At 69.5% G+C, this 57,671-nt stretch carries 46 protein-coding genes (2 of these 46 only partly in view); 24 read left to right on the top strand and 22 right to left on the bottom strand.

What is annotated here, in order from left to right; all coding sequences use genetic code 11:
• Together HUA74_RS20980 and HUA74_RS20985 are read right to left on the bottom strand one after the other, a co-directional pair.
• Positions 1-169: the start of a PTS sugar transporter subunit IIA gene (locus HUA74_RS20980; protein ID WP_174455938.1), read on the bottom strand. 326 nt of this gene lie to the left of the window's left edge; only the first 169 of its 495 coding nucleotides appear in the window; the start codon lies at positions 167-169; its stop codon lies beyond the left edge, outside the window.
• A gap of 82 nt (positions 170-251) precedes the next feature.
• The gene (locus HUA74_RS20985) at positions 252-608 is read right to left on the bottom strand and encodes a hypothetical protein (protein WP_174455939.1); all 357 of its coding nucleotides are present in this window, start codon (positions 606-608) and stop codon (positions 252-254) included.
• Between the two features lie 238 nt (positions 609-846).
• Here HUA74_RS20985 and HUA74_RS20990 point away from each other — a divergent pair, with 238 nt between their 5' ends.
• Positions 847-1,740, top strand: a complete 894-nt coding sequence (locus tag HUA74_RS20990) for a YncE family protein (protein WP_174455940.1) — start codon at positions 847-849, stop codon at positions 1,738-1,740.
• A complete protein-coding gene (locus HUA74_RS20995; RefSeq protein WP_174455941.1) occupies positions 1,740-2,924 on the top strand; it encodes a hypothetical protein in 1,185 nt (394 codons plus the stop codon). The genes HUA74_RS20990 and HUA74_RS20995 overlap by 1 nt, the downstream gene beginning before the upstream one ends.
• On the opposite strand, the gene HUA74_RS21000 is transcribed toward HUA74_RS20995, so the two are convergent.
• Together HUA74_RS21000 and HUA74_RS21005 are read right to left on the bottom strand one after the other, a co-directional pair.
• Positions 2,921-3,286, bottom strand: a complete 366-nt coding sequence (locus tag HUA74_RS21000; protein WP_174455942.1) for a hypothetical protein — start codon at positions 3,284-3,286, stop codon at positions 2,921-2,923. The two genes, HUA74_RS20995 and HUA74_RS21000, sit on opposite strands and share 4 nt — an antisense overlap.
• Before the next feature lie 158 nt (positions 3,287-3,444).
• On the bottom strand, positions 3,445-3,810 hold the full coding sequence (locus HUA74_RS21005; RefSeq protein ID WP_174455943.1) for a hypothetical protein: 366 nt from the start codon (positions 3,808-3,810) through the stop codon (positions 3,445-3,447).
• Between the two features lie 242 nt (positions 3,811-4,052).
• Between HUA74_RS21005 and HUA74_RS21010 the strand changes: the two genes are divergently transcribed.
• Entirely contained in the window at positions 4,053-5,405 is a 1,353-nt protein-coding gene (locus HUA74_RS21010) for a sigma-54 dependent transcriptional regulator (RefSeq protein ID WP_141641731.1), read from the top strand.
• Between the two features lie 16 nt (positions 5,406-5,421).
• Here HUA74_RS21010 and HUA74_RS21015 read toward each other — a convergent pair whose 3' ends face one another.
• The 3 genes from HUA74_RS21015 to HUA74_RS21025 form a co-directional block, all read right to left on the bottom strand.
• A complete protein-coding gene (locus HUA74_RS21015; RefSeq protein WP_306663195.1) occupies positions 5,422-6,000 on the bottom strand; it encodes an imm11 family protein in 579 nt (192 codons plus the stop codon).
• A gap of 7 nt (positions 6,001-6,007) precedes the next feature.
• Entirely contained in the window at positions 6,008-7,390 is a 1,383-nt protein-coding gene (locus HUA74_RS21020; RefSeq protein WP_371745646.1) for an AHH domain-containing protein, read from the bottom strand.
• A gap of 115 nt (positions 7,391-7,505) precedes the next feature.
• Positions 7,506-11,279 (bottom strand): DUF4157 domain-containing protein, encoded by a 3,774-nt coding sequence (locus tag HUA74_RS21025; protein ID WP_174455944.1) that lies wholly within the window; start codon positions 11,277-11,279, stop codon positions 7,506-7,508.
• 146 nt (positions 11,280-11,425) lie between these two features.
• Here HUA74_RS21025 and HUA74_RS21030 point away from each other — a divergent pair, with 146 nt between their 5' ends.
• Complete coding sequence (locus tag HUA74_RS21030) at positions 11,426-13,153, top strand: hypothetical protein (protein WP_174455945.1); 1,728 nt, start codon at positions 11,426-11,428, stop codon at positions 13,151-13,153.
• A 171-nt stretch (positions 13,154-13,324) separates the two neighbouring features.
• Positions 13,325-13,789, top strand: coding sequence for a hemerythrin domain-containing protein (locus HUA74_RS21035; protein WP_174455946.1), 465 nt, complete (start codon positions 13,325-13,327; stop codon positions 13,787-13,789).
• Between the two features lie 62 nt (positions 13,790-13,851).
• Here HUA74_RS21035 and HUA74_RS21040 read toward each other — a convergent pair whose 3' ends face one another.
• The 8 genes from HUA74_RS21040 to HUA74_RS21075 form a co-directional block, all read right to left on the bottom strand.
• On the bottom strand, positions 13,852-15,696 hold the full coding sequence (locus HUA74_RS21040; protein ID WP_174455947.1) for an ATP-binding protein: 1,845 nt from the start codon (positions 15,694-15,696) through the stop codon (positions 13,852-13,854).
• Entirely contained in the window at positions 15,693-16,856 is a 1,164-nt protein-coding gene (locus HUA74_RS21045; protein WP_141641717.1) for a sensor protein KdpD, read from the bottom strand. Before HUA74_RS21045 ends, HUA74_RS21040 begins: the two co-directional genes overlap by 4 nt.
• A gap of 82 nt (positions 16,857-16,938) precedes the next feature.
• Positions 16,939-17,583, bottom strand: coding sequence for a potassium-transporting ATPase subunit KdpC (gene kdpC, locus HUA74_RS21050; RefSeq protein WP_174455948.1), 645 nt, complete (start codon positions 17,581-17,583; stop codon positions 16,939-16,941).
• A gap of 20 nt (positions 17,584-17,603) precedes the next feature.
• Positions 17,604-19,664 carry a potassium-transporting ATPase subunit KdpB gene (kdpB, locus tag HUA74_RS21055; RefSeq protein ID WP_174455949.1) on the bottom strand — a complete coding sequence of 687 codons (2,061 nt, stop codon included), beginning with the start codon at positions 19,662-19,664 and terminating at the stop codon, positions 17,604-17,606.
• A gap of 3 nt (positions 19,665-19,667) precedes the next feature.
• Positions 19,668-21,386, bottom strand: coding sequence for a potassium-transporting ATPase subunit KdpA (gene kdpA / locus HUA74_RS21060; RefSeq protein WP_174455950.1), 1,719 nt, complete (start codon positions 21,384-21,386; stop codon positions 19,668-19,670).
• A 10-nt stretch (positions 21,387-21,396) separates the two neighbouring features.
• Positions 21,397-21,486, bottom strand: coding sequence for a K(+)-transporting ATPase subunit F (kdpF, locus tag HUA74_RS21065; RefSeq protein ID WP_141641721.1), 90 nt, complete (start codon positions 21,484-21,486; stop codon positions 21,397-21,399).
• A gap of 106 nt (positions 21,487-21,592) precedes the next feature.
• Positions 21,593-22,729, bottom strand: a complete 1,137-nt coding sequence (locus HUA74_RS21070) for a porin (protein ID WP_174455951.1) — start codon at positions 22,727-22,729, stop codon at positions 21,593-21,595.
• Between the two features lie 403 nt (positions 22,730-23,132).
• Positions 23,133-24,611, bottom strand: coding sequence for a hypothetical protein (locus HUA74_RS21075; RefSeq protein ID WP_174455952.1), 1,479 nt, complete (start codon positions 24,609-24,611; stop codon positions 23,133-23,135).
• Positions 24,612-24,716: 105 nt separating this feature from the next.
• Here HUA74_RS21075 and HUA74_RS21080 point away from each other — a divergent pair, with 105 nt between their 5' ends.
• A complete protein-coding gene (locus tag HUA74_RS21080; protein ID WP_174455953.1) occupies positions 24,717-25,076 on the top strand; it encodes a helix-turn-helix transcriptional regulator in 360 nt (119 codons plus the stop codon).
• Positions 25,073-25,978: an SRPBCC family protein gene (locus HUA74_RS21085; protein WP_174455954.1), complete on the top strand. Its 906-nt coding sequence runs from the start codon at positions 25,073-25,075 to the stop codon at positions 25,976-25,978. Before HUA74_RS21080 ends, HUA74_RS21085 begins: the two co-directional genes overlap by 4 nt.
• On the opposite strand, the gene HUA74_RS21090 is transcribed toward HUA74_RS21085, so the two are convergent.
• Positions 25,959-27,083, bottom strand: a complete 1,125-nt coding sequence (locus HUA74_RS21090; RefSeq protein WP_174455955.1) for a serine hydrolase — start codon at positions 27,081-27,083, stop codon at positions 25,959-25,961. The two genes, HUA74_RS21085 and HUA74_RS21090, sit on opposite strands and share 20 nt — an antisense overlap.
• 75 nt (positions 27,084-27,158) lie before the next feature.
• Here HUA74_RS21090 and HUA74_RS21095 point away from each other — a divergent pair, with 75 nt between their 5' ends.
• Positions 27,159-28,004: a class I SAM-dependent methyltransferase gene (locus tag HUA74_RS21095; protein ID WP_174455956.1), complete on the top strand. Its 846-nt coding sequence runs from the start codon at positions 27,159-27,161 to the stop codon at positions 28,002-28,004.
• Between the two features lie 33 nt (positions 28,005-28,037).
• On the opposite strand, the gene HUA74_RS21100 is transcribed toward HUA74_RS21095, so the two are convergent.
• Complete coding sequence (locus tag HUA74_RS21100; protein WP_174455957.1) at positions 28,038-30,647, bottom strand: right-handed parallel beta-helix repeat-containing protein; 2,610 nt, start codon at positions 30,645-30,647, stop codon at positions 28,038-28,040.
• Between the two features lie 221 nt (positions 30,648-30,868).
• Between HUA74_RS21100 and HUA74_RS21105 the strand changes: the two genes are divergently transcribed.
• The 4 genes from HUA74_RS21105 (at position 30,869) to HUA74_RS21120 (ending at position 33,374) form a co-directional block, all read left to right on the top strand.
• Positions 30,869-31,528 (top strand): cytochrome b/b6 domain-containing protein, encoded by a 660-nt coding sequence (locus tag HUA74_RS21105; RefSeq protein ID WP_174455958.1) that lies wholly within the window; start codon positions 30,869-30,871, stop codon positions 31,526-31,528.
• Positions 31,521-32,240: a molybdopterin-dependent oxidoreductase gene (locus HUA74_RS21110; protein ID WP_174455959.1), complete on the top strand. Its 720-nt coding sequence runs from the start codon at positions 31,521-31,523 to the stop codon at positions 32,238-32,240. The genes HUA74_RS21105 and HUA74_RS21110 overlap by 8 nt, the downstream gene beginning before the upstream one ends.
• A gap of 144 nt (positions 32,241-32,384) precedes the next feature.
• Positions 32,385-32,750 (top strand): hypothetical protein, encoded by a 366-nt coding sequence (locus tag HUA74_RS21115; protein WP_141646987.1) that lies wholly within the window; start codon positions 32,385-32,387, stop codon positions 32,748-32,750.
• A 42-nt stretch (positions 32,751-32,792) separates the two neighbouring features.
• A complete protein-coding gene (locus HUA74_RS21120; protein WP_174455960.1) occupies positions 32,793-33,374 on the top strand; it encodes a GNAT family N-acetyltransferase in 582 nt (193 codons plus the stop codon).
• A 37-nt stretch (positions 33,375-33,411) separates the two neighbouring features.
• Here the strand turns inward: HUA74_RS21120 and HUA74_RS21125 are convergent, their stop codons facing one another.
• Together HUA74_RS21125 and HUA74_RS21130 are read right to left on the bottom strand one after the other, a co-directional pair.
• Complete coding sequence (locus tag HUA74_RS21125) at positions 33,412-33,852, bottom strand: hypothetical protein (protein ID WP_141646985.1); 441 nt, start codon at positions 33,850-33,852, stop codon at positions 33,412-33,414.
• Between the two features lie 24 nt (positions 33,853-33,876).
• Positions 33,877-34,662: an alpha/beta fold hydrolase gene (locus HUA74_RS21130; RefSeq protein WP_174455961.1), complete on the bottom strand. Its 786-nt coding sequence runs from the start codon at positions 34,660-34,662 to the stop codon at positions 33,877-33,879.
• A 192-nt stretch (positions 34,663-34,854) separates the two neighbouring features.
• Here HUA74_RS21130 and HUA74_RS21135 point away from each other — a divergent pair, with 192 nt between their 5' ends.
• Entirely contained in the window at positions 34,855-35,589 is a 735-nt protein-coding gene (locus HUA74_RS21135) for an SAM-dependent methyltransferase (RefSeq protein ID WP_174455962.1), read from the top strand.
• Between the two features lie 19 nt (positions 35,590-35,608).
• Here HUA74_RS21135 and HUA74_RS21140 read toward each other — a convergent pair whose 3' ends face one another.
• The 3 genes from HUA74_RS21140 to HUA74_RS21150 form a co-directional block, all read right to left on the bottom strand.
• Positions 35,609-36,286 carry a hypothetical protein gene (locus HUA74_RS21140; protein ID WP_174455963.1) on the bottom strand — a complete coding sequence of 226 codons (678 nt, stop codon included), beginning with the start codon at positions 36,284-36,286 and terminating at the stop codon, positions 35,609-35,611.
• An 80-nt stretch (positions 36,287-36,366) separates the two neighbouring features.
• Positions 36,367-37,272, bottom strand: coding sequence for an alpha/beta fold hydrolase (locus tag HUA74_RS21145; protein WP_174455964.1), 906 nt, complete (start codon positions 37,270-37,272; stop codon positions 36,367-36,369).
• Positions 37,269-38,168 carry a halocarboxylic acid dehydrogenase DehI family protein gene (locus HUA74_RS21150; RefSeq protein WP_174455965.1) on the bottom strand — a complete coding sequence of 300 codons (900 nt, stop codon included), beginning with the start codon at positions 38,166-38,168 and terminating at the stop codon, positions 37,269-37,271. The genes HUA74_RS21145 and HUA74_RS21150 overlap by 4 nt, the downstream gene beginning before the upstream one ends.
• Positions 38,169-38,593: 425 nt before the next feature.
• Between HUA74_RS21150 and HUA74_RS21155 the strand changes: the two genes are divergently transcribed.
• The 11 genes from HUA74_RS21155 to HUA74_RS21205 form a co-directional block, all read left to right on the top strand.
• A complete protein-coding gene (locus tag HUA74_RS21155; protein WP_217439477.1) occupies positions 38,594-38,911 on the top strand; it encodes a hypothetical protein in 318 nt (105 codons plus the stop codon).
• Positions 38,908-40,263, top strand: a complete 1,356-nt coding sequence (locus HUA74_RS21160; protein ID WP_174455966.1) for a HAMP domain-containing sensor histidine kinase — start codon at positions 38,908-38,910, stop codon at positions 40,261-40,263. Before HUA74_RS21155 ends, HUA74_RS21160 begins: the two co-directional genes overlap by 4 nt.
• Entirely contained in the window at positions 40,260-40,997 is a 738-nt protein-coding gene (locus tag HUA74_RS21165) for a hypothetical protein (RefSeq protein ID WP_174455967.1), read from the top strand. Before HUA74_RS21160 ends, HUA74_RS21165 begins: the two co-directional genes overlap by 4 nt.
• Entirely contained in the window at positions 40,994-41,863 is an 870-nt protein-coding gene (locus HUA74_RS21170; RefSeq protein ID WP_174455968.1) for a cyclopropane-fatty-acyl-phospholipid synthase family protein, read from the top strand. Before HUA74_RS21165 ends, HUA74_RS21170 begins: the two co-directional genes overlap by 4 nt.
• Before the next feature lie 118 nt (positions 41,864-41,981).
• Complete coding sequence (locus HUA74_RS21175; RefSeq protein WP_174455969.1) at positions 41,982-42,179, top strand: hypothetical protein; 198 nt, start codon at positions 41,982-41,984, stop codon at positions 42,177-42,179.
• 71 nt (positions 42,180-42,250) lie between these two features.
• Entirely contained in the window at positions 42,251-45,508 is a 3,258-nt protein-coding gene (locus HUA74_RS21180) for a carboxypeptidase-like regulatory domain-containing protein (protein ID WP_174455970.1), read from the top strand.
• Positions 45,509-45,595: 87 nt separating this feature from the next.
• Entirely contained in the window at positions 45,596-46,852 is a 1,257-nt protein-coding gene (locus HUA74_RS21185; RefSeq protein WP_174455971.1) for a DNA repair exonuclease, read from the top strand.
• Complete coding sequence (locus HUA74_RS46640) at positions 46,849-50,454, top strand: AAA family ATPase (protein ID WP_174455972.1); 3,606 nt, start codon at positions 46,849-46,851, stop codon at positions 50,452-50,454. The genes HUA74_RS21185 and HUA74_RS46640 overlap by 4 nt, the downstream gene beginning before the upstream one ends.
• 72 nt (positions 50,455-50,526) lie before the next feature.
• Entirely contained in the window at positions 50,527-53,775 is a 3,249-nt protein-coding gene (locus HUA74_RS21195) for a carboxypeptidase regulatory-like domain-containing protein (RefSeq protein WP_174455973.1), read from the top strand.
• Between the two features lie 267 nt (positions 53,776-54,042).
• Entirely contained in the window at positions 54,043-57,108 is a 3,066-nt protein-coding gene (locus HUA74_RS21200; protein ID WP_174455974.1) for a carboxypeptidase-like regulatory domain-containing protein, read from the top strand.
• Positions 57,109-57,231: 123 nt separating this feature from the next.
• Positions 57,232-57,671: the 5' portion of a carboxypeptidase regulatory-like domain-containing protein gene (locus tag HUA74_RS21205; RefSeq protein WP_174455975.1), read on the top strand. 2,803 nt of this gene lie beyond the right edge of the window; the window shows 440 of its 3,243 coding nt (coding positions 1-440); the start codon lies at positions 57,232-57,234; its stop codon lies beyond the right edge, outside the window.

Genomic DNA, 57,671 nt, shown 5'->3' on the forward strand with positions numbered 1-57,671 from the left:
TCGACCCCAGCTGCTCTCGCGCCAGCAGGTGCACCGCGAGCTCTCGCTGCGACACCCCGGCCCGGGCCGACATCAGCCCCGCCAGCTCGTGCAACACCGCCCCCCTGTCTCTCGCCACGAGCGACGGGCGGATGGCCTCCACGTCCAGGAACTCGGTCCACCTCAACATGCCTTCCTCCCAGGGCGGCACATCACCACCCGCACGGCGGAGCACCGAGGCTCCGCCACGAACTCGCCCGACTCGAGGACCCTCAAATCGCCGCCGCCACACGCTCGCGCCCGGACAGGACGATGCACGCGGCCAGCACCCGCGCCGTGAAGGCATCCCGCTCGTCGTCGTCGAACGCCCGTGCGAGCAGCTCGGGGTCGTCATCCAGGAACAGCGTGGAGCCCAGCCGGTCATACACGTGCTCCAGCAGGCCTCGGCAGCACGAGCACCGCCGAGCACCATCCAATGCATGTTCCGCACGCACTCGCGCCTCCACCAGCCGCTCCACGCCCAGCAGACGCACCGCCTTGAACGGTGCCTCACCGAGCGACGGACCGACCTCCGGCGTGGCCCGCGAGTGGAACAACGGCAGTGACTTCACGAATCGGGGCAGCCACATGGGTCCTCCGTGCCGGGCCTTCATGACCCGCGCACGCCCCTCCCCATCGCATCCGCCGTGCCGACCACCCTCGCGCCAGACGCTCGGAATCCGGAGCCTTTTTCCAAGGGTCCCCGCCGTCACCGTGCAGACCGCAACCTGGAGCCCCGCGCGGCACGGCACGTTGCGATGTTCCCGCGTGTCCCGGGCCGCGCTCGCCCGCCTGCCCGCCCACCCGGTGTGGCAGCATGCGCGCCCCATGAAGCCCCTCTCCTCCGCACTCCTCTTCTGCGCGCTGCTCTGCGCCTGTGACGACTCCGACCCGGGCTCCCCGGACTCGGGCACCCAGGTGGAGCGCGGCCCTCGCGCGATTCCTCTCGAAGGCGACCCCAATGGCCTGTTCTGGGACGCCACCACGCAGACGCTCTACATCGCCGACGACCAGAACCACCGGCTCCTCAAGTACCGCGATGGAGAAGGCGTCTCGGTGGCGGCCACGCTCCCGGACGCGCCCGCCAACAGCCCCAACCTGGGCGAGGTCGTCCGGCTCCAGGACGGCACCCTCGTCACCGTGCGCTTCGGATTCGGCAACGCGGGCGCGGTGTTGTTCGTGCGTCCGGATGGCACCCCGGGCACCGTGCCGGGACTCCCCGTCAACCGCCGCCGCATCGGCCTCACGGTGACGAAGGACGGGCGGCTGCTCGACAGCTACTTCGTGCGCAACAACAACGTGAACGTGGGCTCGGTGGCGCACGTCACGCTGGAGGGCACCGAGACGGAGCTGGTGGGCGCGCTCCAGAAGCCCGTGGGTGTGCTGGCCGTGGAAGACACGCTCTACATCGCCGACCAGATCGCCGGGAAGGTGTACCGCTCCCCGCTGTCCAACCCGTCGTCGCTCACGACGCTCGCCACCATCGCCGAGCCGGACCTGTTGGCCCTGGGGCCTGGGGGCTCGCTGCTCACCGGCACGCGCCAGGGCACGGTGCTGCGCATCTCCACCACGGACGGCTCGACGTCCGCGCTGGCCACGGGCTTCCAGCAGGTGCGCGGGCTCGCGTACGACGCCGTCAACCGCCGGCTCTTCGCCGCGGACCACGACGACGACGAGACCAACGGCACCACGCACTTCCTCCAAATCATCCCGGTCGACTGATGCGACACACTCCGTGGTTTTTGCTCTGGGCCCTGGCCTCCGCGCCGGCGCTCGCGGACGAGGCGTGGCTGAAGCCGACGCTCGTGGGGGAGCTGGACTACCGCCAGCACGCCTCGGACGTGGAGGGCTTCGACGGCTTCACCCTCGCGCGCCTGCGGCTGGGCGCGGAGGCCCGTCCCCTCCCCTGGCTGGTGGCGCGCGGCGTGGCGGAGTGGGCCCAGGAGAAGCCCGCCCTCATCGACGCCTTCGTCGCGGTGACGGTGCTGCGCGACGTGCGCCTGTCGCTCGGCTACACGAAGACGCCGCTGTTCCCCAGCGCGCACGACGAGAACCTGCAGGCCCGCGCCATCCCCGAGCTGTCGGGCCTGGCGCAGTCCTTCTGGCCCCGAAGAGACCTGGGACTCGAGGCCCGGTGGTCACCGATGAACCTGCCCGTGGAGACCTGGGTGCGCGTGGGCAACGGCTCGCGCAGCCCCCTGGGCAATGACAACCAACTGCCCGCGCTGGATGCCCGGGTCGATGGCCGGTGGGGCCGCTCGGCGGGCGTGCCGGAGTCCTTCTGGGGCGTGCGCGTGGGCGCGGGGGCGCATGTGGAGAGCGCCTATGACCGCGCGGGCATCGGCGGCATCGGCCCGCAGGGCTTCGTCTACTACCGGCCGCCTCCCGTGAGTGGGACGCGCACCGTGACGGAGGCGCACGCGCGCCTGGACGTGGGGCCGGTGCGAGTGGCCGCGGAGGCCGCCGCCGCATGGGAGCGGCGCTCGCGCGACACGGATGGAAACCCGGAGACGCCGCGCGAAGCCCTGCCCGAACTCAAGAGCCAGGGCGCCTCGCTGGAGGTGTCCTGGGTGGCCTGGGGCAAGCCTCGCGACGACGGACCTTCCTGGCCCCGAGCGAACGAGGACTCCGCCCAGGCACTCCAGGCGCTGCGCGAGGGGCATCTCCCCCTGGGTGCGCTGGAAGTGGCCGCGCGCGTCGAGCGACTGTGGCTGGGCCGTGGTGCCTCCGACGTGCAATCCGGTGGCGGGACGAGCGGCGCCCTCGCCGTGCGCTGGTGGACCACGTCCTTCCTGGGGGTCGGCGTCGCGGGATACGTCCAGCGCTACGACACGGCGCCGCTCGAGGAGCCGGACCGACGCACCTCCTGGCTGGTGCTGGCGCGCACGACGGTGAACTTCAACTAGCGCAGCGCGCGGCCGTGGAGCCGGGCCTGCTCCTGACAGGTGCCCTGGCACTCGGGGAAGAGCAACAGGAAGCGGGCCTGCTCACGGCAGCGCGGCACCAACCCCGTGTGCATGGGGGTCGAGCAGAGGCGCTGGAAGCCCGCCCACGCATCGTCGAACACGGCGGCGCGCGCGTCGGGCTCCAGGGACAGCACCGCGCGGCGCTCCGAGGCCAACCAGCCGACCATGGCCGCCAGGGCGCCTCCCAGCGCGAGCACCCAGAGCAGGTCCTTCCACCACGGACGCGCCAGGGTGGCGGGCTCGCGCTCGACAGCGGAGTCAGGGGAGGACGACACGACGGACAGGTGCGGATTGGGACGCATGACGGCGACTCCAGGGGCAAGCCCCGTGCCGCGCGTCGTCGTCGGTCCTCCGAGGGGCCGTGTCCCTCGAAGTCCCGTGGCCGTTGCATTCGGCAAGCGTGCGCGTGGGAGGCCGTGCATCGCGCAAGGCCTCCACCGTCGAGTCCGCGACGGAGTGCTCAGCGCACGGCGTTGCGCAGCACGGGGGCGAGCTCCTGGCGGCAGGCCTCGTCACACTCCGGGAAGCGCTGGATGAACTCCGCCTGCTTCTGGCAGCGCCGGAGGAGGCGGGGGCCGGCGTCGCCCAGGCACATGAGGTCGAAGCTGTCGCGCGTCTCCTCGAAGAGGGCCTCGCGCTGGGCGGGGGACATGGCGTTGATGGCGCGGTTCTCTCCGCCCTGGAGATAGGCCCACACGCCGGCAAGCACCAACAGCACGATGCCCAGTGTCACTCCCTGGCGGACGCGCTTCTCGTTGCGGGTGGGGGGCCTGTCTCGGGTGAAGATGTTGTCGTCGCCACCCTCGTTGTTCCCATTCAAACCCATAGGCCCCTGTTCCACCGCAATCCGGGGACCAACGCCAGCATTGGTTGCAGGGGGTGTGTTGCAGCCTGCACGAAAGGGCGGGGCGCGGGTTGCGAACCGCACGGCGGGAGCGAGTCGGGCGCCGTGGAAGTCCCCGTGAGGACTCACGTCGTGCAGGTCGCACGGCCGGGCTCGGGTGATGCAATTAGACTCCACGCATGGATGCACGGCTGGAGCAGGCCCCCGTTTCCGGGGAGCGCCCGATGCGGGTGCTGGTGGTGGATGACGAGCGCAACATCCGGCACACCTTGAGGGTGTGTCTGGAGGGGTTCGGCTGCGAGGTGCGGGAGGCGGCCACTCCGGAGGCGGCGCTGGCCGCGCTCGCCCAGGGGCCGGCCGACCTGGCCTTCGTCGACCTGCGGCTGGGCACCTCGAGCGGATTGGATTTGCTGCCCCGATTGCTCGCCGAGTCACCCAACCTGGACGTGGTGCTCATCACCGCGTACGCGACGTTCGACACGGCGGTGGAGGCGGTGCGGAGGGGCGCGCGCGACTACCTGCCCAAGCCCTTCACGCCGGCGCAGATTCGGCATGTGCTGGACCGCTCGCGCGAGCACCGGGCGCTGTCGTCGCAGTTGGAGAGCCTGGAGGGGCAGCTGGCGCAGGCGGTGCCGGAAGCGACGCTGGAGACGACGTCGCCGGTGATGCATGCGGCGATTGGACTGGTCTCCCGCGCGGCGACGTCCGACGCGGCGGTGCTGCTGCGGGGAGAGAGCGGCACGGGCAAGGGCGTGCTCGCGAGGGCGCTGCATTCGATGAGTGCCCGGCGGCGGCGGCCCTTCGTCACGGTGAATTGTCCGACGCTGTCGGAACAGCTCCTGGCGAGTGAGTTGTTCGGCCACGTGCGCGGGGCATTCACGGGGGCTGTGAAAGACCAGCCGGGGCGGGTGGAGCAGGCGGAAGGGGGCACGCTGTTCCTGGATGAAATCGCGGAGATGAGCCCCGCGCTCCAGGCGCAGTTGTTGCGGTTCCTCCAGGAGAAGCAGTTCGAGCGACTGGGCGAGGGCCGCACGCGCAAGGCGGACGTTCGCGTGGTGGCGGCGACGAATCGCGACTTGGAGAAGGACGTAGCGGAGGGACGGTTCCGCGAGGACCTGCTCTACCGGCTCAACGTCATCGAGGTGAAGCTGCCATCGCTGCGGGAGCGGCCGGAGGACCTGTTGCCGCTGGCGAGGCGGTTCGTGGCGTTCTTCGCGAAGGCGGCGCAGCGGCCGACGACGCCGGAGTTGTCGCCCGCGACGGAGAAGATGCTGCTGGCGTATCCGTGGCCGGGCAACGTGCGCGAGCTGCGCAACGCGGTGGAGCGAGCGCTCATCGTATGGCCGGCGGGTGTGCTGGAGCCGCAGGCGTTTCCGGAGCGAATCGCCGCGGCGGCGGGTTCGGTGGTGACGCTGGGCGGGCCGCACACGTTGGAGGAAGTGGAGCGCGAGCACACCCTGCGCGTGATGACCTCCGCGCCGACGTTGGACGAGGCGGCGAAGGTACTCGGCATCGACGCGTCCACGCTGTGGCGCAAGCGCAAGAAGTACGAATCCGGCGGAAAGGGCGAGGGCTGAGCCGGCGAGGCCGTCCCTAGACTTCCGTGAACTTCATGCCGGTGGTGTCCCCTTGCTCCAGGGCCTCGCGGATGCCCAGGGAGACAATCAGCGCCACGTTCCAGCCCCACGGGCGGAACACCCTCGTCGACCCCACCTGGGTCGGGTCGATGCGCAGTCCCCGAACGTTGCGGTACTCGCCTACCTTTTCGGGTTGCTCGTCCTCTGTCGTCCAGCGTTCGATGAAACGCGAGGCCTGGTCATCAATGCATCGGACAAGCCGGGTCGCCACGAGGATGTAGAACGGCTCGGCCTGTTCCCGCACCTCCACCGGAATGAGCTGCACGTCACCCGGGGCAAACGCTGAGAAGACCGCGGCCACCCCGGCATGAACCACGGGGATGCAGAGACCCGCGCGAGTGAAGCCGAGCGCTTTTCCCGGTGTCACCACGGGAACCCTCAAGCGCCCCGGGTCGGGCAAGGCGCGGCCATCCGTGAAGGCCCAGGGGTCATCCAGCTCCCTGCCGCCAGCGTCCGTGGGTGTTCCGAGAGCCCAACGCCCCGGCATGCTCATGTCTTCGGTGAGTTCGAAGTACCGCTCTGGCATGCCGACCATTGTGGCGTCACCTGGCACGAGTCACCAACCTGTTCAGCTCGGAGCCTTCCTTGGAAATCTCCCGCGCCAGTCGCTGGAGTTCCGCCGTCAAAGCCTGACGGCACTGCTGGATGCTTCGGCAGCTTCGCGTCGCGGTGAACAGCCGGTTCAAGACTTCCTCGTGGTACTCCTGCGGGTGCGGCCCTTTGTGCCCCTTGATGCGGACGATGTTCGCCGGGTCGTTCAGCGACATGCCCGCTTTATCGAAGAGGCTCTGGAACTGCGGCGACCAGGGCCCCCCTTGATTCGTGGACTCCCACCACTTGTCCGTGGCGATGTGGTGGTCATGCCCCTTGGCGTCCACCGGCGCGGCAGCTGTACCGCCTAACCCCTGGGCTGTCGTGGCGACCGCACCCGGCCCCACCGCCATGGTGACGGCTTCGCTCGTCACAGTCACCGCCTGCACCTCGCCCACGGCGGAGAGCACGAGCCCCGCCCGCGAGCCGGCATGCATGGAGGCCTGCGCCGAACCGGGAAGCATTGGCACCTGCCGCGCGAATCCCGCCGCCGTACTTCCGACGGCCACAGTGGCCAGCAGCGCGAAGGCCCTCGCCGCATTCCTCCCCATCACCTTGCCGTACCGCTCCCCTGCGTCGCGAAGCTCTCCAAAGGTGCGCGCTCGGTCCGCTGACTCCATCAGTTCGCGGAAGCCCGTCACCAGCCCCCAGAAAGTGTCCACGCCCAGGTACACCACCAGCGTCGCCGTCATCACCGCCGCGAGGCCCTTGCTCACCGGCTCGGGCACCGTCCACAAAATCAGGTACAGCGTCCCCGTCCACACCGCCGCCGCCAACATCGCCTGCGGGTCCGTCATCTCCTTGAAGGCTTCCAACATCTCTTCATTCACCGCGCCCTGCGCGAGTCCCATCGCCAGCGCGTAGCGCCCCTCCCCGTTGACCGTGGGGCCCTCCGTCAACAAGCGCAGGCAATCTCCCTCACGCCCTGTTCGCTCGCACCAGAGGAGGTAGGCGCGCGTCAGCTCGACATCCGCCTCCGACGGCTTCACCTCCAGTTGCTGCCCTCGCCCGAGCGGCGTGACACGATGGGTGCGCACATCGAAGAGAAACGCGCCCTCTCGCACGTCCATCTCGAACAGCCGCCGAGCTGCTTCACCCGGCTGCGCCGATGGTCTCTGGATTCGAGCCTGCTGGGCGAGGGCCGCCTTGAATTCGTCCTCCTCCAACTCCACGGGCTCCGCTTCATCGGCGCGTGGAGTAATGGAGAGAACCTCACCCTGACCTGTCTCCAGTCGCACCACTCTCCCGGTGGCACAGCCCATCAGCAGCAACAATGGCAACAGTGTCGCGACGAAGCGCAGATGCATGGTGACGTCCCCCAGCGAAGTCACCACACCACCACGGCTCCACTCATTGGGAGAAGAGCACTCCAGGTTGGCTTCGACCTGTCCGGCGCACAGCGGAGAGACGTGTCCCGCGTGAAACCACATGGGCTGCCCGCGCCCTCACTCAACGCGGCGTCGCCACACGAGGATGCGCGCTGATTCGGAAGCCCGCGGGCAATACACCGTTGGGAATCTCCGGAGACAGCGAGACGCCCTCGATGAGCTCATAGGTCAGCAGCCACCGGTCCGTCTGCTGCTCCCGGACCACGACGCGGGCTCGGACGTTGTAGAGCGCGATCTGCTCCTCGGTCGGCGGACGGAAGCCCGAAATCCAGAGCAGCACCTCCGTGTTCAACTGATGGTCGGGACTCCCGTTGCGCACCTGCACCCGGGCATCCTCGACCTGTCTGCCCGAGCCACGTCCCGGATACGGCCGCGTCGCCGCATCCACCACGGCGGGTCCCGTCCGCGCATCGATGACGAGGTCATCCTCCCCCGTGTCAGGCGCGCCGCCAGCACCCGGCTGCGGCACCGCGACCGTGTCCGGCCCCGTGCCTCCACGAGGTGCCTCGGGCCGCGACGCCGTCGTTCCGCCTCCAGGCCCCGGAGGATTCGGTGCCGTTGCGTCACCCGGTTGCGTGCCCGTGCCGCGAGCCGCCTGCTCACGGCGCTGGCGCTCCCGGTCCGATGCCGTGACGCCCCACTGCTGCGTGGTGTCCACCGGCGCTGACGGGTCCGTGCGCCGCACCTCCAACAGGTACGTGGCCAGGTCCAGCAGCCCTCCCGTCGCGGTGGGATTGCTCTGCGCCGCGAAGCGCTCCATGTCCGCGGCCGTCGCACCACTGGCGATGATGCGGTCGCCTATCGTGCGCATGTCCTCCGCCGTGAGCGGCCGGCCCGCGGGGATGCCCATGCGTCGCGACATGCGCGCGAAGGCCCGGAGACGCTCCTCGCCCACGCGCTCGGCCAGCTCAATCATCGCATCCGCCAACGCCGGGTCCGGCATCGAGCGCCCACTGCCGCCGCCACCTCCACCACCGCTTCCGGGCTGGCAAGCCACCTCGCTGGCGGCGACCTGCGTGGAGACGGTGATGGGGCGGAGGATGCCGCTCAGCCAGCCGGGCAACTGGGCGTTGGTGAACGTGACGACGCTGCTCGCCAATTGCGTGGGGAGGCGCCCGAGCCACGGTATCGCGGTGACATACGGCGCGGCCTTCGTCTGGAACCAGCAGGACGCCACCACCTCCGCGAGCAGCGCCTCGCCCACCGCCTGCGCGAGAATCCACAGACAGCCCCAGCCGGGCGGAGACAGACACTCGAGGAGCCGAAGCCCCCACCGCGCGTAGCTCACCAGCCGGCCGATGTCGGCCACCATGGTCTGGAACTCGTTGAGCTGGTCCAGCACGGTGATGACACCGTTGATGACCGACTCTCCGAGCAACTGCTCCAGGTTCTCCATCGCGGCCCGCTGGACCTGGTCCTTGATTTCGTTCATCCGACCCGCGAGCGCGTCCATCGCCTCCTCGGTGTCGACGCCCGTCCACTCCTGAATCTTGTCCTCCACGCCTCCGACGAGCGACTGGATGAGCTGGTCGAAGGTGCGGTCCACCAGGATGCGTCCCGCCACCTTCAAGAGCTGGAACGCGGCGTTGATGACAGCGCGAGTGAGGCCGTCGCCCGTCGCGCGGGTGGAGCGCGCACTGAGCGCGCCCTGGATGCGGTCTCTCAGCCACTCATAGGCGTTGGCGACCTTCTCGAAGAGCCAGCCGAAGTGGTAGCGGAAGAAGCCGAACGTGCGCGCACTCGCCCCCGTCCACATCTTCACGGCGCTGTTCGTGTTGCGCGACTCCAGCTCGACCGCGGACAGCGGCGTCGTCGTCCAGCCGTCGCGCAACAGTCGCTGGTGGGCACTCACCAGGTCCGTGGCGGCGTCGGCGTTCTGCTTGTCCGCGCGAGACACCTGCCGGTACTGCTGCGAGTAGCGCGTGAGCGCCTGCGTCCACTGCGGATACTGCGCGCGGAACGGGTCGAGCTGCGGCGGGCCTCGGCGCCGGATGGCTCGGCCAAAGTCCTTTCCGAACTTCTTCTTGAGCGCCTTGGGCGGAGCCCCGAGCACACGTGCGAGCCGGGCGGGACGCAGCTTGGGTTGTCGCCCAGGCGTCCTGCGCCGGATGGGGAACTGGAACAGCGGATCTCTCAGATGGGTGATGATCTGCGGCCCCAGCGCCTGGATGCTCCGGGGGAGCCGGGGATTGGTCGGGATGCTGTCCGGCACCCAGGCGTAGACCCACGAGCCCGGGTTGCCCTCGAACCTCACGCGCAGACGTCCTGGGACGGAGACGTAGCCCTGCTCCCGGAGGTAGCGCCGGACGGAGCGCTTCTCCAGGTCGAACTCCTTGATGATGAGGTCCTGGGACACCTGACTGGTGTTGCCGGGCTGGTACTCGGGGGGAATGGTGAGGTCCGCTTGAGCGAAGCGGTTGATGCTCGGGTTCCAGTTGGTCCCTGAGGGCTGCCGGTTGGCGTAGTCGTTGGTGTGGCCCGCCGCCGCGCGGAAGGCCTCCTCGTAGCGGGTGAGCTGGGGCTCGGGGTCCGCGCCGAAGGCGGGCTTCATCTCGCCGAGGGTGATTTGCGTCGGCGCCTGGTCGACGCGCGTGATGGCCCCGCCGCGCGTCCGAGGGCCCTGCGGCGCACTGCCCACGGCATGGTCATACCCGCCGGGAGCCACGAGGTCGCCGGGCGCACCCAACCACCTCGGGTCGTCGTGGGCGTTGAAGCGCACGGCCACGGTGTTGTTCCCGCCGGGCCCGGAGGCCCGGTAGAAGTCCGCCTCACCGCGCGTCCCCAGGCCGCCCGCGCCAGTGCCACGCTCGGGCACGGGCGCCTCGCCGAACACACCGGAGGCATTCGCCATGGCGGGGATGAGCCGTCGGTGCGCGGTGGTGCCCGTCTCGTGGGCGGGCTCCCAATACGGGACACGCTGGATGCGCTGGGGTGCGCCGCCCGCGCCCTCGCCGCCGAGTGCGCGCGGCTGCGTCTGCTGGAGCACGTGCGCCAGCTCGTGGGCGAGGATGAAGGACGGCTCCGCGCGCTGGCCCGCGCCCAACCAGACATGGCTTCCATAGGTGAAGGCGTAGGACTGGAGCGCCTCGTTGCGTCGGACCGACTCGCCATCGGCGTGGATGCGCACCGAGGACAGGTCATGCCCGAAGCGCTCCTCGAAGAAGCGCCGCACCCGCTGGGGCATGGGACTGCCGCCCAGGGTGAGGCCCGCCTCGTCGCCACCGGACGGCGCGGCACCCGCCGGGGGTGGAGCAGGAGGCGGAGGGAGCGCGCTGTCCGCAGGGGGCGTGCTCGGAGGAGCCAGCCCGTGCTCCCACTCGAGGGCTCCGCTCGCACGCTCGTCCGGTTCATTCGAGGGACCTTCGAGTGTCGCCTCCGGCGTGGCGGCAAGCGCGATGCCCGGAGCAGCCGCGACGCTGGCGGCAGGCGGGACAGGCGCGTTCGAGGGCGCGGAGGGAAGGGCCTCCGAGCCACCGGGCGATGCGCCGCGCAGGCCCAGGACCTCCATGGCGATGGCGTCGGCTTCGCGCTCGAAGGGGTCGTCTTCCGGGCCCACCGCCGCCTTGCGCTGGATGCCCCATCCCGTCGCGGTGGGCGGCCGTGACGGTGGGAAGAGAGGGATTGAGGCGAAGTCGAAGGTGGCGCCTCCACCCGACAGGGACAGCGCGTCAGCGTCCTGCTCCGTGGCGCCTCCGCCCGCGAGCGCACCGAGAAAGAGTTCTGACCGCGCGGAGGCCGGTTGGAAGTCGTGCGTATTCTGCGTGGAGCGCGCAGGTGCGGGGGGCGGACGGGATGGAGCTGGCGTCTGGAGCGCCTTCGCTTTCGCCTGGGCCATCGTGCGTCCCCCGCTTCGATGACAGCTTTCAACACCCCGCTCGCGCCGCAGCGACATAAGCTAGCGCAACCGTGGAGCGGGGTGCCAACCGCCAGCGCCCAGGGGGGCGTGACTGGCGCGGGCACATCCCACCCGTGAGGTCTGCCATGCCGACCCAGGTCCCAGAGCCCACCGCGTTCTTCCGCCCGCCACGCACTTCGCCGGAGCTCGCCATCCTGGAGGCCGCGCGCGCGCTGCGAGGCCGCTCGTCGGGCGAAATCACCGGTGTCCTCCTCACCGAGGACAACGAGGGCACGCCGAGTCCACAAGGCGCGCTGTCGGAAGTCGTGTTCGGCCCGGTGAGGGACTTCCGGTGCGCATGCGGGAAACTCGTAGGCCCGGAGCATGCGGGTGCGCGGTGTCCCCTCTGCCACGTCGAGTGCATTGCCTCCTCGGCGAGAGCGGAGCGGTGGGGACATGTCGCGGCCTCGGGGGGACTTGTCCACCGCGCGTTGGGGAGACTGGTGGCTCGATGTCTGGGCTGGACGGAAGAGCATGTGTGGCAGGTCGCCTTCTTCCAGGCCTGTGTCGAGGAGGGCGAAGTGGTTCCACTGATGCCGGGAGGTGACCCGCGCATGGCGGACAGCGGACCGGAGCAACTCCGCCGACTGCTCTCGGAGAAGGGCGTAGGCGCCGACTGGCCGGCGGAGCTGGCGGCCGCGGGCTTCACGCCGCGCGAGCTGATTCTGGACGAGGTCCCCGTGACGCCGCCCGCACAGCGTCCGTTGAACCGGATGCCCGGTGGTGCGCGGATGCCGGGCCTCGACAGTGTGCGCTATCAGGAGCTGTTGGCGTCCAATGGACGGCTGCGTGCGATGCGCGAGGCTGGCCGCGAGGATGTGTACTCGGACTTCGAGCACCTCGCGCTCCAGACCGCGTTCGATGCCCTGTGTGTGCAGCTCGGCGCGGAGCCTGGAGCGCCACCTGAGGAGCGCTCGGTCCGGCCGGGGATGACCTTCTCTCGCGAGGCACGGTATTGGCTGCGGGATGACCGGATGGACGTGGAGCTGTTCCCGCCGCCGCCGTTCGAGGGTGAAGCGGAGACGCAGAGGCCGACGGGCTGCGCGTTCCTCGGTCAGGATGCCGCGCTCGTGTGCTTCCCTTCGGTCGCGGTCATCCTTGGGCTCGACGATGGACAGGTGCGAGCGACGCACGAGCTTCCTTCACCGGTGCGGCTCGTCGCGGTGTCGCCGGAGGGTGCGCATGCGCTGTTCACCTTCGATGGTGAGCTGCATGTGTTGGATTTGCGCGACGGGACGTGGGTGACGGATGCGCCGGGCATGTCGCTCGCCGCGGCGGTGGAGCGCGCGGGGAGCGTCTATCTCGCGAATGCACGGGTGGACTCGACGGTGGAGCTGGTCGAGGTGCGCAAGTACCTCCAGCGGCAGGCCACGTCACCGGATGGAAGGCTGCTCTGGGCGGAGGACCGCTCGGGACGTGGCGGGGTGTACTCGGTGGACACGGGCCTGCGGTGGGTGGACCGAGGTGGCTGGCGGCTCGACACCCCCGTCCCGAAGCTGCAAGCGGATGGCACGGTGACACCGGCGCCCACGGAGGAGGACTTCACCGAGGACCTGGAGCACTTCGCCAAGGAGCACGGCGGCCGAACGGACTCCGCATTCACGTTGGGAGCGGATGGCCGGTGGCGCTTCCTGGACCTGGGGTTGCTCGTGGTGGATGGCGCACCCGTTCGCAGGCTCGCGTTCCAGGGCTCGGCGGGCGCCTTCGATATCACCGGCGAGCGACTGCTCATCGCCAGCGAGGACTCCCTGTTCCTGCTCGAAGTGGGACAGGAGCCACGCATCCTCCGGCGATTTCCGCTGTCCCCGGTGTAGCCCCGCACGGTTTCAAGCACTCGACGCCTTGTGCCCGGAGGGAGCGCTCCCCTGCCCACTCCCCCACGTGGGACATGGCGAGGGAGCTTGCGCGCCCATGCCTGTGATTGCCACGACCCGCATGCATGCGGACCGTTGTGCGGCGACCCCAACGACACAAGGAGCGCACCCGTGGACGTCATCGACCTCTTGATTCAACAGCACCGCGAAGTCGACGCCTTGTTCCAGGCATTCCGCCGCGCCCCGGACGACACGAGCCGGAAGGAGCTCTGCATCCAGCTCGCGGAGGCGCTGATGCTGCACACCACCATCGAGGAGCGCTGGGTCTATCCGAAGGCCACCCGCGTGGTGGGCGACGAGAAAATCGAGCACGCGGAAGAAGACCATCAGGAGATGACGAAGCTCCTGGGCGAAATCGTCCGGATGCGCGACGACATGAACGCCGTGAAGGCCCGGGTCGACTCACTCGAGCGAGTGGTGAAGCGCCACATCGCCGACGAGGAGCAGAACATCCTCCCGCAGGTCACCAAGAACGTCACCGAGAAGGAAATCGGAATGTCCTGCAAGGACCTCGTCCGCGAGGCCTCCAAGGTTCGCCGCGAGGAGATGAAGGACTGGGGCGAAGCCTCCGTGTGACGAAGTCCTCCTGGTGAACGAGCTCCCGTCCGTGCCTCCGACAAGGAGCACGGGCGGGAGTGTCACGTCGGCTCCACCGCCGCCGCCTGCTGCGGCAACGTGAACCAGAACGTGCTCCCTCGTCCCGGAGCGCTCACCACGCCCAGCTCTCCGCCGTGCGCCTGGACGATTTCCTTCGCGATGGACAACCCCAACCCCGCGCCACCCACCGGTGCCCCGGGCGCGCGGTAGAACTTCTCGAAGATGCGGCCCTGCTGCTCCGGTGCGATGCCCTCACCCGTATCCCGCACCTCGAAGCGCACGTGCGTCCCCTCACGAGCCACTCGCACCTCCACCTCGCCCCCCGCCGGCGTGTGTTTCACCCCGTTGCCCACCAGGTTCCCCAACACCAGGCCCAGCCGGTCCGGGTCCACGTCCACTGACTCCACCTCCAGCCCCACCTGCCTCGACAGTCGCACCCCGCGCTCCGCCGCCGCCGAGCGCTGTGAGTCCAGCGCCGCCTCCACCAGCTCCTCCGCCGGCACCCGCCGCACCTCCAGCCGGAGCTGCCCCGCCTGGATGCGAGACAAGTCCAACAGGTCATCGACGATGCCCTGCAAACGCTCGCAATCCTCGCGCGCCGCGAACAGCAGGTCCGCCTGCTTCTCCGTCACCGCGCCCACCATGCCCTCCGCCACCAGGTGCACCGCCATGCGCAGCGACGTCAGCGGCGTGCGGAACTCATGCGCCACCGTGGCCACCAGGTCGTTCTTCAGCTCGTCGAAGCGACGCAGCCGCGTCACGTCCTGGAGAATCACCGTGGCGCCCACCACCTCGCCCGTCTCCCCGTACACCGGACTCCCACGAGGCAGGAGCCATCGGTCTCCATCCGCCAGCTCCACCCTCACCGCCTCCTCGTAGCCGCGAGGCTGATACGCGCCCTTGCCGCCCAGCACATGGCCGCGCACCCGCTCCAGCACCTCGCGCGCCTCCGGCACCACGCGGCCCAGCACGTCCCCTCCCCCCTCCAGCGACAGCTTCAGCACGTCCTCCGCCGAGCGGTTGACGTTGAGCAACACCCCATCCGAGCCGAACACCACCACCGGGTCCGGCAGGCTGTCGATGGCCGCCTGCGAGGCGGACTGCGCCTGGAGCAGCTCGCCCAGGCTGCTCTGGCGATACTGCTGGAGCGCCTCCGCCATCGAGTTGAAGTCCTGCCCGAGCTGCGCGATTTCGTCCGTCCCCTCCACCACCGCGCGCACCGCGTAGTCACCTCGGCCCAATCGCCGCACCGCCTGCGACAGCACCGACACGGGCCGCAGCGCGCGATGCGTGAGGGACGTGGAGGCGAACAACCCCACACCGAAGGCCGCCAGCACCGCCAGCACCATCAGCGTGTTCACCTGGTCGCTCTGTCGCCGCAGCTCCTCGCTCTTGTGCACCATCGCGTCCTGGTTGAGCGCCAGGATGGATGCCGCCGCCTCCTTCACCTCACGGAAGGCGGGCTCGATGCTTCGGAAGTACACCACCTTCCGCTCCGCCTCCGAGGACAACAGGAGGAATGCGTCATACGCCGTCTGATAGCGCATCCAACCCGCGCGCAGCCTGCGCGTGGCCTCGCCCTCGCCAGGCTCGGTGATGTTGCTTTCTTGAAGGCGCAGCTCCGACTCCAGCACCTGACGCTGCGCGGACTGCTGGGCCTCACCCCGCTCCAGCTCCCCAGCGACGATGAACAGGGCGGCGCTGTCCATCCGCTCCAACTGCTCGGTCATCCGCTGGGTCGCGAGGACGCTGCGGTAGTTGTCCTGGAGGATGCGCTGTCCGGAGCGCCCCAGCCGGGCCAACGTGACGACGGCGACCACGCCCACCAGGGCCAGGGCCAGGGCCAGGGGAGCCTGGGCCAGCAGCAACCTCAGCCTCAGCGTCATGAACGCTTCTCCTCGGGCGCGGGGTCGAAGGCCACGACATGGATGTCGAAGCCCTCGCCTTCGCGCAGCAGCCGCACGTCCGCCGCGCGCCCCAAGGCCCGCCTCCACCAGGGCTGATGCGAGCGGCCCACCATGATGTGGCCCACACCGTGCGAGCGCGCGAAGTCGAGAATCGCCTCCACCGGGTCCTTCGAGCGCAGCCGCACGACCTCCGCGCCCAGCTCCTTCGCCTTCTCGATGTTGGCCAGCAGGTGCCGCTGCGCCTCCGCGTCGATGAGGTGCGGGGCCTCGCGCGGCGTCTCCACGTACACCACGAACCAGTCCGTGTTCAGCCGCCCCGCCATGCGCGAGCCTCGCCGCAGCAGGGTGGCCGCGCGCGGCGGGTAGCTCGACAGCGCCACCAGCACCCGGCCCCAGGACGCGCCCTTCTGCTGTCCCTCGTCTCCCGCGCGCGACGGCAGCCCGGCGGTGGCGCGGTCCAGGCTCTCCGCCACCTCTCGCAGCGCCAGCTCGCGCAGCGTGGACAGGTTCTCCCCCTTGAAGAAGCTCTCCAGGGCACGTGGCACCTTGTCCTCCGCGTAGATCTTCCCCGCCTTCAGCCGCTCGTGGAGGTCCTCCACCGCCAGGTCCAGGTTCACCACCTGGTCGGCGCCCTTCAGGAAGCTGTCGGGGAGCGTCTCGCGCACGATGACGCCGGTGGTGCGCTCCACCAGGTCATTGAGGCTCTCCAGGTGCTGCACGTTGAAGGCGCCGATGACGTTGATGCCCGCGTCGAGCAGCTCCTGCACGTCCTGGTAGCGCTTGCGGTGTCGACACACCGGCAGGTTGGTGTGGGCCAGCTCATCCACCACCGCGACCTGGGGCCTGCGCGCCAGCACCGCGTCCAGGTCCATCTCCTCCACCGTGACGTCGCGGTAGGTGTGCTCCTTGCGTGGCACCACCTCCAGCCCCTCCACCAGGGCCTCCGTCTCCTTGCGACCGTGGGTCTCCACGAAGCCGAGCACCACGTCCACGCCCCGGCGCTTGAGGGCGTGCGCCTCCTCCAGCATGCGGTACGTCTTCCCCACGCCAGCCGCGAAGCCGATGTAGAGCTTGAGCCGACCGCGCCGGCCCCGCTCCACCAGCTCCAGGAAGTCCTCCGCACGCGAACGTCGCGTCATCGTCACCCTCGGGCCTCCACAGCGGAGGCGCGAGCGACAATGCCCGCGCCTCCACACGAATGCATGCGCGGAATGCGCCCCGTCACGGCGTCCCGGTCGACGGAGCCGTCGGAACCGCCGCGCCCATCGGCTGTGAAGGCTCCGAGGCGAGCCGACCGAACTGCCGGTCCAGTGCCAGGTTCAGCAGCAGCACGTTGACGCGCGGCTCGCCCAGCACGCCGAGCGTCCGTCCCTCGACGTGCGAGTTCACCACCGCGAGCACGCGCTCCGGCGCCACGCCTCGCGCCTTCGCCACGCGCGGCGCCTGCCAGCGCACCGCCTCCGGCGACAGGTGCGGGTCCAGGCCGGACGCCGACGTGGTGACCAGCTCACCGGGCACCAGCCCTGGCGTGTCCGGGTTCTCCTGGCGCAGGCGTTCGACCTCCGCCGTCACCCGGTCCCGGAGCTTCTGGGACGTCGGCCCCAGATTGCTGCCCGAGGACGCCGCCGCGTCGTAGCCCGCCCCCGCCGCCGACGGGCGCGGCTGGAAGTAGCCGCCTCGGGTGAAGCCCTGACCAATCAACGCGCTGCCCACCACGCGGCCCTGCTCGTCCTTCACGAGCGAGCCCTGGGCCTGGGAGGGGAACAACAGCTGCGCCACGCCGGTGACGGCGAGCGGATACAGCACACCCGTGAGCACCAGGGTGACGACACAGGCGCGCAGGGCGGTGACAAGAGTGGAGACCATGATGAGGAGCCCTTTCACTTTCAGGACAGGCCCACGGCCGTGAGCAACACGTCCAGGGCCTTGATGCCGACAAAGGGAACGATGACGCCGCCGACTCCGTAGACGAGCAGGCTGCGCCGCAGCAGGGCCGCCGCGCCCAGCGGGCGGTAACGCACACCGCGCAGCGCCAGGGGAATCAGCGCGATGATGATGAGCGCGTTGAAGATGACCGCCGCCAGAATCGCGCTGTACGGCGACGACAAGCCCATCACGTTGAGCGGAGCAATCTGGGGAAACACCCCCATGAACAGCGCCGGGAGGATGGCGAAGTACTTCGCCACATCGTTGGCGATGGAGAACGTCGTCAGCGTCCCGCGCGTCATCAGGAGCTGCTTGCCCACCTCCACCACCTCCAACAGCTTGGTGGGGTTCGAGTCGAGGTCCACCATGTTCCCCGCCTCCTTCGCCGCCTGCGTGCCGGTGTTCATCGCCACGCCGACGTCGGCCTGGGCGAGCGCGGGCGCGTCGTTGGTGCCGTCACCCGTCATCGCCACCAGCTTGCCCTTGCCCTGCTCGGTGCGGATGAGCGCCAGCTTCGCCTCGGGCGTCGCCTCCGCGAGGAAGTCATCCACGCCCGCCTCACGAGCAATCGCCGCGGCGGTGCGCGGGTTGTCGCCGGTAATCATCACCGTGCGGATGCCCATGGCCCGGAAGCGGTCGAAGCGCTCCTTGATGCCGCCCTTCACCACGTCCTTCAGGTGGATGATGCCGAGCAGCCGCGAGCCATCCGCCACCGCCAGCGGCGTGCCGCCCGCGTCACCAATGCGGCCCGCCGCCACGGTCAGCTCCGCCGGCACCGCGCCGCCCTGGGCCTGCACGTGCTTGACGATGGCATCCACCGCGCCCTTGCGGATGCTACGCGGGTGCGGGTCCACCAGGTCGCACCCGCTCATGCGCGTCTGCGCGGTGAACGGGACGAACGTCGCGTGGTGCGCCAGCAGCTCGCGCGGACGCATCTTGTACGTGTCCTTCACCAGCGTGACGATGGAGCGCCCCTCGGGCGTCTCGTCCGCCAGGCTCGCCAGCTGCCCCGCCTCCGCCAGGTCCTCCATGCGGACACCCGGCATGGGCAGCAACTCCGTGGCCATGCGGTTGCCCAGCGTAATCGTGCCCGTCTTGTCGAGCAGCAGTGTGTCCACGTCCCCCGCCGCCTCCACGGCGCGTCCGCTCATGGCCAGCACGTTCTTGCGCAAGAGCCGGTCCATGCCCGCGATGCCGATGGCGCTCAACAGGCCGCCAATCGTCGTGGGGATGAGACACACCAGCAGCGCGACGACGGCGGTACCCGACAGCGGCACACCGGAGTAGAGCGCCAGCGGCACCAGCGACACACACGCCAGCAGGAACACCACCGTCAGGCCCACCAGCAGGATGTGCAGCGCTATCTCGTTCGGCGTCTTCTGCCGGGCCGCGCCCTCCACCAGCCCAATCATCCGGTCCAGGAAGGACTCACCCGGGTTGACGGCGATGCGCACGACAATCCGGTCCGACAGCACCTTGGTGCCACCCGTCACCGCCGAGCGGTCTCCACCGGACTCGCGAATCACCGGCGCGGACTCGCCGGTAATCGCGGACTCGTCCACGCTGGCGATGCCCTCCACCACTTCACCGTCACCCGGGATGAGGTCACCCGCTTCGCAGACGACGAGGTCGCCCTTGCGCAGGTTCGGCGCGGGCACACGCTCCTCGCGCCCGTCCACCAGTCGCCGCGCGGTGGTGTCCTTGCGCATCTTTCGCAGCGCGCCGGCCTGGGCCTTGCCGCGCCCTTCCGCCACGGCCTCCGCGAAGTTCGCGAACAACACGGTGAACCACAGCCACACCGCCACCCAGACGGTGAACCACAAGGGCGCGCCGTCGGTGCGCGGGGAGACCAGGTCCTTCACCACCAGCACCGTGGTGAGCAGGCTGCCCGCCCACACCACGAACATGACGGGGTTGCGCGCCACGTCACGCGGGTGGAGCTTCTTCAGGCTGTCCAGCAGCGCGGGTTTGAGGAGAGACACGTCGAACAGCGACGCCGGCTTCGAGGATGCGGAGCTCATGGCTCAGTAGACCTTTCCGGCCCCGGCGAGGAAGTGCTCGACGATGGGGCTCAGGGAGAGCGCGGGGAAGAAGGTGAGCGCACCGACGATGACCACGATGCTCACCAGCAGGCCGGTGAACAGGGCGCCATTCGTCGGGAAGGTGCCCGGACCCGCCGGCACCACCTTCTTGCCCACCATGGAGCCGGCGATGGCCAGCGCGGGGACAATCATCAGGAAGCGCCCGCCGAGCATGGCCAGCCCCAGGGAGATGTTCCAGAAGGGCGTGTTGGCGTTGAGGCCCGCGAACGCGCTGCCGTTGTTCGCCGTGGCGCTGGTGAACGCGTAGAGGATTTCCGTCAGGCCGTGCGGCCCCGCGTTGTTCAGCGAGGACACGCCCTGCGGAATCACCGCCGCCACCGCGGACATCCCCAGGATGAACAGCGGGAAGATGAGCACGTAGAGCATCGCGAGCTTCATCTCCTTCGCTTCAATCTTCTTGCCCAGGTACTCGGGCGTGCGGCCCACCATCAGGCCGGCGATGAAGACGGACAGCACCACCATGATGAGGATGCCGTAGAGGCCCGCCCCCACTCCGCCAAAGATGACCTCGCCCAGCTGCATGTTGACCAGCGGCACCAGACCGCCCAGCGGGTTGAAGCTGTCGTGCATGGAGTTGACCGCGCCGCACGACGCATCCGTGGTGACGGTGGCGAAGAGAGCGGACGCGGTGATGCCGTAGCGCACCTCCTTGCCCTCCAGGTTGCCCACCTGCGCCACCTGCGCGGAGGCCACGGCGGCGTTGGGTTGGGACTCGGCGGCGTACGCGGCGGTGACACCCGCGAAGAAGAGGACGGACATGGCCGCGAAGAGGGCCCAGCCCTGCTTCGTGTCCCCCGTCATCTTCCCGTACGTGTACGTGAGCGCGGAGGGGATACAGAAGATGAGCAGCATCTGCACCAGGTTGGTGAGCGGCGTCGGGTTCTCGAAGGGGTGCGCGCTGTTGGCGTTGAAGAAGCCACCGCCGTTGGTGCCCAGCATCTTGATGACCTCCTGCGAGGCCACCGGACCCATGGCGAGCGTCTGCTTCGCGCCCTCCAGCGTCGTCAGCTCGTGGTAGGGCGCGAAGTTCTGCAACATGCCCTGTGAGACGAAGAACAAGGCCACGACGAAGCACAGCGGCAGCAGCACGTAGAGCGTGCCGCGCACCACATCCACCCAGAAGTTGCCCAGCGTCTTCGCGCCCTCGGGCCCCGGGCGGCGCGTGAAGCCGCGCGCCAGCGCCAGCGCCACGCCGAGCCCCGCCGCCGCGGAGACGAAGTTCTGCCACGCCAGCCCCACCATCTGCGTGAGGTAGCTCATGGTGGACTCACCGGCGTACGACTGCCAGTTGGTGTTCGCGACGAAGCTGGCCGCCGTGTTGAACGACAGCTCCGGTCCCACCGCGCCCAGGCCTTGCGGGTTGAGCGGCAGCACGTGCTGCGCGCGCTGGAGCCCGTAGAGGATGAGCATGCCGACGACGCTGAAGGCCAGGAGCGCGCCGCAGTACTCCACCCACGTCTGCTCGCGCCGCGCGCTGGCGCCCGTCAGGCGCAAGAGGACGCGCTCCACGGGGCCGAGCACGCGCGGCAACGGCTGCGTCTGCCCTTCGAAGACACGGAAGAGATAGGTGCCCAGCGGCTTCGTCAGCGCGAGCAGGAGGGCGAAGAACAACACAATCTGCAACCAACCAATGAGGGTCATGGCGGAGTCCCTAGAAGCGCTCGGGACGGAGCAGGGCGTAGACGAGGTAGGCGGTGAGCAGCACGGCGAGCACGGCGCCAGCGGCGTATTCGAAAGTCATCGGGAGGACCTCACAGGCGCTCGCAGCCGTGGGAGTAGCCCCACGCGAGCGCGAAGAAACCAAGGGTGACGAGGATGAGGACGACGTCCATGGACGGACTCCAGGTTCAGAACCAGGCGGTGGCTCCGAGGACGACGAGCGTCTCGGAGTCCTTGGGAATGGGGGTGCCTGCGTCGGTGGTGGCGCGGCTGGCGAAGACGTCCGCCGTCGAGCGGTCATGCCGCGCCTCCAGCTTGAGCGTGAGCTGCTCGGCGGGCTTCACCTCCAGGGTGAGCGTGCCCCCCGACAGCGTCTGCTCCACGCCCGTCATGAGCCCGTCGGCGTCGCGATACGCTTCCACGCGCGCGGCCAACGCCACGGGCTCGGTGAGCTGGACGCGGGCGTTGAGTCCCGCCGCGTACCAGACCGCGCGGTCCGCGCCGGGAATCCGCTGGGTACCGGCGTCCACGGTGGCCGCGAGCTTGAACGACTCCGTCACCGCGTACGTCGCCACCGCGTCCGCGAAGAGCCTCAGGCCGTCGCTGCCCTCGGTGCCTTCGTTTCCGATGAAGGTGTTGAAGGACGCGGACAGGCGCTCGCCCGCGTAGGCCACCTGGGTGCCCAGCGCGAGACCCCGGTTGTTGTCACCGAGGGTCTGCCAGCCATTGAGGAGCTGGAGCTGCACGCTCCACGCGTCATCCAGCGCGTACGTGCCCTTGAGGCCCGTCTGGTAGTAGGGCGACAGCTCGCCCATCCACGAGCGCGTGTACGTCCAGTTGAGCTGCGACTGGAAGGACTCCAGACCGATGTGGCTCGGGTAGAGCCCGGCCTCCAACGTCAGCGGGCCGGTGGCGAAGGACAGCGAGGCCTGCTGCACGTAGCGCCACAAGTCGGGCCCGGAGGCGACGCCCTCGGGTTCGGCCGCATGGACGACCTCCGCTCCCGTGCCGAAGCCGAGGAGCACCTTGAAGCCCACCGGCGCCGGGGCCACGCTCACGCCGATGGAGGCCAGGTTGATGGCCACTTCGCTGTCGCGCTTCGCGGACGTGCCGGTGCCTGGGATGAAGTTCGCCGCGTTCGCGGGCCGGTTGAAGTTGTGACCGAAGTACACGTCGACGCCTCCCTCGGGCTTCAGGCGGGAGAAGAAGCCAGGGGCCTCCGCTTCGGCCTGGGTATCCGTGGGTCCTTGAAGTGGTGGCGAGGAGGCGTCGGCCTGCTGGAGCAGCAGGGAGAGCAGCAATGGAGGCGTGGTGAGAGGCCACATAGGTGTGCCCCCCCCTTGAGCACCGCCCGTACCAACCCCGTCCCCCGAGGACCCTAGGTGTTCCGAGGGGTTGCGGACATGCCCCGTGGGGCAGGATTGCAACCTGCACGACAGGTCTCCAGGCATCGTGCAGGTTGAGGCCGCGCGGGTGGGGACAAGGCCGGGCGCACTGACACCTGGAAGCACCGCGCGTTTCGCACGAAGCCGGGGAAGACTTCTCGCATCCCGCCTGATGTACGGCGCGACGATGACGGCGCGGATTGTTCCAAGGGGTCGCGCTTACTGGGAGTCGTGCCTTTCGTGGAGGCGGCACGAGGGCTTCACCGTGGACTCACGCCGTGAGCAGCCCCTGCTGCTCATCGTCGCGAACTTCAGGCGCTGAGCATGCGCGGGAGTCCTCCGCTCACTCCCGGATGACCCGTGCGTAGGCGGCAAGCGCCTCACGCAGCGGCGCCCCCTCGGCTCCGTCCCGAAATTCAATCCGGAGCCCCTGGGAGCTGAACCTCGCGGCGGCAAGGAGGACGGGCGCGAACTCCCGCGTGCGCGGTCCCGTGACGGTGGCCCGGATGGGAACCTCCGCGCCTCGGGTCACCTCGAGCCTCCAGAATCCATCTTCCCCAGAGGCCTTGAAGTACTCCAACTGGGAAGCCAGACGGGAGTGGGCACACCGGATGAAGAGGTCCGTCGAGGCATAGGGGATGGTCAGCCACGTCAGGTGGGGCAGGGCCGTCAGCGCATTGGCCAGGCCGCTCTCAAATGAGCTCTTCAACTCCAGCCGCCTCACGGAGCTGTTCGCGGACAGCAAGCTCACCAGCTCGCCTGGAACATTCAGCAGCCTCGTTACACGGCGCAACGCGGGGTGCCGGAGCATGCGCCCCCACTGTGCGACGTCATTGCCGTCGCTGTGGTGCTCCGGATTCCAGTGGAGTTCCTCCACCGTGTTCCAGCCGGGCTCCGGCTTGGGAAAGGACTTGGGGAAGTGGTCCCCCTTTATCGGGCGGACCGCGACGGGAAAGCCCCGCTCGAAGCGGGTGTAGCCTCGCTCGACGTAAGGTCCCAACGGCGCCTGCCACCGCTCCCGGTTCGCCACGAGCAGTCGAGCGATGCGCTCCTCATCCGGCGCCTTCGCATACTGGAGCATGATGAACTCCCCCAGTGGGTCGCCCTGCTCGAGCAACTGGTCGGCCAACACCTGCCGGGCGGAGTCATCCTCCGGCGTCTCATAGACGCGGGCGAACAGCGCCTCCCGAGTCGCCGCGTCGAGGCGTGCACGCTCCACCCGCTCCTCGATGACCTCCTTCAGCGCGTCACACCGCGCCAGGGTCTCCGCATCGAGCACGGGAGGAACCCAACGAGCGCCCAGCCGGAAGACGAGGTCGAACCGCTCGACCTCCTCTCCTTGCGTTGAAGGGAGTCGGGCCTTCAGCTCGCGCAGGGGCTCCACGTCATAGGGCGCCCCCACGTACATGAAGAGGCTGCAGAGCATCTTCAGCTCGCTTGGAGTCTCGGCTCCCGGAAGACGGACGAGGGTGAGCAGGAGCGGAATGATGCGCGGGTCCGCGGGCCACCATCGTCGCAGCCGGTCGAGGTCCGTGGAGAACGCACAGCGCGAAAGACTCGCCGCGCGTTCCCGCAGCCATCCCAGCGCTCGGGGAAGGTCCGTGGGATGCCTGCGGACCTCCTCGAGGACCCAGCGGACGGGCACCTCGAAGAAGGGAAGCCCCGTGGCGAGGTGGTCCGAGAGCCGCTGGATGAGCGCGATGACGGGCTCGGCTCGGCACTCCTTCCACGCCTCCAACAGGAACGTGAGGGCCGCATCGTCCTCCCGCCGAGCGAGCGCCTCCTCCGTGCGGCCCAGCAACTCCTTCAGCAGGTGGCTCACCCGGACAGGATAGCCGAGGCCACCGCAACCCAGCGTCGATTCAGGCTCAATCCATACTTAAGTATCTGCTTGACCATCCAGCGACCCTCGCCAATACTCAAGTCCATGCTTAACCATGGCGCCGTCGACCGTATCTTCCATGCCCTGGGCGATTCCAATCGGCGCGCCATCGTCGAGCGGCTGAGTCGGGGAACCATGTCGGTCAGCGACCTGGCGAAGCCGCTCGACATCACGCTCGCCGCCGTCGTGCAGCACCTCCAGGTGCTCGAGGAGAGCGGGCTGGTGCGCACCGAGAAAATCGGACGCGTCCGCTCGTGTCAGCTCGAGCCTGGTGGACTGCGCGTGGCCGAGGACTGGCTGTCGAACCGACGCGGACTCTGGGAGCGCCGCTTCGACCGACTCGGCGAGCTGCTCGATGGGCCCGAGCGCCCGAACCCCACCCCTCGAAAGAAGGCCAAGACATGAAGACCCCTCCCGTCGTGCATGGCTCGTTCACCATCGAGCGCACCTACAAGGCGTCACCCGCTCGCGTCTTCGCCGCATGGTCGGACGTGGAGACGAAGGCGCAGTGGTTCATCGGTCCGCCGGACCGCTGGACGCTCGTGAAGCGCGAGCTGGATTTCCGCGTGGGCGGCCAGGAGCTGCTGCATGGGCAGTTCGGCGGCAAGCACTCCACCGTCTTCACCGCGCGCTATCACGACATCATCCCGAACGAGCGGATGGTCTACGCCTACGACATGAGCGTGGGCGACAAGCACCTCTCCGTGTCCCTGGCCACGGTGGAGCTCCACGCCACGAAGACCGGGGGGACGCGGATGGTCTTCACCGAGCAGGCCGCGTTCCTCGACGGGGAAGACGGCACCCGCTCTCGCGAGGAGGGCACGGCGGCGCACTTCGACCGGCTGGCGCTCATCCTGGAGTCCTCGCGCGACATCATCTCGTCCCGGCTCATCGATGCGCCCCGTGAGCAGGTCTATGCGGCGTTCAGCGACCCGGAGCAGCTGACGCTGTGGTGGGGGCCGCAAGGCTCGACGAACACTTTCGAGCAGTTCGAGCTGCGCCCCGGCGGCAAGTGGCGCTTCACGATGCAGAGCGCGGAGGGCGCGCGCTACGCGATGGACAAGGAGTTCATCGAGGTGGTGCCGGCCGAGCGCATCGTCATCCAGCACCACCAGCAGACGCATCACTTCGAGATGCGGATGGACTTCGCGGACGAAGGGGCGCGGACGCGGCTCACGTGGCGCATGCGGTTCGAGTCGAAGGACGAGGTCGAGAAGGTGCGCGGGTTCGTGGAGGCCGCGAACGAGCAGAACTTCGACCGGCTCGCGGCCCACCTCGCCTCGCGGGTCAGAGCCGCGCGGCCATGATTCGAGCCCACAGCTCCTCGTCGAAGTCGGACAGCGTCTCCGCCGAGCGAGTCCCCGCCTGAGCACCCAGCCGCGTCACCACGAGGCCCAGTGAGCGGCTGACGTAGACCTTCTGGTCGTCCTTGCCCAGTCCGGCGAAGACGTCCTGCGGTGCGCTGGGAATGAGCGGGCCGTCGATGCGCGCGCTCAGCGGCGGTATCAGGGTGAAGGCCTTGCCATTGAGCCAGAACAGGTGGCCATAGGCGGGGTTGAGCGTCTGCGAGGAATTGGTCGCGGTGTTGAGGTACGCCGAGGAGACGACCCGGGTTCCCGCCCACGCGCCGTCCGCGAGCAGCAGCAGGCCGAAGCGCGCCAGGTCTCGCGCGCTCATCGTCAGGCCCCACAGGGGCAGGCCCTTGCTGTCGGTATCGGAGCGCTGCTCCCACTGGCTGCGCGTCGCGCCCAGCGTGTTGAACAACCAGGCGTGGGAGAGCGCGTCGATGCCCAGGCCCGTGCGCCGCTCCAGAATCATGCGCAGCCGGTGATAGGCGTCGTTGTTGTACAGCCACGTCGTTCCGGGGGCCGCCTGAAGTCCGAGTGACGTGTTCAGGCCGCTGGTCATCGTCAGCAGGTGGCGCACGGTGATGCGGGCCTCGGCCAGCGCGCCCGTGTTGGACCAGCCGGCGCCGAGAATGGGAGTGACGCGCTCGTCGAGCGAGAGCACTTGCTTGTCCACCGCGATGCCGACGAGCACGGAGACGACGCTCTTCTGCGCGGAGGCGATGTCGCGCATGAAGTTCGAGTTCGCCAGCCAGTAGCGCTCGGCGAGCAGCTTCCCGTCCTGGAGGATGACGATGGCCCGGGTGTCGCGGGAGCCCGCGAAGTCGAGCGCGGCGTTGAGCTTCGCCACGTCCCAGCCCGCGCTGGCTGGACTCACCGTGGGCCAGCTCGCGTCATCCGTGGGGAAGACGAGGGGGGCGATCAGACCGTGTGGGACGTCCCGGGGGGACGCCACGGTGGCTTCGGGTTGAGAGGTGGGCGTCTCGGTGGCCCCTTCCTCAGGAGCAGGAGGAGCACAGGCGAGGACGGCACAGACGAGAGCGAGGAACAGGGCGCGCAGGGGCATGGGAGTAGCAACACGCGTCAGCTCCGGAAGTTGCGGAAGGTGGCGGGGATGCGGCGAACGTGGGTTTATTTCGGCATGTCCTCGCCCTCCCCCGCCGAGTCCTACCTGCTGGACTTCCATCGTCGCCTCGCCGGGGTGACTTCGCGTGAGTTCGGAGGTGCTCCGGTGCTGCGCGACGGTGAGGTGTTCCCGTCCACCTATGCGCTCCTGGAGGCGGCGGTGCCGAAGGAGGACGGGCCCCGGGTGGTGCTCGACCTGGCGTGTGGTGATGGGTATCTGCTGGAGCTGCTCGCGCGGAGGAACCAGCCCGGGCTCGCGCTGGTGGGGCTCGACATGAGTGAGCACGAGCTCGCGGTGGCGCGGGCGCGGCTGAACGGCGCGGCGACGTTGCATCAGGGGCGAGCGCAGTCACTGCCGCTCGCGGAGGCGAGTGTCGACGTGGTGCTGAGCCACCTGGCGCTGATGTTGATGGACGACGTGGAGACGGTGCTCACGGAGATGCAGCGGGTGCTGAAGCCGACGGGGCGGGTGTCCGTCGTTGTCGGTGGCGACCTGGTGCGAGGCGAGGCGTTCGAGGTGTATCTGGGGTTGCTCAAGCCCATGCTGGCCGCGGAGGCGCGGGTCCCCGTTCCGCTGGGGGATGCGCGAGTGCGCTCCGTGGAAGGACTGACGGGGCTGTTCGGCGGCTTCACGCACGTGGACATCCGCCGGCTCGAGGTCCAGGGCGATGCGACTCCGGAGCACGCGTGGGAGTCGCTCAGCACGACCTATGACGCGGACCGGCTCTCCACGGCGGCGCGAGCCTCGCTCAAGCACGCCTTTGTCCAGGCCGTGGAGCCCTTGCGTCGCACCGACGGCACCATCCCCATGCGGTGGGGCATGCGGCAGGTGACGGCCACGGGGCGGCGTCGCACGGAGTGAGCCGCGCGCAGATGCCGCGTTCACGACATGGCTTCACCGGACGGTGTGGGCTTGCGTCCCGCTCGCGCCGTCGCCCGTGGCCGTGAGCGTCAGCGCTCCTGCCTGTGTCGCGCGGAAGTAGAACGTCGCCTCCTGCTGCGGCCCTTCCAGCGCCAGTGCCCAGCCCGTTCCCGAAGTGGCCAGGGCCTGGGTGCAAGTCGCGTCGGAGTAGAGCACCGCTCCCGGCGCCGCCGTGCCCGCCACCTCCAGCACCAGTGACGGCGCCGTCAGCGCGGACAGGTTCCCCAGCGTGTCCTGACTCTGAACCACCAACTCCTCCGAGCACTGCCCCACTCCTGTCTCCCGGTCAGGTGTGAGGAAATCCAGGCGAGACGCCGTCCCTGCCACCACGTCCACGTCGAACGTCACATCGGGCTCGGTCTCGCGCGCGTACCCCGGCCCGCTGACGTGGTTCTGGCTGATGAGGTTGGCACCTCCCAGGTCGGAGATGCCCGCCTGATAGGGATAGCCGTTCGTCACCACCGGCCCATCATGCGTCACCGTGTTCCGCGTCACCCGGAGCCGCGTCGACACAGACAAGGGTCCACCGTCCTCCTCCGCCTGGGACAGGTTGATGCCGACGTCGTTGTCCACCAGCGTGTTCTCGAAGATGACGACGTCCTCACACAGCGCCATGTCGTAGTAGGCCCCGCCCGCGACGAGGATGCCCGAGCCCGTCGTCTCTCCTCCCGAGTACGCATTCCCCGTCACCCGGTTCCCCGTCGCCCGCCCCGTCGCACCATCGCTGAACTGGATTCCATTTCTCGCGATGAAGGGCACCGGTCCCCCGCCCTCCACCTGGTTGTCCTCCACGTTCAGCTCCACTCGCCCCGTGCCGGAGATGCCCGCCTTCTGGTAGCGCGCCACCCGGTTGCGCAGCACCTCCACCCTCGTCACCGTCTCGGCGTCACGCGCGTTCCGCACCTCGATGGCCACGCCCTCCTGGCAGCCGCCCTCGCCCTCCTTCTGGTTCACGTCGAGCACCTCGCTGTCGACGATGGAGCCACTCGCCCCTTCGAACAGGATGCCCCGCAGCCGCGCGGCGCCACCGTCACACGCCAGCTCCGACAGGCCTCGCGCCGCCACCGTCACGGCTCGCACGTGCGCCGTCGTTCCCAGGCTGCTCAACACCGCACCTCGGAAGCGCCGTCCCCGCGGGTCCACCGCCGTGAGCACATGCCCCGCTCCATCGAACGTGTATCCATCGGGAATCCACACCGTCTGCTCCGTGGTGCAGTCCGCCGCCAGCGTCACCCTCGAGTCCTCCAGCGTCGCGGCGCACGGCGGGAACTCGCCGCACAGCAAGTCCCCCCACTCCACCGTGAACTCCCGCGTCGCGCTCAGGCCCGAAAGGTTCGTGACGGTCAGCGTGATGGTCGGAGGCGTGTCCACGGGAATACAGGACAGCACCACCCAGTCCACCGAACCCGAGTCCCTCTCGCGCACCGCGTTCCCCAGCAGGCCCGTGTTCGTCGTCCACGCGAAGGTCAGCGGCTCCCCCTGAGGGTCCGCCGCCATCGCCGTCAGTCGCACCGGCCTCCCCGCCGACACGTCCGTCTCCGACTGCGAGGCGTCGATGATGCTCGGCGGCAGCGGGTTCGTCACACACAAGTCCAACGAGCGCTCACGATGCGCCCCGAAGCCATCACTCGCTCGCAACGTCAGCCGACAGTTGTCACACGCGGCCTGAGGCGCGGCGCTCGGCGTGAAGCGAGTCGCCGCCGCCGCCGCGTTCTCAAAAGTCCCTTCACACGTCGCGGTCCAGGCGAAGGTCAGGGCGTCTCCGTCGTCATCCACGCCCACCGCCTGGAGCGTCACCGGAAGCCCCACGCGCGCCTGGGACACGGGCTGGGCCCCCAGCTCCGTCAGGACAGGCGCGTGATTGAGCGAGGCCGTGTGCACCAGGTCCCCGCCGCCCGCCAGCTCCACGTCCACCGAGAAGCGCAGCGTGCTCACCGCGCCTCGCGCGCTCGTCACCGCGAGCGTGAGGTTCACCGCGCCACGCCGCAGCGGCGCCGTCCACTCCGCGTCGACAGCCGTCGCATCATCGAAGGTGCCGGAGGTCGCACTCCACGCATACGTCAGCACCTCCGACGCATCGACGGCATGCGCCAGCGCACGGAGCTTCAGCGCGGCTCCTGGAGACACCGATGCCCGCGAGCCCACCACCGCATCGATGACGGGCGCCGTGAGGGGCGCCTCCGAGTCCGTCGCGCGAGGCACCAGCACGACGAGCGCGTCGTGGTGTTTCAACAACTCCACGCCCGGGACGTCCACCTGTCCCAGCACAGCGCCCGTCGCATCGAGCACCCGCGCCCCCACCGAGGTTCCCGCACCCGATGGCAGGCTCCGCAGCAGTCCCTGCCACAGCGGTGCCTCGGAGCTGCTCAGGGCCGCGGTCACGACAGCACCCCGAGCCGGCGTCGCGGACACCTCCACGCGAGACACGCTGTCGAGCGGCAGTGAGCGCGGCAGCACGGTGACCACCCGCAGCGATCCCGCGGGCTCCACCTGCACGCCCAGCGGCTCCTCCTGATGACACCCCGTGGCCAGCACCAGCGCGCTGGCAAGCAGGGCCAGTCGCATCGCGTTCGCTCGGTTCATGGTGACGTCCTCTCGGCGATGTCCGGTGTCTCACGATACCGGCAAGCGGCCATGCGCCCAAGCAACCGGCCGAGCCAACCCGGAGGCCCGCCTGCTCGCGCCGCCCCGCAAGGCAGCGCCGCGTCGAGCGGACGACATCGGGTGAGCAGCGCGGTTCGGAAGCGGGCAGTGCGTCAGGAGCGTCGGCGCGGCGTTGACGCACGGTGTTCTCCTGCCGCGTCGTGCGAGCCCCTGAATCACGTCGCCCACAGCCCTGGCCCATCCGCGTGGCCCACTGGGTCAACGTGCCACTGCTCGTCATCATGGCGGGCAGCGGACTGCAGATTCTCGCGGCCTATCCCATGCTCGGCACGCAGGGGCGGCCCTATGGCTGGTATCCCTTCCAGGGCACGCCACCTCCCGAGTGGGCCCGAATCGGTGACTGGCTCGCGGGTGCACGAGGCTGGCACTTCGCCTTCGGCGGGTTCCTCGCGCTCAACGGCTTCGTGTACCTGCTCTATCTGGCCCTCAGCGGCGAGTGGCGGCGGCGACTCTTCTTTCCGCGTCGCGACACGCGCAACGCCGTGAGCACGCTCGCGTTCTATCTGCGTCTGCGCAAACAGCCTCCCGACCAGGGGCTGTACAACGGCCTGCAACGGCTGGCGTACACCGGCGCGCTGATACTGGGCATCCTCGCCGTGCTCTCGGGGCTCGCGCTCTACAAGCCCGTGCAGCTCGGTGCGCTGGCCACGCTGCTCGGCGGCTATGACTCCGCGCGCGCCATCCATCTGCTCGTGCTCGCTTCGTTCGTGCTCTTCACGGTGGGGCACGTGGTCATGGTGTTGCTGCATCCGCGCTCGTTCGGGGAGATGGTGACGGGCGGGAGGAAGCCGGATGCCTAGGCTCCTCGTTCCGTCGCGACGTCCTCTGCTCCTCACGCGTCGCTCCGCCCTGCTCGGGGCGGCGGCGCTCACGACGTCCGCCTGTGACAGCGCGCGTCCTCGCGAGGGTTTCCTCGGGGCCATGGAGCGCGTCAATCAGCGGCTCCAGGGGGCTCTCTTCGACGAGGACAGGCTCGCGCCGGAGCTACCGCCCGAAGAGGCCACGCTGCCCGGTGACTTCCCCCAGTACTTCGTCTCCGAGTCCATGCCGCTCGTGCCTCAAGGCTGGGCGCTCAAGGTGGGTGGGCTCGTCGAGCGGCCCGCGCTGCTGTCACTCGAGGACCTGCGGCGGCTGCCGCGCACGGAGTACCGCATCCGGCACCACTGCGTGGAGGGCTGGAGCGCGGTGGCGTCGTGGCATGGGGTGCGCGTGAGTGACGTCGCCAGGTACGTGGGCGCGGACCCGAGGGCTGGCTACGTGGAGCTGCGCTCGTTCGATTCGGGTTACTGGTCCTCGTGGGACAGGCCGAGCGCCTTCCACGCGCAAACGATTCTCGCCTACGGGATGAACGGGCAGCCGCTGCCACCGGCGCACGGCGCGCCGCTGCGCCTCTACTCGGCGGTGAAGCTCGGCTACAAGATGGTGAAGTACCTCACCGAGGTGAACTTCCTCCCCGAGCCCACCGGCGGCTACTGGGAGGAGCGCGGCTACGAGTGGTACGCGGGCGTGTAGCCCCACTCCTTCAAGCGATGTCGGCCCCTCCTGCTATCCAGGCCGTCGCTTGCGGAGGCCTTCCTCGGCCATTACCCTGAACTGAGTAGAAACTGAGTATCAATGACCTCAGTCCACAGCATTCCCGAGAGAACGGAGCCCGTCGTGCCCCAGACCGAACGTCTCCAGGCGTCCCTGCCCGCCTTCTCGATGAGGGAGCTCACCCGTTTGAGCAAGGAGCTGGGCGTCGACAAGAGCACGGTGGTGCAGGAGGCCCTCTCCCTCTTCTCGAAGGCCGCCCTGGAGGCCAGGCAGGGGTCCCGGCTCGTGTTCCTCCCCTCGACACCCCAAGGCACCGTGCGGGAGTTCAGCACACCCCTGCTCACGCACATGGAACAGACCGCGCAGAAGGACCCCTCGGAGATCGTCCTCCCGGACGCGGACTTCGACCGGGTGGTGACCCGACTCGGGAAGCCCTCGAAACCCACGGCCGCGCTTCGCGCACTCGCTCGCAAGCGCCGCCGCCCCTAGCCCACGCTCGGGTCCTCCTCTTCGTGGGCTTGTCTGGGATTCATGCCACCACCCGCCTCGTCCGACCTCGTCCTCCCCGCTCCCATCACTCAAGCGGTGACCCGGAGCGACACGGGCAGTGGCTTCACGTGTGAGCACGAGGCCCTGAATCGCTTCTTCCGTGAGTCCGCCCGGCAGAACCAGGAGCGAGACATCAGTCGGACCTGGGTCCTTCGGCGCACCGCGTCCGACGACCCCGCGCTTCCGCTGGTCCTGGGCTACTACACGCTCTCGCTGACCACCCTCAAACGGGAGACGCTTCCGCCCGACCTGGGCAAACGACTGCCGCACTACCCGCTCCCGGCGGTCCTCATCGCGCGCCTCGCACGGGACTCTCGCGTGAGAGGCCGGGGCCATGGCGAAGACCTCCTCGGAGACGCCCACCTTCGCGCGCTCACCATCAACGCCCAGAGTGGCGCCGTGGCGGTCATCGTGGACGCCAAGGACGCCCACGCTCGCGACTTCTACAAGAGGTTCGGCTACGAGCCGCTGCTCGCCGAGAGCGAGCCTCCGACCTCGCCCTGGCCCCTGCGGCTCTTCCTGCCCATGGCCGAAATCCGCGCCGCGTATTCCGAGGCGTCCTGACACACCCGCGCGAGGGGGCCGAGCACAGGCCCCTCCCTCACGCCTTGCTGCCGGCGAAGCCTCCACCAAACGGAGACGGTCCGCGCTGACGCAGGGCCTCGCGCTCGGCCTTCAGCGCGGCCAGGGCCTCGTCGCGCGTGGCGTAGTGATTCACCGCCGCGCCGTTGATGGCCCCGCTGGTGAGCACGAACATCTGCGTCATGTCGTCCCCACCAAACCGGTACGAGCGATGCGTGAAACGCTCCAGCACCTCACGCCGCTCCTTGCCGAACACTCGCCCCGCCGTGAACTTCACCACCAACCCGTCCAGGTTGATGAGCAGGTCCACCTTGCCAGACCCCGCGTAGCGCGACAGGTGCACCTCCACCTCCCGCCGCCAACGCAGGACGTCCTCCTCATTCACCAGGACGCAGTCGGTGAAGTAGGCCGTCACGACGTCGTTCTGCGCGTCGTACTCGAAGGACATGTTCCAGGCCATCGTGCTGCCTCCTCGAAGCCGGAATCAGGCGGGCGCGGAGCCCGCCAGAAAGGCGGACAACACCGCCGCGGTCTCCTGGGGGCTCTCCACCTGCGGATAGTGTCCAGGGCCCGGAATGTGAGCCATGCGCGCGCGCTTGATGGGCTCCACCACCGCCTGCCGCAAGAAGGCCGGCGGCAGGAAGGCGTCGTCCGTCGACACCACCAACGTCGGCGCCGCGATTTTCGACAGCCGGTCCGCGAAGCCACCCTGCGTCCACGCGTCGAACGCCTGCTCAATCGACGCCGCGCTCACCGACCCCGAGTCCTTCAACAGCGACTCCAGCGACTCCGGCGACAGCTTCTTGCAGGCCAGGCCCAGAATCATCTTCTGCTTCTCGCGGTCTCCCGCCGACGTCCGGAACAACCCCGCGGCATCCGGCGGCAACGGCAGCCCCGACGCGGGCACCGAGTTGAGCAAGAGCAACGCCTCCACCCGCTCCGGCACGTGCGACGCAATCCACTGCGCCAACTGCCCACCCATGCTGTGCCCCACCACCGAGAAGCGCTGGGCACCCACCGCGTCCACCACCGCCAGCACGTCCTTCGCCAGCCCCTCCAACGAATGCCCACCCGCCGGCTTCCCCGACTGACCCGTGCCGCGCGCGTCCGGAACCACCAGCCGCAGCCCCGTCAGGTCCAGCCGCTCCACCATCGAGTCCCACACCGCACCCGACACCATCCACCCATGCACCAACACCACCGTGCGCGGTCCTTCGCCGATGACGCGATAGTGAAGCGAGGTCCCGTCAGATGCGGAAATCGTGCCCATGTCGTCTCCTCAGACGAAAAGGATAAAGCAGTATTGAAGAAATGTGCAGAAGCGAAAGCAAGCCATGACACTCAGGAGAGTTCCAGGGGGCGCATGTAGGCGTTCGCGGTGGGTATGAGTCGGGTTGGCGGGGAGCGGAGGTGGTGGGTTGTCTCACGGGCGGCGTTCCGCTCTGGCAGAGTCCGCCGCCTCATGGCGGACGAACGGGATGGGACGGGCGGCGCGCGGCACGAAGCTCGGCGCACGGTGCACTGCGAGGACGCGCTGACGTGGCTGGCGGCCCAGCCGGTGCTCGCGGGGTGCTCGGCGGTGGCGTCGCTGCCGGACGCGTCGGAGTTCCCCTCGCTGTCCCTGCCCGAGTGGAAGGCGTGGTTCATCCGCGCGGCGGCGCTGGTGATGACGCGCGTGCCCGACGACGGTGTCGCCATCTTCTACCAGACGGACGTGAAGGACGAAGGCCTCTGGGTCGACAAGGGCTACCTCGTCTCACGCGCCGCCGAGGAGACGGGCCTGGGCCTGCTCTGGCACAAGGTCGTCTGTCGCCGCGCCCCCGGGACGGTGACGTACGGCCGGCCCGCGTACTCCCACTTCCTGTGCTTCTCGCGCGGCGTGCGCCCGGACCTGGCGAAGTCCACCGCGGATGTCCTCGCGGACGCGGGCGAAGTCACCTGGACACGCGGCATGGGTGTCGACGCGTGCCAGCTCGCCTGCCGCTTCATCCTGGAGAACACGTCCACGCGCACCGTGGTGGACCCGTTCTGTGGCCACGGCACCGCGCTGGCCGTGGCCAACGCCATGGGCCTGGACGCGGTGGGCGTGGAGCTCAGTCGCAAGCGCGCGCGCAAGGCCCGCAACCTGCGCGCGGAGTGGCGCGAGGGGAAGCTCGTGCTGGTGGCGAGCGACTACCTCGCGCAGCCCTTGTCGTAGTCCACGGTCCGCGTCGCCCCTACTTCACCGAGGACGATGCCCGCACCGCGGAGGTGCCCACGTCGGAAGCCGCGAGGGCCGAGGGTGACGGCAGCGCCGCCAGCTCCCTCTCCACGGCGGGCTCCAGCTCCGCGAGGAACGCTCCGAAGAGGCGCTCCTCCAGGGCCAGCGCTTCCTCCAACGAAGCGCCCACGGCGGTGAGGCGCGCCACGCATGCGTCCTCGATGGTGCGGCGGTGGCTCTGCTCCTCGGTGACGACGCGCCCCAGCTCCTCACGGACGCTCGTGTTGCGCGAGGCCGCCTTGTAGAGCGGGTAGAGCACCATGGCGCGGCGCTCGATGGCCGTCGTGGTGAGCAGGTAGTGCAGGTACACGTCGGGCTGGCCGGTGTGCGCGGTGGCCCAGGTGGCCAGCTCGTGGTCCAGCCCCTGGAAGTAGCGGCCCGCCGCCTCCGGACAGAGGAAGGTGGTGATTTCACCCCCGGCCACCTCGGCAGACAGGCGCTTGAAGGCGAACGCGTGGCGCGTCTCGTCGGACAGATGTCCGAGCACTTCCAGCGAAGGATGACGGTCCGCCACCGTGCGCGAAATCTTCCGCGCCCCGATGAACTCCATGAGGGACAGGGTGTGCAGCCAGCGAGCCTCGAGCTCGGGAGCCTGGGCCAACTGACGAAGCACCGCCTGGATTCGGTCACGCATACCGCGCCTCTAGCGCGAGGACGGCCCGGGAGCGAGCACCAAGACGCCGCCCCCGCCAAGGCACCAATACGCGGCGCCCGTCATGCGGGCGCGGGCGCCTCCGAGCCCCAGAGTTCCTCCGCCACCGAGCGCGTCGTCGCGTGACTCACCGGCGCCACCCCTTCCAGGAAGCGGAACAGCTCCATCGCCACCGCGTGCGGCGCGTCCCACATGACGAAGTGCCCCGCATTCGGGACCTTCATCCACCGCGCACCGGGGATGTCCCACGCCAGTCGCTCGCCGTACTTCGCGGGCAGGATGCCGTCCTTCTCCCCCCACAACACCAGCACTGGCACGACCAGGTGCCCCAGCTTCGACGCCAGCTCCAGCGTCTGGTTGGTGTTCAGCGCCACCGCGTCGCGTGACAGCGACACCATCCCCACCTCCGTCGCGTACGGCGCCAGCAACCCCTCCAGCATTTCCGCGGTCTGCGGCGTCGCGAAGCCCTTGCGCTTGAGTGCCTGCGTCAAGAAGCGCGTCAGGCGCTCCGGCGTCAGCCTGCGCGCCATCGCGGGCGTGCCCAGCTGCGCCATCAACCCCTTGGGCCACGCGTCGTAACAGACGCTGTCCATCAGACACAGCCGCCCCACCCGCTGGGGAAAGCGCACCGCGAGCTGCTGCGCCACGCCGCCGCCCACGTCGTGCCCCACCACCGTCGCGTCCACCACGCCCAGGCGGTCCATCCACGCCTCCAGCGCCTCCGCCTGCCGCGATATCGAACGGTCGAACCTGTCGCGCCGGTCGGAGAACCCGTAGCCCAGCAGGTCCGGCGCCAGCACGCGGTACGACTCGGCCAGCCCCGGCGCAATCCCGCTCCACAGGTAGCCCCAGTTCGGAATGCCGTGCAGCAACACCACCGGCGGCCCCGAGCCCCAGTCCACGTAGCTCACGAACCGACTGCCCAGCTCCATCACCTCTTGTCGCCCCTGCCACTCGCGCCAGTTCATCGCAGCTCCTCCGCCGCCACCCAGTCCGGCACCAGCCGGGACGCTCCCGGCATCGGCTGACGCAGCATGTCCGGCACGTCCTGCACCAGCCGCGACAGGTTCAACAGCAAGGCCGGCGAGCGCCGCTCCAGCGCCTGCGTCACCTTCAGCACCGCCTCCGCGTTCTCCCCCAACGCCGACACCCGCTCGCGACTCAACGCCACCGGGTACGGCAGCGCCCGCGCCCGCCGTCGCGCGGACTCCAACAGTTGCTCCGATGCGCGCTGGAAGGCCTCGTCCTTCATGCGCGGCTTCAGCCGTCGCCACGCGGTCTCCAGATACGAGGGCCAGCAGCCCAGCGCGCGGTACTCACCCGGCACTCCCGGCGGCCCCACCGTCTTCACGATGTCCGCGAACAACGTCCGCAGCACAGCGTCGCCCGGCTTCTCCGCCACCCAGTCCATCGCCGCCATGCGCGAGGGGACGCCACGCTCCAGCCGCTCCGACGTCCCCAGGGCGCCCTGCTGTCCCACCGGCTGGCCCTCCAGCGCCATCCGCACCGCGGACACCATCAACATCACCCGAGGCTGCATCGTCTCGAACAGCTCCAGGGCTCCGCGCGCGTGGAAGCGCTGGCTGGGCCCCAGCTTCGTCGCGCCCCACGCGCCCAGCGCCTCCCACTGCACCGTCGAGTCCAGGACCTCCTGCCACAGGCCCAGCGCGGACTCCTCGAAGGCGCGCGTCTCCACGTTCGGCCCCAGCGCTTCCCACATCGCCACGAAGAAGCGCGGGTATGCGGCCCACGTGCGCAAGGACACGTCCACGCCCGTCACGCGCATCGTCCGCCGCAGCTCGTGGTAGACGCGCTCGACACCGCCCTCCGCCCCGTGCTCGCTCACCTGTCTCACCCTGGCCATACCGGCACCCCCGGCAACGGTGGGAACGGCGGGGCGCGGTGGACACCTCCCTCTGCGCACCCGGCCGCCTGGAAGGCCCCGCTCCCAGGGCAGTCGCCTCGCGGACATCACGTCGGCTCTCCACCACCTCGCCACCCTCCGGGGCGGTGTCGCCGGACACTAAAGAACACTCGCGGCCCCGGCGGTTTGACTCCGTCCTTGACGGCTCGCTTTGCTTCCGTTCGCGCGACGAAGGAGTCGTGCCTGCCTGGTTCGCGGGGGGCAACCAGCATGTGGCTTCGACACGTGTCGCATCGAAAGCCATTTCGAAGCAGCCCCCCAGGTGCGCGGCGAGAGGCGGACGCCCCGCGTGAGGCGTCTGGCCCCGCGCGCCACCACCACCACCGCAGCGAGGGACGCCAGCGGGCGCCCGGGGGAGAGACGACATGAGCAGCGACAACGACACCTGGGGACCCCGGCTGGTCAGCGTCCCCCTGGTCGGCGCGGTGAGCGATTACCTGCAGCGCATCCAGGACCTGGGCGCCGTGGAAGGCCCCGGTGGCGCGGTGGGACTCAACCCCGCGCTGGAGCCGGTGATGGAGGCGCTGCACCACCTGCTGGCCGGTGGAGAGGTGGAGGTCCGCGTCACGCGGCGCGGACACTCCCGGCTCGTCCAGGAGCTGCGTCAGCGCGTCGAGGACGCCACGCGCGAGGTGAACGAGCTCCAACGAGTGGCGGGCTGCACCCTGTCCACCACCGTATGAAGACACGCTTCGCCGGCGGCGCCGCCGTCACGGCCTCGTTCCGGCGCTGGACGCGTGCCCAGGACACCGCGGAGGTGCTCGCCGCCGCCGGCGTGGGGGCCTGGTGGGCGCTCACCACCGTCGTGCTGGCGGTGCTCGCCGCCGTCGCGTGGGCGCCGGGCGCGAGCACCCTCTTCGGCATCTCCTTCGTCGACGGGCTGCTGTGCGCGGCGCCCATGCTCGTCAGCGGCCTGCTCTTCTCCGCGGTCCACCGGAAGCGGCGCCATATCGAGACGTGGGGCTGGCTGTGGCTGCTGCTCGGCGTGACGTCGCTGCACTTCTTCCTCGCCGCGCTGATGGCGATGTCGGAGCTGCAGGGCGCCACCGTCATCACCTCCCTCTTCCTCTTCACCACCGCGTTCCACGGCCGGCTGCACCGCGTGACGCCCCGGCAGCCCTTCCTCGCCCTGGGCACGGCGCTGGCGCTGGTGGCCGCGCTGCCTTTGCTCGAGAGCCCAGAGCACCTGGTGTTGTTCGGCGTCATCGGCCCCGCCGCCCTCACCGCGGAGCTGTACCTGGGCACCTTCGCCGTGCAGCACGACCAGGCCCGCGCGGAGGCCGAGCGCCTGCGCGCCGCCGTGCAGGCGCAATTGCTGGAACAGCAGGAGCAGGACGTGGGCCGGCTGTCGCGCGCGCTGGGGGAAATCCTCGGCTACCACCACGAGTTGGACAGCGCGCTCATGTCGGCGGGCACCGCGGCGGACATGCTGGCGGTGATGGGGGTGCAGCGCAACGCGCTGGCCCGAGGCGACTTCGAGGACCTGGTCAAGACGCTCAACGACAGCCTCACCCAGATTCGGAACATGGTCGGGGAGATTCGCGCGAAGGGCCGGCGTTATGTCGGCTCGGAGCCGGAGCCGGTGGAGCTGACGCCGCTGTTGGAGGGCGTGCGCACCAGCATGGGCCTGCGCTTCCCGGACGTGGACTTCGAGGTGGCGGTTGAGCCGGGGCAGCCGCTGCGCGCGCTGATGCGAGGCGGGGCCACCACGCTGCGACGGGTGGTGGAGAACCTGGTGCTCAACGCCTGCGAGGGAGACGGCAAGCAGGGCGCCTCGCGCGTGCGCATCCAGGCCCGGGTGGAGCCGCTCAGCGGCCGGCTGGAAGTGGTCATCGCGGATGACGGGCCGGGCTTCCCGGCCGCGCTCCTCGACGTCCCCGCGGAGGAGCTCTACACGTCCAAGCCCGAGGGCACCGGCCTGGGCCTGTACACCAGTGAGTGCCTGCTGCGCGCCAGCGGCGGAATGCTGTACCGACGCAACGCCCCGGACGGCGGAGCCCTGCTGCGCCTGTTTCTGCCCAGGGAGTACCGATGAGCGGTGGAGCCCTTTACCAAGAGGCCCTGCGGGTGCTGCGGCGACTGGAGCTGCCCGAGGAGTCGGAGCACGACGTGCTCGCCGCGCTGGAGGCCGCCCAGCCTGGCCCCCTGCCCCTCTTCTACGAAGCCGGCGCGGAGGCCGGACTGGAGCGCCCCGTGCTCACGGCGCGCGGCGTGGGCCTCTTCTTCATCTTCTGCGCGGGCAACCTCGCCGACGACCTCATCGACGGCGACTGCACCTACTACGACGCGCCCCTGCGCATGGGCCCGTGCGCGCAGTTCCTGCTGCAGAACCTGGCCTGGGCCACGCTGGCGGAGCCTCGCGCCCGCGTGCTCCCGAACGCCATGGAGGAGAGCGCACGCCTGTTGGCGCAAGCCGCGGGACCGCAGGCGCTGGAGGTGCGCGCCCAGGCGTGGAGCGCGCCCTTGTTCCGCCGGGTGGCGGAGGGCATCGCCGGGCGACAGTGGGCCGCGTACCTGCGCGTGCTCTGGGCGGGGACGTGGCTGGAGGAGCGCGCGGTGTCGGTGGGCCTGAGCCTGGGTGTGGCCGCCCATGTGGCGGAGGACATCCGCTCCAAGGACCCGCGCTTCACCTCCATGCCCCCGAGCGACCGGCTCACCGTGGTGACGTGGGGCAGGCAGGCCGCGGAGGCGCTGCGCGGACAAGACTTGCGCTGCCTGGACGCGGCGCTGCGCCGCATCGAACCGATACTTCCGGAGGTGGAGCCATGAGGGCGGAACCCCCACGGTGTGAAGCCCGCCATGACGCGGTGGCCGCCTACTACGAGGAGAAGACGGAGCGCATCCTCCGTCGCTACGGGCCCGGCCCCCGCATCCACTTCCACGTGGGGCTGGTGGACGACGTGCCTCCACCGGGCGAGCCGGAGCCGCTCGTGCGCGAGCGCGTCCACGCCTCCCAGGAGGCCCTGCTCGCGGAGCTGGCGCGCGCGGTGGGCTCGTTCCCTCGCGGAGCCGACGTGCTGGACGTGGGCTGCGGCCTGGGCGGCGGTTCGCTGTACTGGGCCGCCGAGCATCAGGCCTGGGTGACGGCGGTGACGAACGTGCCCTCGCACGTGGAGCTGGTGCGCACGTTCGCCGAAATCGAGGGCGTGGGCGCGCGCGTGAAGCCCCTGCACTGTGACGCGCTCGCGGTCCCGGGCCGCGCCTGCTTTGACGCCGTGGTGGCGGTGGAGAGCAGCAGCTACCTGCCGCGCGCGGAGTGGTTCCGCCGCGTGCGTGCGCTCTTGAGGCCCGGAGGCGTGGTGGCCATCGCGGACTGCTTCCTGGGCCGCCCCGAGCTGGCCGCGCCCTTCGACCGGTACTGGCGCACGCGCATCGGCTCCCTGGACGAATACCTGTCCGCCGCGCACGCCGTCGGACTGGAGCTGGAGGTCCGCGACGATGTGTCCGCGCGCGTGGTGGGCTTCTGGTCCCTCACGCTGGAGCTGCTCGCTCACGAGCGCTTCACGTCCCCCGGTCAGCCTCCGGCGCGCGTCCTCGCCCGAGGGGAGTCCCGCCGCGAGCACCTGCGACTCCAGCAGGCGTTGATGGATGGCGGACTGGAGTACGCGCTGCTCGTGCTGCGCCGCGAGGACTGAGCACCGCGCCTGTCCTCCGGCCCGGGGCTGACGAGCAAGCAAGCACCCCGGGACACCATGCCCCGCGCGCGGTGCGGCCCCAGCCTTGGGCGAGCCTTAAAAAAGGGAGGAACGCGCGATGAGGACTTTCACGCGATGGCTGACGGTGGCGGCGGTGGCGGCGGCCCTGACGATGACGGGGTGCCGTGAGCGGAGCCGGGAGGACAACTCCGGGGCCATGGGCGGCTCTGGCGACAACAAGGGCGCCCTGGACCACCAGGGCACGGGCGGGTCCGGCAAGCCGACGAAGGGCACGGACGCGGGCACCGTGCGGTAGCGCCAACCGCGCCAGGTGGGCTCCGGCTGTTATCGTGACGACTCGACGTCGTCGGACAGCCGGAGCACATCATGCGCGGGTGGAAGTGGGGGAGCGTCATCGCGGGGGTGCTCGCGCTCCTGGCGTGGTGGATGCTCGGAAGCACCGAGCCCCTGGCGCCCGCGCGCGAAGTCGCTCCAGCGCCCCGGCGCGCCTCGGGGGACTCGCTTCCGCGCACGTCCGCGCCCACGCGGGCGGAGCAGGCGGGAGCGGGACTGTCCATTCGCGGCACCGTGGTGGACTCGCTGGGTCGACCCGTGGCGGGCGCGCGCGTCTCCGCGTCGTGGCCGGAGGCGGGCGAGACGTTGTCGGAGCTCCCCTGTCCGGAGGAGGTGCTTCCCTACTGGGAGGCGCTGGTCGATGCGTCCCAGGGTCGGCGCAAGCTCCCGTGGTGTCTGCCGCAGGTGGAGGACACGCTCACCGCGCTGCTGCTCGCGCGGCAGGGTGAAGCTCCCATCCACGCGGAGACCGTGTCGGGCGACGACGGCGCCTTCGTATTGGAGGGACTGCCCGAGGGCCCTCAAGCCCTCCTCGCGCTCTCCGAGCGGGGCACCGCGCTGCGCCCCGCCGTTCCTTCTGGCAGCCAGGACGTGGAGCTGCTGCTGGAGCCGCCGTGGTTCGTGACAGGACAGGTCCACGGGGACGGCGAGCCATTGGCGGGCGTCGCGGTGACGGCGGTCAGCATGCACCACACCCGCTTCTTCGACACGAGCACGGATGACCAGGGCCGCTTCAGGCTGGGGCCCCTTCCCCGCCAGAGTTATCAGGTGCTCGCGACGAAGGAGGGCTGGCTGCCGACGCTCGCGCCGGAGCGGTACAGCGACCAGTTCCGGGAGGTGACGCTGTATCGGCCCCGCGCGCTCCATGGCCGGGTGTTGTCCGACGGAGCGCCCGTGCCGGGAGTGGAGGTCCGAGCGGCACGCGCCGACCTGGACGACGGGGCGCCGGTTCCCCGGACGAAGACGGACGCGGAGGGACGCTTCACGCTGGAGCTGAGCACGGGCAGGTACGCGCTCACAGTCGAGCAAGGGGGCCGGTACGCCTTCGCACGGGTGGTGCTGGGTTCAGCGCCTCCTCCCGAGGTGGTGTTGAAGCTGGGCGAGGCGCTCCAGGTCGAGGGCACGGTGTTCGATGATGCGCACGGCGCGGTGGAGGGCGCGCGTGTGAAGGCGCACTTCAGACAGGGCGGACGGGAGTCCCTGGAGGCAGTCACCGCGGCGAACGGCCACTACCGCCTGGGCCCCGTGGAGCCCGGCCCGTGGGAGTTCACCGTCGAGGCGAAAGGCCATGTGGACCTGACGGTGGGCCAGGAGCACGAGCTGGCTAGCGGCATGGGCCCTCGGGACTTCACGCTGAAGCGCACGCAGACCATCACCGGTCGCGTCGTGGACGGCGCGGGCCAGCCGATATCGGGCGTGCCCCTGGCGATGGAGCTGATGGGGACCGAAGGCCCCGAGGACTACGAGCCGCAAGAGCTGACCTTCTCCGACCGGGACGGACGCTTCGTGATGGATGCCACGCGTGCCGGCGGCTCCTACGAAATCACGGCGCGCAGTGACGACTACGTCCATGAGACCGTGGTGGCGACAGCCCCTGGCCCCGAGGTGACGCTCACCTTGCGCGCGGGCGCGACGGTGGAGGGGACGCTGACGGATGCGCGCGGCCTGCCGGTGGCGCGGTTCATGGTGAACGTGCTCCCGCTGGACCACGACGACGAGCAGGAACGCCTGCTGGAGACCGAGGGCACGGACGACCAGGGCCACTTCCGCCGCAAGGGCATCTACCCGGGGCGCTACCGCGTGGAAGCGAAGCAATGGGCGTCCAGCGTGGACCGGAGGGTCTGGGCCGACGTGGAGCTGCTGCCGGACACGGTGACGAAGGTGGAGCTGCGGCTCCAGGAGGAGCACTCGCTGGAGGGCATCGCCGTCGACACCGCCGGCCAGCCCGTCCAGGGCCTCTCCGTGCGAGCCCAGTCCCTGGCCAGGGTCGATGGCCCCAAGTTCATCGAAATCCACGGGGACCGGCACGAGAGACCGCGCGGTGTCCTCACGGACGCGGAGGGGCGCTTCGTCCTTCGCGGCCTGGGCCCCCTCGACCATGCGCTGTTCGCCATCAAGCCAGGTCATGAGCTGCTGCCGGAGCGTTGCTCGGGAATCGTCCGCGACAGCGAGGGCGTCCACTTCACCGCGGACACGAAGCAGGTGCGGCTGGTGTTCCGGCGCCACCCCCACATCCGGGGACGGCTCCTCGGACCAGACGGCGCGCCCCAGCACTCCTTCACCGTGGGACACACGCGGGTCCAGAGCGAGGACGGCACCTTCGCCGTCCCCCTCCACGAAGAGCCCATCACCCGTCAGTACCTCTTCAGCGTGTACGAGATGCCCACGGCGACGCGCGCGGTGAAGGGCGGCGTGGACGTGGCGGATGTCGACCTGGGGGACATCCGGCTGGAGGAGGGGCGCTACATCCAGGGGTTGGTGCTGGACGCGGAGACAGGCGCGCCGGTGAAGGGCGCCACGGTCGAACTCGACGCCGAGCCTGACGAGGACGGTGAGCGGGGCCAGCTCGCGGGCGCGCGCACGAACAGCGACGGCGAGTTCTATCTGGACAAGGTGGCCTCCGGTCCCCACACCCTCCGGATGAGCCACCCAGGCAACTACCGCGAGCTGCTCGTTCCAGTGGCCGCCACGCAGGAGAAGGTGACGGCGCGGATGGAGTCTGGCGCTCGCGTGAAGGTGACGGCGAGGGACCGCCAGGGCCGTCCGTTGGACGCGTTCATCAGCTACCAGGGAGCGGGCGACGAAGGCCTGGTCGAGATGGGCAAGGGCGTGAGCACGCTGCGCGGCCTGGAGCCCGGCCGCTATGCGCTCAAGTTGATTGCGCGGCACCGCAACGAGTCACTGCCGGACTTCCAGCCGTTGAGCGTGGACCTGCCCGAGCGCGGAGCGCTGACGGTGGCCTTCCTGCCCGCGACGGGAGGGGCCACGGTGAAGCTGCGCCTGCCCTCGCAAGTGGGCGTGGGCCTGGGGCTGGTACCCGGCGTGGTGCCGCCTCCCAGCACCTCATCGGCGCTGCGCCACCTGATATTCCAGGGCCTGCCCTGGCAGTACAGGGAGGACAACCCGGAGGTCGTCTTCACCCATGTCCCTGAGGGCAGGGTCACCGTCTTCTTCCACACGTCCGACGTGCCCGGTCAGTTCCACACCGAGGAGCTGGACATCCCGGCGGGAGGGACGGTGTCACTCACCCTACAGCCGTCCTGGCGGAGGCTCGACGTCGCGGAGAAGTGAGCGCCTCTCGCCTGCCTGACAGCGCGCGGGAGCCACGGGTGGAAAGCAGGCTCCTCGCCGTGCTTCGGGTACGGTGCGGGGCCCGACATGCACTTCAAGTTCGTCCACGCCGCCGATCTGCACCTGGACACTCCCTTCCGTGGCGTGGCCGCTCAAGGCCCTCTGTTGGGGAGCTTCCAGAAGTCCACCTTCCGCGCGCTGTCGCTCATCGTCGACCTGTGCCTGCGCGAGCGCGTCGCCTTCCTGCTCCTGGCCGGAGACTTGTTCGAGGTGAAGGACCGCTCGGTGCGCGCTCGACTGGCGCTGCGGCGCGAGCTGGGGCGGCTGCACGACGCGGGCATCGAGTCCTTCATCGTCCACGGCAATCATGATCCGCTCAGCGGCGACACCGGGACGCTGGGGCTGCCTTCGTCGGTGAAGGTGTTCGGCCCGGACTGGGAAGAGGCGGAGGTGCGGCGCGAGGGACGTCGGCTGTGCCGCGTGCAGGGCATCTCCTATCCGGACGTGGAGGTGCGCGACGACTTGTCCGCGCGCTTCCGTCGCACCGGGGACGGCTTCAGCGTGGGCCTGCTGCACGCGAACCTGGGCGGCGCCGAGGGACACGCCAACTACGCGCCCTGCACCCCCGCGGGCCTGGGCGCGCGCGGGCTGGACTACTGGGCGCTGGGACACGTGCACACGCGCAGCGAGCTGATGCTGCCCGGTGGCGGCATGGCGGTGTACCCGGGCAATCCGCAGGGACGGCACGCGCTGGAGACAGGGGAGCGCGGCTGCGTGCTGGTCGAGGTGGAGGACGGGGGCATGCGGCGGCGCTTCGTGCCGGTGGACACGGTGCGCTGGCATCGGCTGGAGGTGCCGCTGACGGGCGTGGCCACGCTGGACGCGCTGCTGGGCACGGTGGGTGAGGTGGTGGACGCCGCGTGCGCGCGGGAGCTGGACGGCCACGCGGTGCGCCTGGTGCTCACGGGGCGCGGGCCGCTGCATCGCGAGCTCACGCGGCCCGGAGCGCTGGCGCAGTTGGAAGAGGACTTGCGCGCGCGACTGGCGCGGGGGCATCCGCCGGTGCTGTTGGAGTCACTGCGGGATGGAAGTCGTCCGGAACTGGACTGGGAAGCGCTCCAGACGGAAGGCGGCTTCGCGCGCACCTTGCTGGAAGAGGCGCGCTTGCTGGAAGAAGACCCGGTCGCGCTGGCGCGACTGTGGGAGCAGGAAGCGCTGGGCAGCCTGGGCCAGCGGCTGAAGCGACTGGGGGTGGATGTGCTGGAGATGCCACGGACGGAGTGGATCTCCCGCGCGAGCCTGCTGGGCGTGGAGGCGCTTCACGAAGAGGAGGAGGGGGCATGAAGCCAGGGTTGCGCATCGACACGGTACGGGTGCGGCGCTTCGGACACTTCTCGGACCTCACGTTGGAGCTGGGGCCTGGGCTGCATCTGCTCCATGGTCCCAACGAAGCGGGCAAGAGCACGCTGCTCGCCTTCCTGCGCGCCATGCTGTTCGGCTTCGAGCGCCGGGGGAATCCAGAGCGGTACGCGGCCATGGACGAGGACACGCCCATCGGCGGTGAGCTTCGACTCTTCACGGGAACGGGGCCGCTGCTCGTCCGGCGCATGGCGGCGCCTCGGGGGAGGAAGTCGGAGACGCTGACGGTGCTCGGGCCGGACGGAGAGCCGGTGTCCGAGGAGCGACTGAAGGACGCGCGCGGCCATGTCACGCGCGAGCTGTTCTTCGATGTCTTCGCCTTCCGACTGGAGGAACTGGCGGGGTTCGAGCAGTTCTCGAAGGAGCGCGGGGTGTCGGAGGCCCTGGTCGCCGCGAGCATGCAGGGCGCTCGGCGGCTGCCGGTGGCCATGTCCCAACTGAGCAAGAGCACCGAGCAGCTCTACAAGCCCACGGGCTCGAAGTCGGATTTGAACGTGAAGCTGCGCGAGTTGGAGGAGGTGCAGGAGCAGCTTCGCCAGGAGGGCAACCGGCCCGCGCTCTACTTCGCGAAGCGGGAGCACCTGGAGGCGCTGGGCATCGAGCTGCGAGGCCTGGAGGCGCGCGTGCGGGAGGATGGCCGCGAATTGGAGCGACTGGCGCGGCTGGAGTCGGCGCTGGGCGAGGTCGCCGCGCTGGCGGAGGCTCGGGCGGAGCTGGAGTCACTTCCCTCGTTGGAGACGTTTCCCGAGGGCGGAGAGGCGCGACTGGAGGATGCGCTCCAGCGGAGCACGACCTATCGCGGGGAGGTGGCTCGACTCGTGGAGCGGCTGGGCTCCGCGGAGACGGAGCTGGCGCGGCTGTCCATTCCGTCGCCGGTGCGAGGGCGGGAGGAAGTGCTGCGGGCCGCGGTGGCGGCGTACTCGGAGCGCTCGGAGCTGGTGCGGGCCTTGCCGGCTCGGCGCGCGGCGCTGGGCATGAAGCGACGGCAGGTGGAGTCAGCGCTGGAGGAGCTGGGGCTCGGCGTGGATGGGCCGGGGCTCGTGGCGCTGGACCTGAGCGCGGGGGCACGCGCGGGGCTGGAGGCGCTGTCGTCCCGGCTGGACGTGGAGGAGACGGGGCGGCGCGAGGTGGGTGGTGCGCTGGCTCGGGCTCGCTCGGAGCGCGAGCGGTTGGATGGCGTGCTGGCGCGCACGGAGACGGAGCTCACGGAGCTTCCGGAGGTGCGGCCCGCGCAGGTGCGTCAGCAGCAGGCGGGACTCGCGCGGATGCGGGTTGCCCGTGGGGAACTGGAGCGGCTGGGCGAGCAGAAGATGAATGCCCGGCGACTGCTCGAAGGACTGCGCGGGCCGATGACGGAGCCTCCGACTTCGTCGAGCGCGGTGATTCCGGTGTGGTGGGTTCCGGTGGCCGCAGCCGTGGCGGTGGCGCTCGCGGTGGCGGCGTGGTTGCTCGGGGGCACGGTGGTGGGGGTGCTGGGGCTCGTCGGTGGGCTGTTGCTGACGGGACTGCTGGAGCTGGCGCGGCGGCGCGTGGAGTCCGGGCGGGATGCGGAGCGTGGGGCGTGGGAAGCACGGCAGCAGGAGCGGAAGCAGGAGGAGGAGCGACAGCGGGTGGAGGTCTCGGGGCTCGTGGCTCGCGAGGAGCTGATGCGGCGGGAACTGCTCGCCTCCGCGACGGAGGCGGGGTTGTCTCCGGCGGCGACGGCCGCGGACATGACGGCACACGAGACCGCGCTGGTGGAGGCGCTGGAGCAGGCCGGTCGACGGGAGTCGCTGTCACGCGAGCGGGACACGCTGCGCGCCACGCATGACGTGGCCCTGCGGGAAGAGCGGCGAACAGGTGAAGCCCTGCACGGGCACGAGGCGCGGCACGCGTCGTTGAGCAATGAGCTCGCCGCGTGTCTGTCGTCACGACGTTTCCCGGCCGGACTTCCCGCGCAGGCGGCGCTGGCCCTGTGGCGCGATGCCTCGGCGCTCCGGCAGCGCTGGCAGGACATGGTGGCGGACGAGGCGGCGCTGTCCGCCGACGAAGCAGCCTGCGCGGACGTGGTGTCGCGACTGCGAGCGCTCGCGGCGGAAGTGGCGCAGGGCTCGCAGAGAAGACTCCACACTCCCGAGGAGCCGCGTGTTCAGGAGCACGACCTCGCGCACGTGGCGACCGAGAGCACGGCCAGGACAACGTCGGTGACGGAGGGCGGACCCGCCGCATCGGGGGGATCCATCCGCGCATCCATCGAAGCGCAGCGAGTCTCAAATACATCGTCGGCGACGGAGAACCGACCCGCCGCGTTGGTGGAAACCATCTCCGCATCCATCGGAGCGCAGCGAGTCTCAAGTCCATCGTCGGTGATGGAGGACGGACCCGCCGCATCGGGGGGAGGCATCCCCACATCCATCGGAGCGCAGCGAGTCTCAAGTACATCGTCGTCGACGGAGAACAGCACCGCCCATCGAGGCACGCCGCTGGCACCAGGCTCCTCGCGCGAAGCCCCCGAGTCGCTGACGTCTGGCTCCATGGACCTGCTGGTCATGCGTGTGAGCGCGGCCCTGGAAGCGGCACGCGAACAGGAGACGGAGCGGCGCACGGTGGAGGAACGTCGTCGCGAGCTGCGCGAAGAAAAGGCGCGACTCGACGAACTGTGTCGCACCGAGGAGGCCACTCTCGCGGCGCTGCTCACCGAGGGTGGTGGCGGTGACGAGGAGACCTTCCGTCGACGGGCCGTACAGGCACGCCGGTACGCGGAGCTCACCAGTCGCGCGCGCGAGTTGGCCCACCGCATCGAGGCACGCACGGGCCTGTCCGACACAGAGGCCCGCGAGGCCCTGCGCACCTTGGGCGGAGAAGAAGGTCTGCGCACGGTGTTGAGTCACCTGCGCGCGCGGCACACCGAGGCCCAGGAGAAATCGAAAGCGGTGCTCACCGAGCAGGGCGCCACCCAGAACCAGCTCGAACAGTGGGAGAACGACGACCTGCTCGCACGGCTGCGCATCCAAGAGGAGACCTTGCGCGCGAAGGTGGCGGAGCTCGCCTCTCGCTACGCGGAGGACAAGCTGGCGCTGGCCCTGCTGGGTCGCGCGCGGCGGCGCTTCGAGGAGGAGCAACAGCCGCGCGTGGTGCAGCTCGCGTCGGAGCACTTCGCCCTGCTGACAGAGGGTCGCTACCGCCGCGTGTTCATCCCCGCGGGTGACGAGCACGAACTGCGCGTGAGCGATGGTGAGCGGGACTGGGACGCGGCCCAGCTCTCACGCGGCACTCGTGAGCAGCTCTACCTCGCCTTCCGTCTCGCGGTGGTGCGCGACTTCGGAGAGACGCGAGGCGCCCTGCCGCTCATCGTGGACGACGTGCTGGTGAACTTCGACCCCGGCCGGGCCCGAAGCGCCATCCACCTCCTCGCCCGCATCGCCGAGCACCAGCAGGTGATTGCCTTTACCTGCCACCCCTGGCTGCGCGAGTTGTTCGACGCCGAGGGCGCCCACACGCAAGCCCTGGAGGCCCGCGACTCCGCCACCGCGCTCCGAGCCGGCTGAATCGAGCCCCCGGGTCTCGGCGCCCCGGGGTACTCCACTGCTACATTCGCGGACGTGGCGAATGGACGAGACATGAGGAGGTCGCGACGGGTGGCGCTCACCCTCGCGGTGCTCACGCTGCTGGGCGCGCTGTCGGTGCCACTCCTCCTGGAGTCCGAGGACGCACCCACCCCGCGCCAAACACCCGCGCCTCGAAAGAGCACGGGCCTGGTCCTCCCCGCGCCCGCGCCACGGGCCGAAGGCTCCCTGCGCATCCAAGGTGTCGTGCACGGAGACCAGGGCCCCCTCGCGGGAGTCCGCATCACCGCCACCCACTCCGAAGCACATCAGACACTCTCCGAGCTGACGTGTGAGGAAGTGCTGCCCCACCGTCGCGGAGACCGTCGCGATTTCACCCTGTGCTTCTACACGGAGCCCGCCACCACGCTGGAGCTGCTCCTCTCCCGCCAGGGAGAAGCGCCCCTGTACGCGGAGACCGTCACGGACGAAGACGGCCGCTTCACCCTCGAACAGCTCCCCGAGGGAGCATTCACCCTCTGGGCCATCGACCCGCGAGGTGCGCGGCTGCAACCGGGAGTCCTCGCGGGAACGGAGGGACTCCAACTCCGGCTCGAAGGGGGCGTGTTCCTGGAGGGCACGGTCATCGACGAGGACCTCGTGGCCCTGCCCCAGGTCCAGGTGATGGCCGTGCATCAAGGCTTCACCCGCTTCTTCGACGTGGAGACGGACGCGGACGGGCGCTTTCGCATCGGCCCGCTCCCCGCCGGAGACTACGCCCTCGCCTTCACAAGAGACGGCTGGATTCCCGACCTCAAGGACTCCTGGTTCGCCGAGTCCGTGAAGCTCCTGCGTCCCCGCCGCCTCGTCGGTCGAGTGACGAAACAGGGCGCCCCCGTCCCCCAGGCCACAGTCCAACTGCGAGACATCACCCTCAACGAGCGGGGCATCATGCCCCCAGGGTCCGCGAAGCAGCAGACCACGGACGCCCAGGGACGCTTCACCTTCGAGCCGCTCGCCTCGCATCACATCCAGCTCGACGCCACCCAGGGCGAGCACCACGGCAGGGCCCTGGTCGACATGAAGACCCACGACACCCAGAAAGAGGTCGTCGTGGAGCTGGGCCCCGGAGCCATGCTGGAAGGCACCGTGACGGACGAAGCCGGAGCCGCCATCGAAGGCGTGCGCCTCCTCATCCAGGAACGTCGAGCACAGCGCCAGTCCGTGGAGACCACCACGGACGCCATGGGCCACTACCGGCTCGGCCCGCTGTCCCTCGCGCCCCATGAACTGGAGCTCACCTCCCCTCGACACTTTCCCACCGGCGAATCCTTCGCGGAGCTGAGTCCTGGCACGAAGCGGCTCGACTTCACGCTGCGCACCCCGCTCTGGGTCGACGGGGTCCTCGTCGATGAAGCAGGGAGCCCCGTCCCGGACGTGTACGTCACCGTCGACAATCCTCCTTCCGAGGACACCGACGACACGCTCCTCCTCGCGCCCTACGAGGCCCGGTCGGATGAGCAGGGCCGGTTCCACCTGAACTTCCCCACGCCGGGGTCCTTCCTCCTGAAGCTCCTCGACGAGCCTCGCTTCCGCATGGAGGAGCTCCAGGTCCAGGCCCCGGACACGAAGGTCCGCTGGGTCTTGAAGCGAGGAGCCACTGTCTCCGGCACCGTCTTCGACGAGTTGGAAACGCCCATGCCTGGGCTCCTCGTGCGCCTGTCGACCGAGCCGCCCGAAGAAGGCACGACGAGCAGCCCGTGGCCAGAGGTGCTGAGCGAGACCCGGACGGACACGCGAGGCCACTATGCATTCGGGGGCATGAAGCCAGGACGGTACGTGCTCGAAGCCGTCCACGAATCCGGCGCCGTGGAGCGCTTCGTCACCCGACACCTGGAGCTGGGAGCGCGGCAGGAGGCCCACGTGGACCTGCGCCTCGAGGCGGGCTGGACGCTGTCAGGCACCGTGGTGGACACCCAAGGACAACCGCTCTCCGGCGCCGACATCCTCATCCAGTCTCCGCCGGACTCCACTCCCAAGTGGCGCGTGGGACATCGCCACCACGCCGCGGACCCCGTCACGCGCACCCGGTCAGACGGGCACTTCACGCTGCGAAACCTGCCGAGCCAGGACGTGGAACTGAGCGTGACGAAGCAGTCCTTCCGCCTCGCGCCTCACCTGTCCACCGGCGGCAGACCCGGGCTCGACTCACTGCATGCCCATGAGGGCGGACCGCCTGTCCGCCTCGTCATGTCGCGACGGGCCCGCATCCACGGGCGCGTGGTGGGCCCGGACGGCAAGCCCCTCACGCGCTTCCAGCTCATGAGAGAGGACGTGGAGCATCCCCAAGGTGAGTTCTCGCTGGACGTGGGGAGCGCGGGCTCGTGGCCCGTCATCCTTAAGGCCGAGGGCCTGGCGCCGGTATTCCGTCAGGTCGAGGTGCCTCACGACACGGCGGTGGTGGACCTGGGCGAGCTTCGGATGAGCGCGGGACGCAAGGTGGCCGGACGTGTACTGGACGCGGAGACCTCCGCCCCGGTGGAGGGCGCTCTGCTCGTCCCCGACGTGGAACACTTCGACAGCGTGACGCTCCACCCCTACACATACTGGACCCAGGCGTACACCGCGAAGGATGGAAGCTTCTCCATCGCTCGCGTGGACGAGCGCTCCTCCGCACTGAACGTCCGGGCCCGCGGCTATCTCTCCAGGAAACTGAACCTGGCCCCAGGTTCCCAGGAAGACCTCACGGTGCGCCTGGAGAAGGGCGCGCGGGTGGAGTTCTCCGTCCTGGACGCGCGAGGTCAACCCACGAGCGCAACCGTCTTCCTGGACCGTGAAGGCAGGGAGTCGTCCCCCTACACCATCGAGGTCCCCGCCGAGGGACTCTTCGTCGTGCGAGACCTCGCGCCAGGCGCCTACTGGATGCACGCCGCTGCTCGCGAAGGGAGTCTGGAAAGCTACGACTCGCGGCGCATCCAGATTCCCGCGAGCGGCGGAGTCTCCATCATGCTGAAGGCGCGGTCCGAAGGCGCCACCCTGGAGCTGCGCGTGAGCAGCCCCCCGCGCTACACCCTGGTGCTCGTCTCCGGCGAAGACTCCTGGTCGCGCGAGGGCTACGACTTCTCGCGACTGCGCGAACGTTCCCTTCCTCATGAAGTCAGCAAGGAGGGAACGATGACCTTCCGGAACCTCCCCTCCGGAAAGCTGACGCTCATCCTGATCTCCAACGACTGGCGGGGCAGCTATCGCGAGGTCATCGACATTCCCGAAGCGGGCACGGTGGTGCGCGACGTGACGCCCGTCTGGCAGGCCATCCGGCGGTAGGCGCCCCGCATACGCGCACGTCTCGCGATAAAGTCATCACCGCGCGAACCAAATCCCAGCCCAGGTGTCAGTGCCCCGGACACAGCCGCGGCTGCATTCGCGGGCGTGGCGAGCGGAGGCGGCATGCGGGTGCAGCGACGGGCAACGAGCGCATTCGGAGTTCTCGCCCTGATGGGCATCCTGGGTGGACTTCTCCTCCTCAAGCCCGGAGCCCCTACCGCCACCTCTGCGCCTCGCGCATCCGCACCTCGAACGGGAACGGGCATCGTGCTGCCTCCTCCCGCGCCGCGTCCCGAAGGCACCCTGAGCATCCAGGGCGTCGTACACGGAGATGAAGGCCCGCTCGCCGGAGTCCGCGTCACGGCCACGCGTCCCGAGGCAGGTCATACACTCTCCGAGCTGCCCTGCTCGCAGGTGCTGCGGAGTTACACCGGCGGGAGTCATTCGAAGTTTTCAGAGTGCTTCTTCGATGAGATAGACACCACGCTGGAGTTGCTCCTCTCACGCCAGGGCGAGGCACCCGTGTACGCGGAGGCACTCACCGGGGAAGAGGGTCGCTTCACCCTCGACAGCCTGCCCGAAGGTCGCTTCACCCTCTGGGCCATCGGAGCGCGCGACGCACGAATCCAGCAGGAAGTCGCAGCGGGCACGGAGGGACTTCAGCTCCGGCTCGAAGAAGCCTTGTTCCTGGAGGGACAGGTCATTGACGAGGACCTCGCGGCCCTGGCCCAGGTCCGGGTGATGGCCGTGCATCAAGGCTTCACCCGCTTCTTCGACGGGGAAACGGGAACGGACGGCAGCTTCCGCATCGGTCCGCTTCCTTCCGGAAGATATGCCCTCTCCTTCGCGAAAGACGGCTGGCTTCCCACGTTGGTGAGCCAGGAACTCTCGGAGCCCCTGACACTCCATCGCCCCAGGCGCATCACCGGCCAGGTGTTGAGCCAGGGCTCACCCGTCCCCGACGTGACGGTCTCCCTGCATGACGTAACCCTGCGGTGGTACAGGAGCCCGCCCTCCGCGATGCGCATCACGGACAAACAGGGGCGCTTCACCTTCGAGGCTCTCCCTCCCCGTTCCTTTCAGCTCAGTGCCAGCCAGAGCGAGCAACACGCACTGGCCGAGGTCGACTTGACGGTCCCCGGGACCTCGTCCGAGGTCACCCTGGAGCTGGGCAGTGCGGCGCTTCTCGACGGAAGCGTGCGGGACGAGGCTGGAGCTGGCATCGAAGGAGCCACCATCTCCGTCCGTGGCGTCAATCAGCACGAAGCAGCGAGCGCAAGGACCGACGCCGCGGGCCACTATCGGACGGGCCCTCTGCCCCTCAGGCCCCATGAGGTCGAGGTTCAGGCGAGTCGCTACTTCCGCATCAAGCAAGCCATCCCCGAGCCGGGTCCCAGCACGAAGCAACTCGACTTCACGCTCCGCACCGCCGTCTGGGTCGATGGCGTCGTCCTCGATGAGGCAGACCGCCCGATTCCAGACGTCAGCATCGAGCTTCACGAGGAGGAGCAAGAGCCCGTCGATGAATCACTCGCCATCGGCAGCCTCCAGACCCGGTCGGATGAAGAGGGACGGTTCCACCTGGACTTCGCCCGGCCTGGCACCTTCACCCTGAAGTCTCGGTCAAAGCGCTTCGTGGAGGACCACCTCCAGGTCCAGGCTCCCGACACGAATGTCCGTTGGGTCCTGAAACAGGGGGCGAGTGTTTCGGGGACGGTCTGGGATGAACTGGGAACGCCCTTGCCCAAGGTCAGGGTGAGCCTGTGGAGCAAGGAATCCGATGCGTTCCCGGTGAGCGAAACCACGACGGACCCACAAGGTCATTACACGCTCGGCGGACTCAAGTCGGGGCGGTACATGCTCGAAGCCCTCCACGAATCCAAAGCCCTGGAGCGCAGCGCTTCCCAGTCGGTGGAGTTGCGCGACCAGGAAGAAGCGAAAGTGGACCTGCGACTGGTGGCGGGTTGGATGCTGTCGGGAATCGTCGAGGACACCGCCGGCCAGCCCATCACGGATGCCGCGGTCGGCATCTTCGAGACCTCGAAGCAGGTGCCTGAGTGGCGACGTCGCCGGAGGAGCTGTGGCGAGCCGCCCGCCGCTAGCACGGGGGCCGATGGGCGCTTCACGCTGCGGTACCTCCAGCACCCGGAATTGGAGCTGGGCGTATGGAGTACGGGCTTCCGCTTCGCACCCCACCTCTCCACGGGTGGTCACCACGACTTCGGGGATTTTCTCGTGCGCGAGGGTGACACCCAGGTGCGTCTGGTCATGAAGAGGGAGGGGCGCGTCGTGGGGCGCGTCGTGGGCCCCGACGGAAAGCCCATCACGCACTTCACAATGCCCTGGGAGGTCAAGCACCCACGCGGCGAGTTCTCCGTGGACGTGGACGGTCCGGGCTCGCTCCGCATCAACATCAGCGCACGGGGAATGGCGCCGGTGTCTCGCGGCGTCGAGCTGCATGACGGGTCTGAAGTCGTGGACCTGGGCGAGCTGCGGATGAGTCCCGGACGACAGGTGGCTGGGCGCGTGCTGGACGCGGAAACATCCGCCCCCGTCGAGGGCGCCAGCCTTCGCGTCGCTCCAGGCCAGATGCGCGGAGAGCCACTCAAACGGCTCGGGAGGCATGTGACGACGAGTCGGGATGGCTCCTTCTCGTTTCCCAACGTGGAGGAGCAGCTCCTCACGCTGTTCGTCGAAGCCCCTGGCTACCCATTGAAGCAACTGACGCTGGCACCCGGTCCTCATGAAGGTCTCACGGTGCTCCTCGAGCGAGGTGCGAGCGTGGCATTCTCCGTCGTGGATGCGCGGGGGCAGCCCACTGACGCCACCGTCTACTTGGACCGCGATGGCGAGGCCATGGCCGCTGACCCCATCCTCGTCCCTGAGAGCGGCCAGTACGTCGTGCGAGACCTGGGGCCCGGCGACTACCAGGTGCGAGCCATCTCTCCCTTCGAGCGCCCCGCCACCTACGCGCCCCAACGCGTCCAGATTCCTGCGAGCGGGAGGGTGGCCATCACCCTGAAGGCCCAGCCCGAAGGGGCTGCCTTGAAGCTGAGGGTGAAGACCGATGACAACCTGAGCCCCATCCTCCTCGCGGGTGAAATCCCTCCGCCGAAGAGCGCCGGTGACGTCAGTGAGTTGGAAAGCCGCGGACTGCACAGTAAGCCCAGCGACGCCGGAGCCAGGATTTTTCGAGACCTGCCTCCTGGCAAGGTGACGCTCGTCCTGATGAGGCCGAACCAGGATTACATCCATTGGGAACTCATCGACATTCCCGAAGCGGGCACGGTGGTGCGCGACGTGACGCCCGTCTGGCAGGCCATCAGGCAGTAAGCGCCCCGCATACGCGCACGTCTCGCGATAAAACCAACACCGCGCGAACCAAATCCCAGCCTGGGTGTCAGTGCCCCGGACACAGCCGCGGCTGCATTCGCGGGCGTGGCGAGCGGAGGCGGCATGCGGGTGCAGCGACGGGTGACGGTCGCAATCGGAGTTCTCGTGCTGGCGGGCATCCTGGGTGGGCTTCTCCTCCCGAAGCCCGAAGCGCCTACCGCCACCCAGCGCGCATCCGCGCCTCGAACGGGAACGGGCATTGTGCTGCCTCCTCCCGCGCCACGTCCCGAAGGAACACTGAGCATCCAGGGCGTCGTGCTCGGAGATGAAGGCCCGCTCGCCGGAGTCCGCGTCACAGCCACGCGTCCCGAGGCAGGTCAAACACTCTCCGAGCTGACCTGTGAGCAGGTGCTGCCTCACCGTCGCGGAGACCACCGCCGATTTCCGCTGTGTTTCCTCCGCGACCCGGGTCTCACCCTGGAGCTGCTCCTCTCTCGTCAGGGAGAAGCGCCCGTGTACGCGGAGAGCTTCACCACGGAGGACGGTCGCTTCAGCCTCGACAA

The sequence above is a fragment of the Myxococcus sp. CA051A genome (assembly GCF_013336705.1).
Classification (GTDB): domain Bacteria; phylum Myxococcota; class Myxococcia; order Myxococcales; family Myxococcaceae; genus Myxococcus; species Myxococcus llanfairpwllgwyngyllgogerychwyrndrobwllllantysiliogogogochensis.

Excerpts from the sequence above, each read along its gene's own strand:
- HUA74_RS20985 (WP_174455939.1), bottom strand. The coding sequence starts at position 608 with ATGTGGCTGCCCCGATTCGTGAAGTCACTGCCGTTGTTCCACTCGCGG.
- HUA74_RS20990 (WP_174455940.1), top strand. The coding sequence starts at position 847 with ATGAAGCCCCTCTCCTCCGCACTCCTCTTCTGCGCGCTGCTCTGCGCC.
- HUA74_RS20995 (WP_174455941.1), top strand. The coding sequence starts at position 1,740 with ATGCGACACACTCCGTGGTTTTTGCTCTGGGCCCTGGCCTCCGCGCCG.
- HUA74_RS21000 (WP_174455942.1), bottom strand. The coding sequence starts at position 3,286 with ATGCGTCCCAATCCGCACCTGTCCGTCGTGTCGTCCTCCCCTGACTCC.
- HUA74_RS21005 (WP_174455943.1), bottom strand. The coding sequence starts at position 3,810 with ATGGGTTTGAATGGGAACAACGAGGGTGGCGACGACAACATCTTCACC.
- HUA74_RS21010 (WP_141641731.1), top strand. The coding sequence starts at position 4,053 with ATGCGGGTGCTGGTGGTGGATGACGAGCGCAACATCCGGCACACCTTG.
- HUA74_RS21015 (WP_306663195.1), bottom strand. The coding sequence starts at position 6,000 with ATGGTCGGCATGCCAGAGCGGTACTTCGAACTCACCGAAGACATGAGC.
- HUA74_RS21025 (WP_174455944.1), bottom strand. The coding sequence starts at position 11,279 with ATGGCCCAGGCGAAAGCGAAGGCGCTCCAGACGCCAGCTCCATCCCGT.
- HUA74_RS21030 (WP_174455945.1), top strand. The coding sequence starts at position 11,426 with ATGCCGACCCAGGTCCCAGAGCCCACCGCGTTCTTCCGCCCGCCACGC.
- HUA74_RS21040 (WP_174455947.1), bottom strand. The coding sequence starts at position 15,696 with ATGACGCTGAGGCTGAGGTTGCTGCTGGCCCAGGCTCCCCTGGCCCTG.
- HUA74_RS21045 (WP_141641717.1), bottom strand. The coding sequence starts at position 16,856 with ATGACGCGACGTTCGCGTGCGGAGGACTTCCTGGAGCTGGTGGAGCGG.
- kdpC (WP_174455948.1), bottom strand. The coding sequence starts at position 17,583 with ATGGTCTCCACTCTTGTCACCGCCCTGCGCGCCTGTGTCGTCACCCTG.
- kdpB (WP_174455949.1), bottom strand. The coding sequence starts at position 19,664 with ATGAGCTCCGCATCCTCGAAGCCGGCGTCGCTGTTCGACGTGTCTCTC.
- kdpA (WP_174455950.1), bottom strand. The coding sequence starts at position 21,386 with ATGACCCTCATTGGTTGGTTGCAGATTGTGTTGTTCTTCGCCCTCCTG.
- kdpF (WP_141641721.1), bottom strand. The coding sequence starts at position 21,486 with ATGACTTTCGAATACGCCGCTGGCGCCGTGCTCGCCGTGCTGCTCACC.
- HUA74_RS21070 (WP_174455951.1), bottom strand. The coding sequence starts at position 22,729 with ATGTGGCCTCTCACCACGCCTCCATTGCTGCTCTCCCTGCTGCTCCAG.
- HUA74_RS21080 (WP_174455953.1), top strand. The coding sequence starts at position 24,717 with ATGCTTAACCATGGCGCCGTCGACCGTATCTTCCATGCCCTGGGCGAT.
- HUA74_RS21085 (WP_174455954.1), top strand. The coding sequence starts at position 25,073 with ATGAAGACCCCTCCCGTCGTGCATGGCTCGTTCACCATCGAGCGCACC.
- HUA74_RS21090 (WP_174455955.1), bottom strand. The coding sequence starts at position 27,083 with ATGCCCCTGCGCGCCCTGTTCCTCGCTCTCGTCTGTGCCGTCCTCGCC.
- HUA74_RS21095 (WP_174455956.1), top strand. The coding sequence starts at position 27,159 with ATGTCCTCGCCCTCCCCCGCCGAGTCCTACCTGCTGGACTTCCATCGT.
- HUA74_RS21100 (WP_174455957.1), bottom strand. The coding sequence starts at position 30,647 with ATGAACCGAGCGAACGCGATGCGACTGGCCCTGCTTGCCAGCGCGCTG.
- HUA74_RS21110 (WP_174455959.1), top strand. The coding sequence starts at position 31,521 with ATGCCTAGGCTCCTCGTTCCGTCGCGACGTCCTCTGCTCCTCACGCGT.
- HUA74_RS21120 (WP_174455960.1), top strand. The coding sequence starts at position 32,793 with ATGCCACCACCCGCCTCGTCCGACCTCGTCCTCCCCGCTCCCATCACT.
- HUA74_RS21125 (WP_141646985.1), bottom strand. The coding sequence starts at position 33,852 with ATGGCCTGGAACATGTCCTTCGAGTACGACGCGCAGAACGACGTCGTG.
- HUA74_RS21130 (WP_174455961.1), bottom strand. The coding sequence starts at position 34,662 with ATGGGCACGATTTCCGCATCTGACGGGACCTCGCTTCACTATCGCGTC.
- HUA74_RS21135 (WP_174455962.1), top strand. The coding sequence starts at position 34,855 with ATGGCGGACGAACGGGATGGGACGGGCGGCGCGCGGCACGAAGCTCGG.
- HUA74_RS21140 (WP_174455963.1), bottom strand. The coding sequence starts at position 36,286 with ATGCGTGACCGAATCCAGGCGGTGCTTCGTCAGTTGGCCCAGGCTCCC.
- HUA74_RS21145 (WP_174455964.1), bottom strand. The coding sequence starts at position 37,272 with ATGAACTGGCGCGAGTGGCAGGGGCGACAAGAGGTGATGGAGCTGGGC.
- HUA74_RS21150 (WP_174455965.1), bottom strand. The coding sequence starts at position 38,168 with ATGGCCAGGGTGAGACAGGTGAGCGAGCACGGGGCGGAGGGCGGTGTC.
- HUA74_RS21155 (WP_217439477.1), top strand. The coding sequence starts at position 38,594 with ATGAGCAGCGACAACGACACCTGGGGACCCCGGCTGGTCAGCGTCCCC.
- HUA74_RS21160 (WP_174455966.1), top strand. The coding sequence starts at position 38,908 with ATGAAGACACGCTTCGCCGGCGGCGCCGCCGTCACGGCCTCGTTCCGG.
- HUA74_RS21165 (WP_174455967.1), top strand. The coding sequence starts at position 40,260 with ATGAGCGGTGGAGCCCTTTACCAAGAGGCCCTGCGGGTGCTGCGGCGA.
- HUA74_RS21170 (WP_174455968.1), top strand. The coding sequence starts at position 40,994 with ATGAGGGCGGAACCCCCACGGTGTGAAGCCCGCCATGACGCGGTGGCC.
- HUA74_RS21175 (WP_174455969.1), top strand. The coding sequence starts at position 41,982 with ATGAGGACTTTCACGCGATGGCTGACGGTGGCGGCGGTGGCGGCGGCC.
- HUA74_RS21180 (WP_174455970.1), top strand. The coding sequence starts at position 42,251 with ATGCGCGGGTGGAAGTGGGGGAGCGTCATCGCGGGGGTGCTCGCGCTC.
- HUA74_RS21185 (WP_174455971.1), top strand. The coding sequence starts at position 45,596 with ATGCACTTCAAGTTCGTCCACGCCGCCGATCTGCACCTGGACACTCCC.
- HUA74_RS46640 (WP_174455972.1), top strand. The coding sequence starts at position 46,849 with ATGAAGCCAGGGTTGCGCATCGACACGGTACGGGTGCGGCGCTTCGGA.
- HUA74_RS21195 (WP_174455973.1), top strand. The coding sequence starts at position 50,527 with ATGAGGAGGTCGCGACGGGTGGCGCTCACCCTCGCGGTGCTCACGCTG.